The organism is Ramlibacter sp. AN1133, assembly GCF_037890035.1.
GTDB lineage: Bacteria > Pseudomonadota > Gammaproteobacteria > Burkholderiales > Burkholderiaceae_C > Ramlibacter.
On the sequence record NZ_JBBKTQ010000007.1, the window covers coordinates 113066 to 170736 of the forward strand.

The 57671-nt window shown below is 67.8% G+C and carries 46 protein-coding genes and 1 tRNA gene (1 of these 47 cut by a window edge); 23 read left to right on the forward strand and 24 right to left on the reverse strand.

The features are described 5' to 3' along the window. From WG923_RS11825 to WG923_RS11835, 3 genes are all read right to left on the reverse strand, one after another. Nucleotides 1–2374: the 5' portion of a hypothetical protein gene (locus WG923_RS11825; RefSeq protein ID WP_340351162.1), read on the reverse strand. It extends 3107 nt beyond the left edge of the window; 2374 of the gene's 5481 nt are visible here — the first part of the coding sequence; the start codon lies at nt 2372–2374; its stop codon lies off the left edge, out of view. A gap of 80 nt (nt 2375–2454) precedes the next feature. Next, on the reverse strand, nt 2455–5109 hold the full coding sequence (locus WG923_RS11830) for a beta strand repeat-containing protein (protein WP_340351163.1): 2655 nt from the start codon (nt 5107–5109) through the stop codon (nt 2455–2457). A gap of 38 nt (nt 5110–5147) precedes the next feature. Then, complete coding sequence (locus WG923_RS11835) at nt 5148–5483, reverse strand: hypothetical protein (RefSeq protein ID WP_340351164.1); 336 nt, start codon at nt 5481–5483, stop codon at nt 5148–5150. Between the two features lie 486 nt (nt 5484–5969). Between WG923_RS11835 and WG923_RS11840 the strand changes: the two genes are divergently transcribed. Beyond that, complete coding sequence (locus WG923_RS11840; RefSeq protein WP_340351165.1) at nt 5970–7118, forward strand: alpha-hydroxy acid oxidase; 1149 nt, start codon at nt 5970–5972, stop codon at nt 7116–7118. Here the strand turns inward: WG923_RS11840 and WG923_RS11845 are convergent. Beyond that, a complete protein-coding gene (locus WG923_RS11845; protein WP_340351166.1) occupies nt 7112–8140 on the reverse strand; it encodes a BLUF domain-containing protein in 1029 nt (342 codons plus the stop codon). The two genes, WG923_RS11840 and WG923_RS11845, sit on opposite strands and share 7 nt — an antisense overlap. A 129-nt stretch (nt 8141–8269) precedes the next feature. Here WG923_RS11845 and WG923_RS11850 point away from each other — a divergent pair, with 129 nt between their 5' ends. Both WG923_RS11850 and WG923_RS11855 read left to right on the forward strand, forming a co-directional pair. Further along, entirely contained in the window at nt 8270–9490 is a 1221-nt protein-coding gene (locus tag WG923_RS11850) for a Y-family DNA polymerase (RefSeq protein WP_340351332.1), read from the forward strand. 98 nt (nt 9491–9588) lie between these two features. Continuing rightward, on the forward strand, nt 9589–9852 hold the full coding sequence (locus WG923_RS11855) for a hypothetical protein (protein WP_340351167.1): 264 nt from the start codon (nt 9589–9591) through the stop codon (nt 9850–9852). Between the two features lie 8 nt (nt 9853–9860). Here WG923_RS11855 and queF read toward each other — a convergent pair whose 3' ends face one another. The 5 genes from queF to WG923_RS11880 are packed head-to-tail and all read right to left on the reverse strand — an operon-like array spanning nt 9861 to nt 13528. Next, on the reverse strand, nt 9861–10706 hold the full coding sequence (gene queF, locus WG923_RS11860) for an NADPH-dependent 7-cyano-7-deazaguanine reductase QueF (protein ID WP_340351333.1): 846 nt from the start codon (nt 10704–10706) through the stop codon (nt 9861–9863). Continuing rightward, a complete protein-coding gene (locus WG923_RS11865; protein ID WP_340351168.1) occupies nt 10706–11599 on the reverse strand; it encodes an alpha/beta fold hydrolase in 894 nt (297 codons plus the stop codon). The genes queF and WG923_RS11865 overlap by 1 nt, the downstream gene beginning before the upstream one ends. 12 nt (nt 11600–11611) lie before the next feature. Further along, nucleotides 11612–12475: a 2OG-Fe(II) oxygenase gene (locus WG923_RS11870; protein ID WP_340351169.1), complete on the reverse strand. Its 864-nt coding sequence runs from the start codon at nt 12473–12475 to the stop codon at nt 11612–11614. Next, nucleotides 12472–13248, reverse strand: coding sequence for a peroxide stress protein YaaA (gene yaaA, locus WG923_RS11875; RefSeq protein ID WP_340351170.1), 777 nt, complete (start codon nt 13246–13248; stop codon nt 12472–12474). The genes WG923_RS11870 and yaaA overlap by 4 nt, the downstream gene beginning before the upstream one ends. A gap of 1 nt (nt 13249) precedes the next feature. After that, nucleotides 13250–13528, reverse strand: a complete 279-nt coding sequence (locus WG923_RS11880) for a hypothetical protein (RefSeq protein WP_340351171.1) — start codon at nt 13526–13528, stop codon at nt 13250–13252. Between the two features lie 82 nt (nt 13529–13610). On the opposite strand from WG923_RS11880, the gene hemA reads away from it, so the two are divergent. From hemA to WG923_RS11905, 5 genes are all read left to right on the forward strand, one after another. Continuing rightward, nucleotides 13611–14882, forward strand: coding sequence for a glutamyl-tRNA reductase (hemA, locus tag WG923_RS11885; RefSeq protein WP_340351172.1), 1272 nt, complete (start codon nt 13611–13613; stop codon nt 14880–14882). Between the two features lie 99 nt (nt 14883–14981). Continuing rightward, nucleotides 14982–16079 (forward strand): peptide chain release factor 1, encoded by a 1098-nt coding sequence (gene prfA, locus WG923_RS11890; protein ID WP_340351173.1) that lies wholly within the window; start codon nt 14982–14984, stop codon nt 16077–16079. Continuing rightward, nucleotides 16076–16900, forward strand: coding sequence for a peptide chain release factor N(5)-glutamine methyltransferase (gene prmC, locus WG923_RS11895; protein ID WP_340351174.1), 825 nt, complete (start codon nt 16076–16078; stop codon nt 16898–16900). Before prfA ends, prmC begins: the two co-directional genes overlap by 4 nt. Nucleotides 16901–16938: 38 nt before the next feature. Further along, nucleotides 16939–17265 (forward strand): Grx4 family monothiol glutaredoxin, encoded by a 327-nt coding sequence (gene grxD / locus WG923_RS11900; RefSeq protein ID WP_340351175.1) that lies wholly within the window; start codon nt 16939–16941, stop codon nt 17263–17265. A 176-nt stretch (nt 17266–17441) separates the two neighbouring features. Continuing rightward, a complete protein-coding gene (locus WG923_RS11905; protein WP_340351176.1) occupies nt 17442–18440 on the forward strand; it encodes an AAA family ATPase in 999 nt (332 codons plus the stop codon). 192 nt (nt 18441–18632) lie between these two features. Here the strand turns inward: WG923_RS11905 and WG923_RS11910 are convergent, their stop codons facing one another. Together WG923_RS11910 and WG923_RS11915 are read right to left on the reverse strand one after the other, a co-directional pair. Then, on the reverse strand, nt 18633–19274 hold the full coding sequence (locus WG923_RS11910; RefSeq protein ID WP_340351177.1) for a lytic transglycosylase domain-containing protein: 642 nt from the start codon (nt 19272–19274) through the stop codon (nt 18633–18635). Next, entirely contained in the window at nt 19274–21019 is a 1746-nt protein-coding gene (locus tag WG923_RS11915; protein ID WP_340351178.1) for a proline--tRNA ligase, read from the reverse strand. Before WG923_RS11915 ends, WG923_RS11910 begins: the two co-directional genes overlap by 1 nt. 92 nt (nt 21020–21111) lie before the next feature. On the opposite strand from WG923_RS11915, the gene WG923_RS11920 reads away from it, so the two are divergent. Then, entirely contained in the window at nt 21112–21756 is a 645-nt protein-coding gene (locus WG923_RS11920; protein ID WP_340351334.1) for an RNA pyrophosphohydrolase, read from the forward strand. A 2-nt stretch (nt 21757–21758) separates the two neighbouring features. Beyond that, a complete protein-coding gene (locus WG923_RS11925; RefSeq protein ID WP_340351179.1) occupies nt 21759–22271 on the forward strand; it encodes a CNP1-like family protein in 513 nt (170 codons plus the stop codon). Between the two features lie 85 nt (nt 22272–22356). Here WG923_RS11925 and proB read toward each other — a convergent pair whose 3' ends face one another. From proB to rplU, 4 genes are all read right to left on the reverse strand, one after another. Next, nucleotides 22357–23502 carry a glutamate 5-kinase gene (proB, locus tag WG923_RS11930; protein ID WP_340351180.1) on the reverse strand — a complete coding sequence of 382 codons (1146 nt, stop codon included), beginning with the start codon at nt 23500–23502 and terminating at the stop codon, nt 22357–22359. Then, nucleotides 23499–24575 (reverse strand): Obg family GTPase CgtA, encoded by a 1077-nt coding sequence (gene cgtA, locus WG923_RS11935; RefSeq protein WP_340351181.1) that lies wholly within the window; start codon nt 24573–24575, stop codon nt 23499–23501. Before cgtA ends, proB begins: the two co-directional genes overlap by 4 nt. Nucleotides 24576–24641: 66 nt before the next feature. After that, on the reverse strand, nt 24642–24905 hold the full coding sequence (rpmA, locus tag WG923_RS11940) for a 50S ribosomal protein L27 (protein ID WP_340351182.1): 264 nt from the start codon (nt 24903–24905) through the stop codon (nt 24642–24644). A 12-nt stretch (nt 24906–24917) separates the two neighbouring features. Continuing rightward, the gene (gene rplU, locus WG923_RS11945) at nt 24918–25232 is read right to left on the reverse strand and encodes a 50S ribosomal protein L21 (RefSeq protein WP_340351183.1); all 315 of its coding nucleotides are present in this window, start codon (nt 25230–25232) and stop codon (nt 24918–24920) included. 254 nt (nt 25233–25486) lie between these two features. Here rplU and WG923_RS11950 point away from each other — a divergent pair, with 254 nt between their 5' ends. The 8 genes from WG923_RS11950 (at nt 25487) to WG923_RS11985 (ending at nt 32190) form a co-directional block, all read left to right on the forward strand. Beyond that, complete coding sequence (locus tag WG923_RS11950; RefSeq protein ID WP_340351335.1) at nt 25487–26416, forward strand: polyprenyl synthetase family protein; 930 nt, start codon at nt 25487–25489, stop codon at nt 26414–26416. A 31-nt stretch (nt 26417–26447) separates the two neighbouring features. Then, nucleotides 26448–26524, forward strand: a tRNA-Pro gene (locus tag WG923_RS11955). A 206-nt stretch (nt 26525–26730) separates the two neighbouring features. Then, on the forward strand, nt 26731–28464 hold the full coding sequence (gene pilB / locus WG923_RS11960) for a type IV-A pilus assembly ATPase PilB (protein WP_340351184.1): 1734 nt from the start codon (nt 26731–26733) through the stop codon (nt 28462–28464). A gap of 27 nt (nt 28465–28491) precedes the next feature. Beyond that, nucleotides 28492–29706, forward strand: coding sequence for a type II secretion system F family protein (locus WG923_RS11965; protein WP_340351185.1), 1215 nt, complete (start codon nt 28492–28494; stop codon nt 29704–29706). Next, nucleotides 29706–30569 carry a prepilin peptidase gene (locus tag WG923_RS11970; protein ID WP_340351186.1) on the forward strand — a complete coding sequence of 288 codons (864 nt, stop codon included), beginning with the start codon at nt 29706–29708 and terminating at the stop codon, nt 30567–30569. Before WG923_RS11965 ends, WG923_RS11970 begins: the two co-directional genes overlap by 1 nt. 2 nt (nt 30570–30571) lie before the next feature. Beyond that, the gene (coaE, locus tag WG923_RS11975) at nt 30572–31180 is read left to right on the forward strand and encodes a dephospho-CoA kinase (RefSeq protein WP_340351187.1); all 609 of its coding nucleotides are present in this window, start codon (nt 30572–30574) and stop codon (nt 31178–31180) included. 34 nt (nt 31181–31214) lie between these two features. Next, nucleotides 31215–31967 (forward strand): cell division protein ZapD, encoded by a 753-nt coding sequence (gene zapD, locus WG923_RS11980; RefSeq protein WP_340351188.1) that lies wholly within the window; start codon nt 31215–31217, stop codon nt 31965–31967. Nucleotides 31968–31974: 7 nt separating this feature from the next. After that, nucleotides 31975–32190, forward strand: coding sequence for a DNA gyrase inhibitor YacG (locus WG923_RS11985; RefSeq protein ID WP_340351189.1), 216 nt, complete (start codon nt 31975–31977; stop codon nt 32188–32190). 178 nt (nt 32191–32368) lie between these two features. On the opposite strand, the gene WG923_RS11990 is transcribed toward WG923_RS11985, so the two are convergent. The 5 genes from WG923_RS11990 to WG923_RS12010 are packed head-to-tail and all read right to left on the reverse strand — an operon-like array spanning nt 32369 to nt 36255. Further along, complete coding sequence (locus tag WG923_RS11990) at nt 32369–32833, reverse strand: NUDIX domain-containing protein (protein ID WP_340351190.1); 465 nt, start codon at nt 32831–32833, stop codon at nt 32369–32371. Then, entirely contained in the window at nt 32830–33705 is an 876-nt protein-coding gene (locus WG923_RS11995) for an ATP-binding protein (RefSeq protein WP_340351191.1), read from the reverse strand. The genes WG923_RS11990 and WG923_RS11995 overlap by 4 nt, the downstream gene beginning before the upstream one ends. A 20-nt stretch (nt 33706–33725) precedes the next feature. Next, nucleotides 33726–34952: a bifunctional glutamate N-acetyltransferase/amino-acid acetyltransferase ArgJ gene (argJ, locus tag WG923_RS12000; protein ID WP_340351192.1), complete on the reverse strand. Its 1227-nt coding sequence runs from the start codon at nt 34950–34952 to the stop codon at nt 33726–33728. A gap of 33 nt (nt 34953–34985) precedes the next feature. Further along, nucleotides 34986–35426 (reverse strand): rhodanese-like domain-containing protein, encoded by a 441-nt coding sequence (locus WG923_RS12005; RefSeq protein ID WP_340351193.1) that lies wholly within the window; start codon nt 35424–35426, stop codon nt 34986–34988. A gap of 37 nt (nt 35427–35463) precedes the next feature. Further along, on the reverse strand, nt 35464–36255 hold the full coding sequence (locus WG923_RS12010) for a fumarylacetoacetate hydrolase family protein (protein WP_340351194.1): 792 nt from the start codon (nt 36253–36255) through the stop codon (nt 35464–35466). Between the two features lie 159 nt (nt 36256–36414). Here WG923_RS12010 and WG923_RS12015 point away from each other — a divergent pair, with 159 nt between their 5' ends. The 4 genes from WG923_RS12015 (at nt 36415) to icmF (ending at nt 43734) form a co-directional block, all read left to right on the forward strand. Then, nucleotides 36415–37533 (forward strand): TRAP transporter substrate-binding protein, encoded by a 1119-nt coding sequence (locus WG923_RS12015; RefSeq protein ID WP_340351195.1) that lies wholly within the window; start codon nt 36415–36417, stop codon nt 37531–37533. An 81-nt stretch (nt 37534–37614) separates the two neighbouring features. Beyond that, complete coding sequence (locus WG923_RS12020) at nt 37615–38250, forward strand: TRAP transporter small permease subunit (protein ID WP_340351196.1); 636 nt, start codon at nt 37615–37617, stop codon at nt 38248–38250. Continuing rightward, nucleotides 38250–40307: a TRAP transporter large permease subunit gene (locus WG923_RS12025; RefSeq protein WP_340351197.1), complete on the forward strand. Its 2058-nt coding sequence runs from the start codon at nt 38250–38252 to the stop codon at nt 40305–40307. Before WG923_RS12020 ends, WG923_RS12025 begins: the two co-directional genes overlap by 1 nt. Nucleotides 40308–40440: 133 nt before the next feature. Next, nucleotides 40441–43734 (forward strand): fused isobutyryl-CoA mutase/GTPase IcmF, encoded by a 3294-nt coding sequence (gene icmF, locus WG923_RS12030; RefSeq protein WP_340351198.1) that lies wholly within the window; start codon nt 40441–40443, stop codon nt 43732–43734. A gap of 76 nt (nt 43735–43810) precedes the next feature. On the opposite strand, the gene WG923_RS12035 is transcribed toward icmF, so the two are convergent. The 3 genes from WG923_RS12035 to WG923_RS12045 all read right to left on the reverse strand — a co-directional run bounded on the left by WG923_RS12035 (nt 43811) and on the right by WG923_RS12045 (nt 47655). Beyond that, nucleotides 43811–44803 carry a hypothetical protein gene (locus WG923_RS12035; protein ID WP_340351199.1) on the reverse strand — a complete coding sequence of 331 codons (993 nt, stop codon included), beginning with the start codon at nt 44801–44803 and terminating at the stop codon, nt 43811–43813. Nucleotides 44804–44815: 12 nt separating this feature from the next. After that, nucleotides 44816–46819: a YcaO-like family protein gene (locus WG923_RS12040; RefSeq protein ID WP_340351200.1), complete on the reverse strand. Its 2004-nt coding sequence runs from the start codon at nt 46817–46819 to the stop codon at nt 44816–44818. A gap of 71 nt (nt 46820–46890) precedes the next feature. Beyond that, on the reverse strand, nt 46891–47655 hold the full coding sequence (locus WG923_RS12045; protein ID WP_340351201.1) for a hypothetical protein: 765 nt from the start codon (nt 47653–47655) through the stop codon (nt 46891–46893). Between the two features lie 257 nt (nt 47656–47912). On the opposite strand from WG923_RS12045, the gene WG923_RS12050 reads away from it, so the two are divergent. Next, nucleotides 47913–48539 carry a hypothetical protein gene (locus tag WG923_RS12050; protein ID WP_340351202.1) on the forward strand — a complete coding sequence of 209 codons (627 nt, stop codon included), beginning with the start codon at nt 47913–47915 and terminating at the stop codon, nt 48537–48539. Nucleotides 48540–48625: 86 nt separating this feature from the next. Here the strand turns inward: WG923_RS12050 and WG923_RS12055 are convergent, their stop codons facing one another. Next, nucleotides 48626–57583: a LysM peptidoglycan-binding domain-containing protein gene (locus tag WG923_RS12055; RefSeq protein ID WP_340351203.1), complete on the reverse strand. Its 8958-nt coding sequence runs from the start codon at nt 57581–57583 to the stop codon at nt 48626–48628. Nucleotides 57584–57671 lie beyond the last annotated feature (88 nt).

The following is a 57671-nucleotide window of genomic DNA, read 5'->3' on the forward strand; positions in this document are numbered from 1 at the left end:
CCGCAGCCGCAGCCGCAGCGGGGGCGGCGCCGGGCGCCGCCGGCGCCGGCGCCGGGGCCGAGGCGGCAGCCGCGGGAGGCGCGCTGCGCGGCTGCGCCGCGGCAGCCGGTGCGACCACGCCGGAACTGGTCACCGGCCCCACCACGCCCGCCAGCACCGGCGCGGGGACCGTCGCCGTGAAGTTGCGGTCGATGCTGCGGAACACCTCCTCGTCGGGCGCGGTGCGGGCGCGCGCCTGCGCCGCGACCTGCGCCGCGGGCGAGCATTCCAGCGCGATGTCGCGCTTGAACAGCTCGCCGTCCTTGAGGTCCACGAAATCGAGCGGGCGCGCGCCGGGCGCCAGGCGCACGCCATCGGGGAGGCTCGCGGGATCGAGCTTGAGGGCATGCGTGCCCGGGCGCAGGCCGTAGCGGCTGAAGCGGCCCCGGCCGTCGGTCAGCACGGAGGTGCCGTCCTCCAGCAGCAGGCGCACGCCGGGCATGCCCACGGCGGACTCGCGGCCGCAGGCGAGGTACACGGTGCCGGTCAGCACGCCCTTGTTGTCGGTCTCGAAGCCGCGCCGCACCTGCACCTTCACTTCGGCGGTGTTCGACTGGCCGCCGCGGCCGGCGGCGAAGGCGGCATTGCGCACGTCGTCGCCGGCCGACGTCGTGACCGCGGTGCGGTAGGTGACGGTGTGCGTCTGCCCCGGGTCGAGGTCCGGCAGGGCCACCCGCGTCAGGCGGGCGCCGGAGGGGCTCTCGGCGACGTTCGCGCCGTTGACGCGCACCGTGCCGGGCATGAGGCTCAGGCCGGGCGACATCACGTCGCGCAGCTGGATCGCGCTCACGCGCTTGTCGCCCACGTTGCGCACGGTGACGGTGAAATCCAGCTGCTCGCCCACCAGCACCACGCCGCGCGAAGGCTTCTTCGCGACGAACAGCGTCAGCGGCTGCGAGCCGGTGGGATCCATCGGCAGGTCCAGCACCACCGGCTCCGGCGCGGGACCGACCGGGAACGGGGCGCCCAGGCTCGGGTTCGCGGCGCCGCCGGCCGCGAGCACGCGCCCCGCCGGCATGGCGGACAGGGGCTTCGCGGAGGGGAAGGTGTAGTCCGGCGTGGACTGCACCTTCAGGCAGTAGCTGCCGGCGGCCACCAGCGGGAATTCGAAGCGGCCGCCGTTGGCCGTGCGGAACGGGTTGGGCGAGGCAACGAGCTGGCCGGCGTCGTCCTCGGCGAGCACGTTCGCGAGGCTGCCGGTGCAGGCGCCGCCCTGCGCGACCAGCAGCGACACGGTCATGCCGTCGAGCGGCTCGTTGCTGCTGGAATCGAAGACGGTGCCGCGCGGGTCGATCAGCTGGAAGTTGGCGGTGATGGGAGCGAAGCAGCCGTCCACGGTCACCGTCACCGTCGCTCCGGCCGGCGATTCGAGGTGGTCGCTGGCGGGCTGCGGCGCACCGTGGCGCGTGGGCAGCCGCTGCAGCTGGAACACGCCGGTGGCGGGGCCTGTTTCGGTGGCGACGATGCGCTCGGTGTCGCCGTCGCTGGTGGTGACGCGGGCCGTTCGCACGTCCACCGCATTCGGGTCCATGTTGCAGGCCTGCGCCTCCAGCCGCAGCCAGGCGCTGTTGCCCACGTAGACGGCGCGCGCGGGCAGCGTCGCGGCCTGGTCGGCATAGACCTTGAGCGCCACGGGGGCGGCGACCACTTGCGTCCGTGCCGGCGTGCCGGCCTGCAGCCAGGACGCCGTCCCGCCGTCGGCACCGACGCCCGCGCCCATCTCCAGGACGACGCCGCTGCCGTACACGGCCGCCACGTTGCGCGCAACGAGCTGCAGGCTGTACTCCGCCGAGCCGCTGGCGGGCACCTGCGCGAGCAGCATGCCGACGGCGTCGACCTTGCCGGCCGCCGGCGCGCCGCTGCGGAATTCGCCGGCGGGGCGGCCGGCGTAGTGATAGAAGGACATGCCGCCGGCAGCGGCGAAATCGGCGTCCGCCGGCACGCGAATGAGCACGAAGCCCGCGGTGGAGGCGACGCCGTCCAGCGTGTAGGCCGCCACGGCGGGGGCGGCAGCGCCGCCGCGGTTGTCCACGCGCGCGGTGAAGGTGACGGTCTGGCCCGGTGGGGCGGTGGGCGTGCTGGTGCGCAGGCTGACGCTGTACTGCGGCAGAGCGACTTCCAGCAGGGTCTCGTTGGACTTGACGGGCACGGCCAGCGTGGAATACGTGACCGATGCGATGTTGCGGATGGTGCGGGAGGGGACCTGTGCCGTCGCGGGGACAGCGGTGGCCGCGATCGCGGCCGCGGCCAGCAGCGGCAGGCCACGGCGCAGGCAGGCCAGGCGGCGCAGGAATCTTCCTGCGGCCGCGTGGAACTTGCCGGCTGCACCTTGCACTTTCGCGGTCCCTTCTCAAGAAAAAGGGCGGCGCCCTGCGGTAAGGACGCCGCCCGTCACTGCGGCTCGCGCCGCCCGGGCTACGGGTTGATCTGCACGCAGAAGGTGGCGGTGAACGAGGCGTTCGCGCCGAGCGTGGCCGCGGTCGCCGTCACGGTGCCGGTGCTTCCGGTGGTCGTCGCCGTGCCGCCGATGGTCGCGCCCCCGCTGGCAGCCGGCGAGCCACAGCCGGTGTTCAGCGTGGTGTTCGCGGGCACCGTGTCGGAGAGGACCACGTTGCTGATCGTCTGCGCCGTGGTGTTGGTCGCGGTGATCTTGTAGCCGATGCACTGGCCCGGAGCGGTCGCTGCGCCGGCGGCGATCGGGTTGCTCGAGTAAGGGCCTGCCGGGGCCCCGCCACCGCACGCGGTGGCGACCTGTTCCTTCAGCAGCAGCAGGCCATCGGTGATGCCCGTCGTGTCGGTGGCCGAGGTCGTGCCGCCCGTGTAGGTGGCGGTCAGCGTCGTCACGTCGGCCGGGCTGGCGGAGGTGGCCGAGCCGGGGGCGAACACGCGCACGAAGATCGTCTTGCTCGCACCGACGGCCAGCGGGATGCTGGAAGTCGTGCTCACGAGCGGATCCGTGCCGGGTTCGAACACGCCGTTGTTGTTGCTGTCGATGTACGCGGAGGACGTCCAGCCGGCGGCCACCTGCGCATCCGTGAGGAAGCCGGCGGTGAAGGTCACGGTCTGGGCCGTGTTGCCGAGGTTGGCGACCGAGTGCGTGTACGTCACCGGCGCGCCGGCATACGTCTGCTGGATGCCGTTCGGGCTCAGGGACACCGAGTTCACGGTGGCCAGGTCGATGGCGACGGCCGCGTAGTCGTTCGACTGCGTCGGATTGGATGCGGAGCGGGCGAGCAGCTCGAAGGTGCGGCTGCCGGGGGCGGCGAACCCGCTCTGGATGCTCGGCACGGTCACGACCGCACAGACCAGCAGGCTGCCCTGGCCGGCGATGCTGCCGGTGCTCGAGATGGAACTCCCCAGCGTCGCGCAGCTGCCCGCGGTGTTGGCGTAGAAGGTGACGCCCCAGCCGGCCGGCATCGCGCTTTGCAGCGACAGGTTGTAGGCGTCGGCAGCGGTGCCGCGGTTGTTCACGTACATGCGGAACAGCCAGGTGCTGGAGGCGCTTTGCAGCGGGGTCACCGAGTCGGTCTTGACCGCGGTGCCGGAGCCGGTGCCCGTGCCCAGCGCGCCGCCCTGGCCGAACGCCGCGTCGATGGTCACGTCCACCGCGCTCGGGGTGATGGCCGTCAGGCTCACGAGCACCGTGTCGGTCGCGGCGGAGCTGAAGACGCTCGTCGCGGTGAAGGTGGCGCTGAACGGGCCCGCACCCGGAGTCCCGCTGGCGGGCAGCGTGGCCTTCACGACCAGGGCCATGGGCACCGTGGTGGACGGCGCGAGCGGGCCGGTGTCGACGATGCCGTCGCCGTTGGTGTCGATCAGCGGGGTCGTGCCGTCGCCGCGGAAGATCTGGAAGGTCGTTCCGGCGGGGAAGGTGCCGATGTTGGCGTAGCTGATGTTCAGCGTGTCCGTGCCGTTGCCGGTGTTGAAGGCGTAGATCGGGAAGCTCACCACCGAGCCCTGGGCCGCCAGGGCCACGGTGGCCGTGCTGGTGTCACCGGGCACCGTGCTGGATGCGCTCAGGGCGACCGACGCGGTCTGCAGCACCGTGTAGAGCGCGTTGTTCGTGCTCATCGTGGTGGTCTGGGTGCTCGTCTTGTACGTCGCCACGTTGGTCGTCACCGACTGGTTGCCGCCGTTGGTGGGCGCCAGGCCGGATGCGATGTTGACCTTGAACTTCACGTCTCCGGAGCCGCCCGCGGGAACGCTGGCGATCGTCGCGATGATCGTCGTCACTCCCCCGGTCGTGACCGCCGAGTAGGAGATGCCCGCCGGGTCGCCCCCCGCGGTGTCCGTCAGCGAGGACCCGGACCACAAGGCGGAGCCCGCGACGTAGGTCATGCCGGAGGGCAGCACGTCCGTGATCTCGAGGGCGGACGCCGCGGCGGTGCCGGAGTTGGTGTAGCGCAGCGTCACGGTGACCGCCGAGGTGCTCGGCGACGGGCCGGACGTGATGTCCAGGCTCTTGGTCACGCTCACGGCGGAAGCCGCCACGGTGATCTGGTCCGTGTTCGACAAGGACGTGACGGTGTCGCTGACGTTCACGGTGACGTTGCCGATCGCGCCGAGCGCGGCACCACCGGGCACCACCGCTGCCACGACGAAGCGGAACTGGCCGCCTGCGGGCACCGGCGTCGAGGTCGTGATGGGCGTTGCGTTGTCGGGGACACCGTCGCCGTTGGCGTCGGCGTAATACACCATGCCCGTCGGCGTGAAGCCCGGGGTACCGGGGGCGCCGGTGGCAGCGTTCAGGTTGTAGCTGTCGGTGCCGTTACCGGTGTTGTTGATGGTGTGCGGGAAGTACACCGTCTGGCCGGGCGTCGCCGTCTGGTTGCCGTTCGCGGTCAGGGTGAAGCTCTTGACCTGCGAGACGGTCGTCTGCACCAGGTTCGAGGTGGTCGTGCGGGACGTGCCGGAGCCGTCCGTGTACGTGGCGCTGGCCTGGTTGCCGATCACCGTGCCGGCGGCCGGCGCGGCGTGCGCGGACGTGGCCGGCAGCAGCATGGAAAAGGCGAGGGCCAGGGCCGCGGTCGCGGCTCCCAACGCCTTGCGCCAGGGGTTTTTCAAGTTCATAGCGAGTCTCTTTCTTCGAAGACGTGGTCACCCACTGGTCAAGGGCTGGTGCTGACCTTGGCGGTCACTTGCACGGAAACATTGGCGCCGGCAGCGAGCTGCGGCACGTTCCACCGCAGGAACCGGTATTCGGCAACGGGCACCTCCTGCACCACCTCCTGCCCCTGCGCGTTCTTCACCTTGCGCGTGAGCGGAATGGCGGCGTAGGTCTTGCCGTCGAGGCTGGCCAGCGAGGGCGCGAGCTTCTCGTCGACCTGGCGGCCCTGGTAGTCCATGCCGGCCGGCACGGGCACCGTCACGACCAGCGAGCGGGCCGCGTCCTTGCCCGTGTTGCGGTAGGTCGCGGTGTACGCGACCAGGTCGCCCGGCTTCACGGCGTCGGCAGCCGTCCTGGAAAGCTGCCCCGAGGGGGCGCGAACCAGCTTTTCCGCGACGAGTTCGCTCTGGACGTTCGGCTGGGCCCAGGCAGCGCAGCCAAGCGCTGCGAAGGCACCCGCGACTAGCGCCGCGCGAAGGGTGGATCGATGGCTTCTCACAGGAGTGCTCCGGATTGCGAAGGAAGGAAAGTCAACAAAACAGGATTCGAATGACACATCCGTCCGGGGCACGGTCACCCTTGCACGTAACGATATGTGTCGTATGAAACCTAATATCGGGCTTGAATTTACAATCAGCCCTTCCTTAGACGGATTCTCACGTCAGTTTGGTTAAGTGAACGCCCTAAGCTGTTGTTTTCCACAGAGCTCGGCCCTATCAGCGGTTGGCTGAATCTGATAGACGGCATGAGGGGTGGCGTCGACGCAACACGGAGCGCCCCGGGGCCGACCCGCTACGATGGCGGCCGCTTCAGGAGACGTGACTTGCCCGTGATCACCAACATCGAGGACCTGCGGGTCCTCGCGCAGCGGCGCGTGCCGCGCATGTTCTACGACTACGCCGACTCCGGCTCGTGGACCGAGAGCACCTACCGCGCCAACGAAGCGGATTTCGACCGCATCCTGCTGCGCCAGCGCGTGGCGGTGAACATGGAAGGGCGCAGCACCCGCACGACGATGGTGGGCCAGGACGTGGCCATGCCGGTCGCGATCGCGCCCACCGGCCTCACCGGCATGCAGCACGCCGACGGCGAGATCCTCGCCGCGCGCGCGGCGCAGAAGGCCGGCATTCCGTTCACGCTGTCCACCATGAGCATCTGCTCGATCGAGGACATCGCCGAGAGCACGGGCCGCCACCCCTTCTGGTTCCAGCTGTACGTGATGCGCGACCGCGCCTTCATCGAGAACCTGATCGACCGTGCCAAGGCCGCCGGCTGCTCCGCGCTGGTGGTCACGCTGGACCTGCAGATCCTCGGGCAGCGCCACAAGGACCTGAAGAACGGCCTGTCGGCGCCGCCCAAGCTGACGTTGCCCAACATCCTGAACATGATGACCAAGCCGCGCTGGTGCCTGGGCATGCTCGGCACGAAGCGGCGCCACTTCGGCAACATCGTCGGCCACGTCAAGGGGGTGGAGGACATGGGGTCGCTGTCCGAATGGACGGCCAAGCAGTTCGACCCGCGCCTGTCATGGAACGACGTGGAGTGGATCAAGAACCGCTGGGGCGGCAAGCTGATCCTCAAGGGCGTGCAGGACGAGGAGGATGCGAGGCTGGCCGCCGACTCCGGCGCCGACGCGGTGATCGTGTCGAACCACGGCGGGCGCCAGCTCGATGGTGCGCCCTCGTCGATCGCCGCCCTGCCCCACATCGTGGACGCCGTGGGCAAGCGCATCGAGGTGCACATGGACGGCGGCATCCGCTCCGGCCAGCACGTGCTCAAGGCGGTGGCCCTGGGCGCGCGCGGCACCTACATCGGCCGCGCGATGCTCTACGGCCTCGGCGCGATGGGGCAGGAGGGGGTGGAGAAGGCGCTGGCCATCATCCGCAACGAGCTGGACCTCTCGATGGCGTTCTGCGGCCGCACGGACATCCGCGACGTGGACCGCAGCATCCTGCTGCCGCCGAATTACTGACCGACCAGCATCCGGCTGTTGCCGGAGATCACGGAGCTGTTGGCGGCCTGCTGCCAGTGCATCAGCAGCGGCTGGACTTCGGCCCAGCTCGCCTCGGGGTCGCGCGAATCCGCCACCGCGGTGAGGTAAGGCAGGCCGTAGCGGCGCGCCAGGGCGGCCGGCAGCGCGTGCATGTCCGCGCGGCTGGCCACGCCGATCAGCGCCGGCGGATGGTTCAGGAACTCGTAGGCGCGCAGAACGCGCTGCATGAGCTGCTCGTTGCGCTCCGCATCCACCGACAGCAGCAGGACGACATGCGAGTAGTCGGGGATGAACGCCCGCGTGAGCGGCAGGTGCAGCCCGTGGCGCGCCATCGCGATCACGCGCCAGACGCGCCCTTCCTGCTCGAAGTCCACGTAATCGGTGCCGACATCCAGCTCGATCGCGCCGGCGAAGCGGCGGTGCACGACCTCCACCTCGTTTTCCTCGGCGAGCCAGCGCACCATGTCGAACGAGCCCATGCCCGAGGCGCCGCAGACCAGCACGCGCTGGAACGCGTCGGGGTCCTGCTGGCGCATCGCGCCGGGATGCCGCATCGGCGTCGACAGGCGGCGCCAGACGGCGGGGGGCGAGAACTGCAGGCCGTCGTCGACCTGCTGCTTGAGTTGCTGCACCCGCAGCTCCATGTCCGCCGTCGTTTCCTGGCACTGCACGATCGCCATCGACCAGGGGCCGGTCAGCAGCCGCGGGCCGCGGCTGCGGTGCACGATGCGCAGGTCGAAGTGGCGCACGTCGCCGGCGACGCGTTCCATGATCTTCTGCACCGCCGCCGCCGGGCCTTCCTTCCACTGGACGAACCAGCCGGACTGGTGCAGCAGGGCGGTGGCGATTCCGGCCGGCTCGTTGTGCTTGAGCGCGCTGGCGCGGATCTTCTCCATCTCCTGGTACACGGAGTGGCGGATGGAGGCCTGGCTGGCGTACATGATGCGCGCCACCGGCCCCTCGGCACTCGCGGCGCCGTGTTCTTGGTCCCAACGATCCATCCGCGGATGATCCCGACTCGGGAACGCGAACGGTTTGTGTTACGTCAAACGCGTAAGCGGAGGGTTACGGTTTCCGTGCAATAGGACAATCGGCGGGTGCCAGCCCTCCGCCGCATCGCCCACCTCGACATGGACGCCTTTTTCGCGTCCGTGGAGCTGTTGCGGTATCCGCAACTCAAGGGCCTGCCGGTGGTGATCGGCGGCGGCCGGCGCAGCGCGGATGATGCGTTGCTGCAACGCTTTGCCGACCGGCCGCTGTCGAAAATCCCGGTGGAAGCCTTTCCTCTGCTGCGCGACTACGTCGGCCGCGGCGTGATCACCACGGCGACCTACCCGGCCCGCCAGTTCGGCGTCGGCTCCGCGATGGGCATGATGAAGGCCGCCCGCCTGTGCCCCCAGGCCCTCGTGCTGCCGGCGGATTTCGACGAAATTCGGCGCTTTTCGCGCACGTTCAAGGCCGTGATCCAGGAGATCGCGCCGGTGATGGAGGACCGCGGGGTCGACGAGGTGTTCATCGATTTCACCGACGTGCCCGGCGGCCAGCGCGAAGGCGGCCGGGTGCTGGCCCGCCTGATCCAGAAATCCATCTTCGAGGCGACCGGCCTCACCTGCTCGATCGGCGTCGCGCCCAACAAGCTGGTGGCCAAGATGGCCAGCGAGTTCAACAAGCCGAACGGCATCTCCATCGTGTTCGAGGCGGACCTGCAGACGAAGATCTGGCCGCTGCCGGTGCGCAAGATCAACGGCATCGGGCCCAAGTCCGGGGAGAAGCTCGCCGGCCTGCACATCCACACCATCGGCGACCTGGCGGCGCAGCCGCGCGAATGGCTGGTCGATCACTTCGGCCAGGCCTACGGCGCCTGGATGCACGAGGCCGCCTGGGGCCGCGACGACCGCCCCGTGGTCACCGAGAGCGAACCGGTTTCCATGAGCCGGGAGACGACCTTCGAGCGCGACCTGCACGCGGTGCGCGACCGCGCCGAGCTCGGCGCGATCTTCACCGACCTGTGCGAGCGCGTGTCCGAGGACCTGCGGCGCAAGGGCTACGTCGGCAGGACGATCGGCATCAAGCTGCGCTACGACGACTTCCGCACCGCCACCCGCGACCACACCCTGGACCACTACACCGCCGACGCGGCCCTGATCCGCCGCACGGCGGGCCTGTGCCTCAAGCGCGTGGACCTGCGCCAGCGGCTGCGGTTGCTGGGCGTGCGGGTGGGCAAGCTGGTGCGCGCCGACTCGCTTGCCACGGCCGCCGCCGCCGCCGGGTCGGACGAGAGCCCTCATCGTGTGGCAGAAACCACTCCGGACCTGTTCGAGGATGCACGACGCGCACCGGATATCGGATGACAGCCCGAAAAGCCAACCGGTGGATTGACCGAGCTGACGCGGAACTTACACTGAGCTTCGAGCCCTCGCACTGGCGGAGGCGAGCGGAGGAGCATCGAATGGACCTGGACGCCCTGCAGCGCATCAAGAAGTGGCACGTTGCCCACCAGACCGACCACCCGGTCGAATACCACACCTGGGATGTGATGCTGACCCTCTGGCTGGTCGGATGGGTCGGCTGGATCCCGGCCTTCACCTTCGGCGCCCTCTGGACGGCGCCGCTGCTGGCGGTGGCGATGTCCGCGCCGACCATGTACGTGACCTGGCGCGCCCGTGCCCACCGGGCGCGCCGGCTGCGCTGCGACTGGATCGGCGTGCGCTGAGGCGGCGCCTACTGCCGCGCCGTGCGGATGTTGGCCGGCAGCGGCATCGGATGGCTGGTGCGCAGGGGGTTGATGTCCAGGCCGCCCCGGCGCGTATAGCGTGCGTACACCGCCAGCTGTGAAGGTTTGCAGCAGCGCCACAGGTCCATGAAGATCCGCTCCACGCACTGCTCGTGGAACTCGTTGTGGTTGCGAAAGCTCACCAGGTAGCGCAGCAGCCCCTCCTGGTCGATCTGCGCCCCCGCATACCGGATCTGAATGCTCCCCCAGTCCGGCTGCCCCGTCACCAGGCAATTGCTTTTCAGCAGGTTGCTGGTCAGCACCTCCTCCACCGGCGGCTCGCCCGCCACCGTCCTGAGCCACTGCGGCGCCGGCGTGTAGTCGGTGCATTCGATGTCCAGCCGGTCGAGGTTCAGGCCGTCCAGCTCGTGCACCGGTTCCTGGTCGAACAGTTCGGGCAGCAGCAGCTTGACGCCGATGGTCGACGGCGCCGGGGCCCCGCGCCATACGGCTTCGCTCAAGTCCGTGCGCAGGCGCTGGCGAACCTCTTCGTGCGTGGCGAACTTCGTGCCGCTGAAGCTGCCCAGGTAGAGCTTGAGCGACTTGCTCTCGACGATGTTGGGCGTCTCGCAGGGCACCGTGAAATGGGCGATGGCGACCTGGGGCTTGCCGCGCGGGTTCAGCCAGCTCAGCTCGAACGCCGTCCACAGGTCCGCGCCGAAGAAGGGCGGCGGTCCGGCCAGGCCCAGCTCCTCGCGCTTGGGCGCGCGGGAGATCGGGAACAGCAGGCTGGCGTCGTACTGGTCGGCGTAGCGGACGGGCTTGCCGAGTTGCGATTCTTCCGGGGAATCCATCATGGTGAGACTAGCCGCAGATGGGCGGTGAGGGGCGGCAGCAGGCGCTCGACCACCCCTGGCGGAAGGTCATGGCCCATGCCGGGGATGGTCACCAGCCGCGCACCGGGGATGCGGCGCGCGGTGTCCTCCCCGCAGGCCACCGGCACCAGGGGATCGGAGGCGCCGTGCAGCACCAGCGTGGGCACGCGGATCCCGCGCAAGGCGTCGGCCCGCGTCGTATCGGCCGCGATCGCGGCCAGCTGGCGCGCCGAGCCCGCCGGGTGGTAGCCGCCCCGGCGGACCGAGGCCAGGATGCGCTCGCGCAGCACCGGCTCGGGCTCCGGGTAGCCCGGGCTGCCGATCGCCTGGAACAGCCGCACGTAGTGCGCCAGCACCGCGGGCTCGCCGTGGTCGCGCGGCCGGCCCAGCATCACCTGCAGCACGCGCGGATGCGGCCCCGGCAGGCGACGCGCGCCGCTGGAACTCATGAGGCTGGTGAGCGTGCGCACGCGCTCGGGCGCCGCCAGCGCCATGCGCTGCGCGATCATGCCGCCCATGCTGGCGCCCACCACGTGCGCGCTGGCGATGCCGAGCGCGTCCAGCACGCCGAAGGCGTCCGCGGCCAGGTCCGCCAGCGTGTAGGGCGCGCGCACGGCCAGGCCCATGCGCAGCTTGACGCTTTCCCACAGCAGGTTCGGCACGCCGAGGTGGTCGAGCCAGGTCGACAGGCCGATGTCGCGGTTGTCGAAGCGGATCACGCGGTGGCCGGCCGCCACCAGCGCGTCGACCAGCGACTGCGGCCAGGCCGTGAGCTGCATGCCCAGGCCCATGACCAGCAGCACAGTCTCGCGCCCGCTGTCCGCTCCGCTGTCCTCCACCTCCAGGGACAGGCCGTTGGCGCGGACCTTCATCGCTGCGGGGTCTCAGTCAAAGCGGCGCTCGCGCAGCCACTTGGTCGCGATCCATTTCATGCCTTCCAGCACCGGGGCGCCCCCGTGCAGCGTGCGGGTCGACGGATGCGGTCGCTCGTAGCTGAAGAAGACGGCGTTGCCGCGCTTGGGGGCGACCTCCAGGTGCACGTCGGGAAACACCGTGCCGCCGCCCTTCGCGGGCTCGCCGAGGTACATCACGATCGTGGCGACCCGCTGGCCGCCGCGGCGCAGGATGGTCGGCGTGCCCGGCTCGGCCGGATCGAAGTAGTCGTAGTGCGGCTTGTATTCGGCGCCCGGCCCGTACTGCAGGATCTGCAGGCCCTCGCCGTTCTCCTCGGGCCACTTCACCAGTTTCGCGATGCGCTGCTCGATGCGCCGCACCAGCTCGCTCTCGCCGCGCTGGAAGAACATGCCGTTGCTGGTGCGGTCGGCGTTGACCTCCTCGCCGCCGGTCTTGGTGGCCACCGTGAGCGAGCGCGCCAGCCGCGGCTTCGCCAGGGCGATCAGTTCCTCGCATTCCGCGTCGGAAAGCAGGCCCCCGAACACGATGACCCGCGGGCTGACCATGGACTGCAGCACCGCCACCTGGCGGTCGCCCGCATCCAGGTACAGCGGCGACTCTTCCAGCGAAGGCTCCGGCACCGGCAGCGCCGGCGGCAGGCCCTGCGCGACCGCCTTGCTTTCCAGGTGGCCGCGCAGCGTGTCTTCCATGGCGTCGATGGCCACGTCCTCGTTCCAGCCGGAGGCGATCATCGCCTTGAGCACCGAATCGGCGCCGTGGCCCGCCTCGGCCTGCTCCACGATCCACTTGCGCAGCTCCGGCGTGACCTGCTGCTTGTTCCCCGTCGTGCTCATGATGTGGTCCTGCGGCGGAAGACCATCCGCTCGGGCTGCGATGCAGCCGGGTCGAAGCGCCAGCCCTCCAAGTCGAAAGCTTCCAGTTTGCGCGGAGTCTCCAGGCGCCGGGTGATCGCGTAGCGGGCCATCAGACCGCGCGCCTTCTTGGCGGAAAAGCTGATGATCTTCCAGGTCCCGCCCCTTGATTCCTCGAACACGCAGTCGATCACCCGCGCCTTGAGGGCCTTGCGGTCCACCGCCTTGAAATATTCCTGCGAGGCCAGGCTGATCACCACCGGCGTCTTGTCTGCCGCCAGCGTCTCGTTGAGGCACTCGGAGATCCGGCTGCCCCAGTACTGGTACAGGTTGGCGGCCGAGGCGACCTTCAGCGAGGTGCCCATCTCCAGCCGGTAAGGCTGCATCCAGTCCAGCGGCCGCAGCACGCCGTACAGGCCGCTCAGGATGCGCAGGTGCTGCTGCGCCCATTCGAGGTCGGCGCGGCCCATGCGGCGCGCCTGCAGGCCGTCGTAGACGTCGCCATCGAAGGCCAGCACCGCCTGGCGCGCATTGCGCCCGGTGAATTTCGGCGACCAGGCCTGGTAGCGCGCCACGTTCAGCGCCGCCAGCGGATCGCTGATCTCCATCAGGCTGGAAATCTGCTGGGGCGAGTAGCGCCGCAGCACCTCGATCAGTCGTGCGGCGTCGGCGGCGAAAGCCGGCAGGGTGTGCGGGACGTCGGGAATGGGCGACGCATAGTCCAGCGTCTTGGCGGGGGAAAGGAGGAACAGCATGTCAGGAGCGCCAGGCGCGGGCCGACAGCCACTGGGCGGTGGCCACCGCCAGCACCAGGACGACGTAGGTCGCCATCTTGCCGTCGCGGCCGAAATACCACACCCCGGCGGCCAGCGTGACCAGTCCTGCTGCGCAATTGATAGCGAGGCGGGCCCACCAGCCGGGGCCTTGGGCGGTACGCGGCAGGACCAGGGGGGCGGCCAGGGTGACCAGGAGCGCCACGGCCAGGGCCGGGGCGGCAAAGCTCAGCAGGTGGTCCAGAATGTCGAAAAAACCCAAGATGCTCTCAATTGATCCAGGACAACTGGAGGAATGGAAGGGGTAAGTGCTTGAATACTCATCGAATTTTATAATTCGGCGCATGGCAGTCTGGGCCCTCGGCATCAACCATACGACAGCCCCCGTGGATCTACGGGGGCGGTTTGCGTTCGCGCTCGACCAGATCGCACCCACGCTCAACTCGCTGCGCAGCGACATCGGCAACCGCCTGGGCCGCCAGCCCGAAGCCGCGATCCTCTCCACGTGCAACCGCACCGAGATCTACTGCGCGGGCACCAAGCACGAGATCGACAGCACGGTCGAATGGTTGGCGCAGTCCGGCCAGGTGCAAAGCGGCGTGCTGCGCGAGCACTCGTACATGCTGCAGGACGCCGGCGTGGCGCGCCATGCCTTCCGCGTCGCCAGCGGCCTCGATTCGATGGTGCTGGGCGAAGCGCAGATCCTCGGCCAGCTCAAGGACGCCGTGCGCGTCGCCGACGAAGCCGGCGCGCTCGGCACCACGCTGAACCAGCTGTTCCAGCGCTCGTTCGCCGTCGCCAAGGAAGTGCGCACCTCCACCGAGATCGGCGCGCACTCCATCAGCATGTCGGCCGCCGCCGTGCGACTGGCCGGCAACCTGTTCGAGGACCTGTCGCAGGTGAAGGTGCTGTTCGTCGGCGCCGGCGAGATGATCGAGCTGGCCGCGACGCACTTCGCCGCTCGCAGCCCGAAGGCCATCGCGATCGCCAACCGCACGCTCGAGCGCGGCGAGAAGCTCGCCAGCCGGTTCGGCGGCGAGGTGATGCGCCTGGCCGACCTGCCCGCGCGCCTGCACGAATTCGACGTGATCGTCAGTTCCACCGCCAGCCAGCTGCCGATCATCGGGCTGGGCGCCGTGGAGCGCGCGCTCAAGGCGCGCAAGCACCGCCCCATGTTCATGGTGGACCTGGCCGTGCCGCGCGACATCGAGCCCGAAGTCAAGGCGCTCGAAGACGTCTACCTGTACACCGTGGACGACCTCGCCCACGTGGTGCAGACCGGCCACGCCAACCGCCAGGCCGCCGTGGCCCAGGCCGAGGCCATCATCGATGCCGGCGTGCAGAGCTTCGTGCACTGGATGGACCAGCGCCACGTCGTGCCGCTGATCAAGCAGTTGAACAACCAGGCGGACGAGTGGCGTGCCCTGGAACTCGCGCGGGCCCGCAAGCAGCTGGCCAAGGGCGAGGACATCGATGCCGTGCTCGAGGCCCTCTCGCGCGGCCTCACGCAGAAGATGCTGCACGGCGCCATGGCCGAACTGCGCGCCGCCGACCCCGAGTCGCGCCAGCGCGCCAGCGCGGCGATCGAGCACTTCTTCCTGCGCAAAGAGCGCTAGCTTCCGCGGTCGAGCGTCGAGCGTTCGGCGTCGAGCGTCGAACGCCACGCTCTTTTGTCGTTTACGCTCAACGCTCGACGCCCAACGTACAACCTCCCCTTGAAGCCCTTCCTCCGCCAGCAACTCGAACGCTTCCCGGTCCGCCTGCAGGAGCTGGACTTCTACCTGTCCCAGCCCGAAGTGGTGAACGACATGGAGCGCTTTCGCGAGCTCACGCGCGAGCACGCGGAAGTGACGGTGGTGGCCGGCCAGTTCCAGCGCTACCTGCAGCGCGAGCGCGACTTCGCGCAGGCGCGCGAAATGATGGACGACCCCGAGTTCGCCGAGATGGCGCGCGAGGAGCTCGCCACGCTGGAGACGGAGCTGCCGGCGCTGGAAAGCGAACTGCAGGCCCTGCTGCTGCCGCGCGACCCCGACGACGCCCGCAACACCTTCCTCGAAATCCGCGCGGGCACCGGCGGCGACGAAGCCGCCCTGTTCGCGGGCGACCTGCTGCGCATGTACACCCGCTACGCCGAGCGCCAGGGCTGGCGCACCGAGCTCATGAGCGAGAGCGAGGGCGAAGCGGGCGGCTACAAGGAAGTCGTGGTGCGCGTGGTCGGCGAAGGCTGCTATGGCAAGCTCAAGTTCGAATCGGGCGGCCACCGCGTGCAGCGCGTGCCGGCCACCGAGAACCAGGGCCGCATCCACACCAGCGCCTGCACGGTCGCGGCCCTGCCCGAGCCCGACGAAGCCGCGGCGGTCCAGATCAATCCGGCCGACCTGCGCATCGACACCTTCCGCGCCTCGGGCGCGGGCGGCCAGCACGTGAACAAGACGGACTCCGCGGTGCGCATCACGCACCTGCCCACGGGCATCGTCGCCGAGTGCCAGGACGACCGCTCGCAGCACCGCAACAAGGCCAAGGCGCTGCAGGTGCTGGCCGCGCGGATCCAGGAGAAGGAGCGCTCCGAGCGCGCCGCCCGGGACGCCGCCCTGCGCAAGGGCCTGATCGGCAGCGGCGACCGCTCCGACCGCATCCGCACCTACAACTTCCCGCAGGGCCGCATGACGGACCACCGCATCAACCTCACGCTGTACCGGCTGGGCGCGATCATGGAAGGCGACCTCGACGAAGTGGTCCAGGCCCTGCTGCTGGCGCGCCGCGCCGAACAGCTCGAGGAGCTGGAAATCGGCATGGGCGCGGTTCGCGCATGAACCTGCGGGAGGCGCTCGCGCAGGCCGCGGCGCTCGGGCTCGCGCGGATCGACGCCCAGCTGCTGCTGCTGCACGTGCTGGGGCGCGCCGGCACCGAGCGCGGCTGGCTGGTCGCGCACGACGACGGCACGCTCCCACCGGCCGCCGAGGAGGCCTTCGCGGCGCTGTGCCGCCGCCGCGCGGCCGGCGAACCGCTGGCCTACCTCAGCGGCGAGAAGGAATTCTTCGGGCTGCCGCTGCGGGTGGATGCGCGCGTGCTGGTGCCGCGGCCGGACACCGAAACCCTGGTGGAGTGGGCGCTCGAAGTCCTGCGGCCGCTGCCCGCCCCGCGGGTGATCGACCTGGGCACCGGCAGCGGCGCCATCGCGCTGGCGATCCGGTCCGCGCGGCCGGACGCCGTGGTCGAAGCGGTGGACCGAAGCGCCGACGCGCTCGCGGTCGCCCGGGCCAACGCGCAGCGGCTGGAGCTGCCCGTGCACCTGCGGCAGGCCGACTGGCTCGCGGGCGCCGGCCGCTACGACCTGATCGTCAGCAACCCGCCCTACGTGCGCGAGCACGACGAGCACCTGGCCACCTTGCGCCACGAGCCGCGCTCGGCCCTGGTGGCGCAGGATGACGGCCTGGCCGACCTGCGCGCCATCGTCGCCGCCGCGCCAGCCCACCTCGCCCCCGGGGGCTGGCTGCTGCTGGAACACGGCTGGGACCAGGCCTGCGCCGTCGAGGCCCTGCTGCGCGATGCGGGTTTTTCCCGTTTGAGCAGCCGCAAGGACCTCGCCGGCATTACCCGCTGTTCGGGTGGACAAGTGCCCGAACTGGGATAATCGGGTTCAAAGCAACCGGCATCCAGGAGAGACACCCCATGAGCGACGCCCAGCAACGCATAGCCGAACTGGTCAAGAACAGCGACGTCCTGCTGTTCATGAAAGGCAGCGCGGCCTTCCCCATGTGCGGCTTCTCGGGCCGCGCCGTGCAGATCCTCAAGGCCTGCGGCGTCGACCCGGAGCAGTTGAAGACCGTGAACGTGCTGGAGGACGACGAGATCCGCCAGGGCATCAAGGAATACAGCAACTGGCCGACCATCCCGCAACTCTATGTACGCGGCGAATTCATCGGCGGCTCGGACATCATGATGGAGATGTACCAGAGCGGCGAACTGCAGCAGGTCCTGGGCTCCTCCCAGGCCTGAACCCGGGCAACGGGGGAATTTCCCCCGTCAGCACTCGACGAGACCGGCTGCCAATGGCGGCCGGTCCCGCTTCCACTGTCGACTGGCGCTGACACCGTCGTGCGCCTGCTGACCCTCCCGATTGCTGGCTGGCACGGCCTATGCTGGAATCCAGCAAAGTCGTTGAAGGAGTGGCCATGCAATCGCGCAGTCTGGTTCCGCAAACGTCCCCCGGCCTGAAGTTGCCGATCGCCAACCTGCGCAGCGTGTTCCGCCCGCACGACGTGGAGCGCAAGCTGGCCAAGCTCCCCGCGCGCGACCACGAGAACCTGCGCGCCACCTACGAGCGCATGCTCGAACGCGGCCCCGAGCGCTTCCAGGTCAAGCCCAGCGGCATTCCCGAAATGGCGGCGCTGTACGAGCAGCTCCCGAACTTCGCCGAGGCCCTCGACGACATCAAGCGCCATGTCGCCCTGTCGCAGGACGCCGTCGACGGCATCGAGATCACCCCCATGCTCCTGCTCGGCCCGCCCGGCATCGGCAAGACGCATTTCGCCAGGCAACTCGCGGATCTGCTGGGCACGGGCATGAGCCTGGTTCCCATGAGCTCGATGACGGCGGGCTGGCTGCTCTCGGGCGCCTCCTCGCAGTGGAAGGGCGCCAAGCCGGGCAAGGTGTTCGAGGCGCTGGTGGACGGCCAGTACGCGAACCCGGTGCTGGTGGTCGACGAGATCGACAAGGCCAGTGCCGATGCGCAATACGATCCGCTGGGCGCGCTCTACGGCCTGCTGGAACACGACACGGCGGGCGCCTTCATGGACGAATTCGCCGAGATCGCGATCGACGCCAGCCAGGTGATCTGGATCATGACGGCGAACGACGAGCGCTGCATCCCCGAGCCGATCCTGAACCGCATGAACGTGTTCGAGATCGATGCGCCCACCCACGAACAGGCGCGCACGATCGCCCGCAACCTGTACAAGTCCATCCGCGAAGACCACGGCTGGGGACGGCGCTTCGACGAGGAGCCAGGCGACGACGTGCTGGATTGCCTGGCGGAACTGGCGCCGCGCGAGATGCGCCGCGCGCTCATGACCGGCTTCGGCAACGCCCGCCTGTCCCACCGCGAGTGCATCGCGACCGACGACCTGCCGAAGTGCAACGCGGGAAAGACGAAGATGGGGTTCGTGCAGTAACTCCCGGAAGGCGGGCAGCCGAAGGCGGACAGCCGGAAGCGGACAGCCGGACGCAGAGGACGCGAAGGGTACGCAGAGGACGCAAAAGAAAAACCTTAAAGGAAGAACCTTTAAGATTTCTTTTTCTTTTTTTGCGTCCTCTGCGTACCCTTTGCGTCCTCTGCGTCCGGCAGTCCGCTTTCTTCTGCCTCTCTACGAAGCCACGGGTCCGCGCCCGGCGTCCGACCACTCCCAATGCTTCGTCGCGCGGAAGACTGCGTTCGGATACGCAGGGCGGCCGCGGCTGCCGTTGTAGCGGCCCAGGGCCAGGTACAGGTCGCCGGCTTCGCGATCGAGGTAGTGGCGCAGGATCACGCAGCCGAAGCGCAGGTTGGTCTGCATGTGGAACAGGCTCGAAGGATCGCCGTTGCCGATCAGGCCCGTCCAGAACGGCATCACCTGCATGTAGCCCCGCGCGCCGGCGGGGCTCACCGCGAACTTGCGGAACGCGCTTTCCACCTGGATCAGGCCCAGCACGAGGGACGGCTCGAGGCCCGCGCGGCGGCTTTCGTACCAGGCCGTCTGCAGGAATTCGCGGCGCTCGTCCCAGTCCGCCTTGCGCGCCCTGAGCTTGTGGCTCATGGCCCCGAGCCAGCGCAGGTACCTCAGGCGCCCTTCGGTGTCGGCGAAGATGGGCTCCGGCGGGCCACTGAAGGCCACGGCCGAAGTCAGTGCGGTACGCACCGAATCGGCCAGCGGCTCCTCCACCTGCGCACCGGCATGGGCGGCCCGGGGCAGCAGCGGCCACGCGAGCGCGGCAAGCGCCGGTTGCAGGAGCGTCCGGCGCGTCAGCATCACGCGGCCAGCCGCCCCTTCACGAAGCCGGCGATCTCGCCGGCGGGCACCTTGGTGGCGCCCGCGTCGCGGCGGTGCTGGTATTCGAGCTGGCCTTCCTTCAGGCCACGGTCGGAGATCACGATGCGGTGCGGCACGCCAATGAGCTCCCAGTCCGCGAACATCGCGCCCGGGCGCTCGCCGCGGTCGTCCAGCAGCACGTCGATGCCGGCGCCCGCGAGTTCGTCGTGCAGTTTCTCCGCGGCGGCCTTCACGTCGGCGCTGCGGTCCATGCCGATCGGGCACACCACCACCGTGAACGGCGCGATCGCGTCCGGCCAGATGATCCCGCGCTCGTCGTGGTTCTGCTCGATGGCCGCGGCCGGCAGGCGCGTGATGCCGATGCCGTAGCAGCCCATCTCGAACACCTTGGGCTTGCCGTCCTCGTCGAGGAAGGTGGCCTTCATCGGCTCGCTGTACTTGGTGCCCAGGTAGAAGATGTGGCCCACCTCGATGCCGCGCTCGATGGCCAGCTTGCCCTTGCCGTCCGGCGACGGGTCGCCTTCGACCACGTTGCGGATGTCGGCCACCAGCGCCGGCTCCGGCAGGTCGCGGCCCCAGTTCACGCCGGCGATGTGGAAGTCTTCCTCGTTGGCGCCGCAGATCCAGTCGGCCATCGCGAACACCTCGCGGTCCGCCACGATCTTCACCGGCTGCTTCAGGCCGATCGGCCCCAGGTAGCCCGGCCTGGTGCCGAAGTACTCGAGGATCTCCGCGCCGGTGGCGAAGCGGAAGCCCGCATCCAGCCCCGGCACCTTGTTCACCTTGATTTCGTTCATGTCGTGGTCGCCGCGCAGCAGCAGCAGCCACACCTGGGTGCTGACGGGCGTGCCCTTGCCATCGAGCTTGTCGGTGGCCAGCACGATCGACTTGACGGTGGTGTCCAGCGGCACCCCCAGCAGCGCCGCGACGTCCTCGCAGGTGGCCTTGCCGGGCGTGGGGACCTTGCGCATCTCCTGCTTCGGCGAGCCGCGCGGGCCCTGCGGCGCGAGCGCCTCGGCCTTCTCCATGTTGGCCGCGTACTCGCTCTGGGGGCAGTAGACGATCGCGTCTTCGCCGGTGGCGGCGATCACCTGGAACTCCTCCGACAGGTCGCCGCCGATGGCGCCGCTGTCGGCCGCGACGGCGCGATAGCGCAGGCCGAAGCGGTCGAAGATGCGGCGATAGGCCTGCGCCATGGTCTCGTAGCTTTTCTTCGCCGCCGCGGGGTCGCGGTCGAAGCTGTAGGCGTCCTTCATGATGAATTCGCGCCCGCGCATCAGGCCGAACCGCGGACGGCGTTCATCGCGGAACTTGGTCTGGACCTGGTACAGGTTCTTGGGCAACTGCTTGTAGCTGCGCAGTTCCTGGCGCGCGATGTCGGTGACGACCTCCTCCGACGTGGGCTGCACGATGAAGTCGCGCTCGTGGCGGTCCTTGATGCGCAGCAGCTCGGGGCCCATCTTCTCGAAGCGGCCGGTCTCCTGCCACAGTTCCGCCGGCTGGATCACGGGCATCGCGCATTCGACGGCACCGGCGCGGTTCATCTCCTCGCGCACGATGGCCTCCACCTTGCGGATGACGCGCAGCCCCATGGGCATGTAAGTGTAGATGCCGGCGCCCAGCTTCTTGATCATGCCGGCGCGCATCATCAGCTTGTGGCTGGTGACTTCGGCATCGGAGGGCGCTTCCTTCAGCGTGGAAATCAGGAACTGCGAGGCTCTCATCTAGTGACCGGGGAAAGTGGGGAGTCCGAGCCCTTCCAGCGCACAGGGGCGCCATGCATAATGGGCTCAGTTCAAAGATTTGGGGTGTGATTATGCTTGACCGGGACGGCTTCAGGCCTAACGTCGGCATCATCCTGCTCAACCAGAAAAACCAGGTGTTCTGGGGCAAGCGCATCCGGACGCACAGCTGGCAGTTCCCGCAAGGCGGCATCGACCGCGGGGAGACACCCGAACAGGCCATGTTCCGGGAACTGCACGAGGAAGTCGGGTTGAAGCAGGAGCATGTTCGCATCATCGCCCGCACGCGCGACTGGCTTCGTTATGAAGTGCCGGAACGCTACATCCGGCGCGATGCGCGCGGGCATTACAAGGGGCAGAAGCAGATCTGGTTCCTGCTGCAGTTGATGGGGCAGGACTGGAACCTGAACCTGCGCGCCACCAACCATCCGGAGTTCGACGCCTGGCGCTGGAACGACTACTGGGTGCCGCTGGACGTGGTGGTGGAATTCAAGCGCGGCGTGTACGAGATGGCCTTGCGGGAACTCGCGCGCTATCTCCCGCGCACCGACCACCGCAACCGCTATCTGCGCGGAGGCATGCGCACGCGCGAGGGCGATCACGCCGGGCAGGACCAGCAGCCCATGCAGCTGCCTGCCGGCGGCATGGAACTGCCCCCGGGCGCCACCTTCGAACCGAACCCGCAAGGGCAGGCCTTCTCGTCGCCCGCCAAGAGATAAGCATGCAACGCCGTTTCCTCGCGCTGGCGCTCGCCGGCGCCTGCCTGGCCGCGTCGGCCCAGGTCGCTCCCGACGATCCCGACTGGAAGGAACTCGATGCGCCGCCGCCGCCCGCGCTGCGCACCAGCGGCCTGATCCCGGTGGACGTGCCCGGCACCAGGCTGCGCTTCGGCATCGACCCGGCCTCGGTGAACGTCGGCAGCGACCGCATCGTGCGCTACGTGATCGTCGCGAGCAGCGCCAGTGGCGCCGTCAACGCGATGTACGAAGGCATCCGCTGCGATGCCGGCGAGATGAAGGTGTACGCGCGCCACAACCCGGACCGCGGCTGGGTGCCGTCGCGCGACGCGCAGTGGCAGCCGCTGACCACCGCGGCGAACTCGCGCCACGGCCTGGAGGTCGCGCGCAGCGGGGCCTGCCTCGGGCGCGCGCCGAACGGGACTGCGGCGCAGATCGTGCTGGACCTGCGGGCGCCGATCGAGCGGCGGTTCGAGCGGGGCGGGGTGAACCGCTAGACGCTCGCAGGCTGGTGGTGACGAAGGAACCCCAGCGATCGGTGAGCGCAGCGAAGCTGGGGTTTCGCTGCGCTCCACCACCAGCCTACCTGGTCAGCACCAGGTTGGTCCGGTGGATCATCTCCGGTTCCGCCATGTACCCGAGCAGCTTCTCGATCTCGTTGGAAGGCTTGCGGCACAGGATGCGCGCCTCGGCCGACGCGTAGTTCGCCAGCCCCCGCGCGATCTCGTGCCCTGCGGGATCGCGCACCGCGATCACGTCGCCGCGGGCGAAGTCCCCCTCCACCGCCGTCATGCCGATCGGCAGCAGGCTCTTGCCCTCGGACCGCAGCTTGGCGACGGCGCCGGCATCGACCGTCACGGCGCCGCGCAGCTGCAGGTGGTCCGCCATCCAGCGCTTGCGCGCCTGGCTCTTCTGCGTGGGCGCGACCAGCAGCGTGCCGATGATCTCGCCGCGCACCAGGCGCGGCAGGCAGTCCGGCTCGCGACCCCAGGCGATCACGGTCGACGCACCGGAACGCGCGGCGCGCGAAGCGGCCAGCACCTTGGTGATCATGCCGCCCTTGCCGATGCTCGATCCCGCGCCGCCCGCCATCTGCTCCAGCGCGGGATCGCCGGCCGCCGCCAGCTGGATGAAGCGCGCGCCGGGGTCCTTGCGCGGGTCGGCGCTGTACAGGCCCTTCTGGTCGGTCAGGATCACCAGCAGGTCGGCTTCCACCAGGTTGGCCACCAGCGCGCCGAGCGTGTCGTTGTCGCCGAACTTGATCTCGTCGTTGACGACGGTGTCGTTCTCGTTGATCACCGGCACCACCCGCAGCGACAGCAGGGTGACGAGCGTGGAGCGCGCATTGAGGTAGCGCTCGCGGTCGGCCAGGTCGGCATGCGTGAGCAGCACCTGCGCGGACGCCATGCCCTGCTCGCGCAGCTTGGTCTCGTACATCTGCGCCAGGCCCATCTGGCCCACCGCGGCGGCGGCCTGCAGCTCGTTCAGCTCGCTCGGTCGCGACGTCCATCCGAGGCGCTTCATGCCCTCGGCGATGGCGCCGCTGGAGACCATGATCACCTCGCGGCCGTCCGCCGCCAGCGCCGCCAGCTGGCGGCTCCATTCACCGATGGCGCGTTCGTCGAGGCCGCGGCCGTCGTTGGTGACCAGGCTGGAGCCCACCTTCACCACGATGCGCCGCGCCTCGCGCAGGGCCTGCGTGGCGTCCCGTTCGCTGCTGTTGCTCATGACTGCGCATTGTCGTCGGAGGCGAAGCGCGGGTCGACCTCCACCGGCGCATGCTCCGCGATCTGCAGGGCGTGGATATGCTGCCAGATCGCCTGGACCAGCGGCTCGCAGCCTTCGCGCGTCAGCGCGCTGATCTCGAACACCGGGCCCTTGTACTTGAAGCGCTTGACGAAGTCCTTCACGCGCGCCGCGCGTTCCTCCTTCGGCACCATGTCCAGCTTGTTCAGCACCAGCCAGCGCGGCTTCTCGTACAGCGCCGGGTCGTACTTCTTCAACTCCGCGACGATCGCCTTGGCCTGCGCCACCGGGTCCACGCCCTCGTCGAAGGGCGCGATGTCCACGATGTGCAGCAGCAGGCGGGTGCGCTGCAGGTGCCGCAGGAACTGGTGGCCCAGGCCCGCGCCTTCGGCCGCGCCCTCGATCAGGCCGGGGACGTCGGCGACCACGAAGCTCTGCTCCGGCCCGACCCGCACCACGCCCAGGTTGGGGTGCAGCGTGGTGAAGGGGTAGTCGGCGATCTTCGGCCGCGCGTTGGACACCGCCGCGATGAGGGTCGACTTGCCCGCGTTGGGCATGCCGAGCAGGCCGACGTCGGCCAGAACCTTCAGTTCGAGCTTCAGGTTCTTCTTCTCGCCGGGCCAGCCGGGCGTCTTCTGCCGCGGCGCCCGGTTGATCGAGCTCTTGAAGCGCATGTTGCCGAAGCCGCCGTCGCCGCCCTTGGCGATCATGATCTTCTCGCCCGGCTGCAGCAGCTCGTACAGCACCTCGCCCGTCTCGGCGTCGGTGATGATGGTGCCCACCGGCATCTTCAGCGTGATGTCGTGGCCCATGGCGCCGAACATGTCGGAGCCCATGCCGTGTTCGCCCCGCCCCGCCTCGTGGCGGCGCGAGAAGCGGTAGTCCACCAGGGTGTTGAGGTTCGGGTCCGCCACGGCCCACACGTGGCCGCCGCGGCCGCCGTCGCCGCCGTTCGGGCCGCCGAATTCCTTGTACTTCTCGTGGCGGAACGAGACGCAGCCGTTGCCGCCATCGCCGGCGGCGATGTCGATGAAAGCTTCGTCGACGAATTTCATGGGAACCTCGAAAAGAAAAAGCCCCGACAAGTCGGGGCTTCTTGGACTTGGCGGTTGGAGATTAACTCAGGCCGCCACCGGAACGATGCTGACCATCTGCTTGTTCAGCGCACCCTTGGTCTCGAACCTGACGTTGCCGTCCACCAGCGCGAACAGCGTGTGGTCCCGGCCCACGCCGACGTTCGTGCCGGGGTGGAACTTGGTGCCGCGCTGGCGCACGATGATGGAGCCGGCGCTGATCAGTTCACCGCCGAAGGCCTTGACACCCAGCATCTTCGGCTGGGAATCGCGCCCGTTTCGCGTAGAGCCGCCGCCTTTTTTCTGTGCCATTTCCCGTTCTCCTTAGGCGCCGGCGATGTCACCGATCTGGAGCTCGGTGTACTGCTGGCGATGGCCCTGGTGCTTCTGGTAGTGCTTGCGACGGCGCATCTTGAAGATGCGCACCTTGTCGTGCTTGCCGTGCGCCACGACCGTGGCCTTCACCGTGGCACCGGACACCAGGGGGATCCCGATCTTCAGGTCGCCGCCGTTGCCGACTGCGAGCACCTGGTCGATGGTGATTTCCTGGCCGATGTCCGCAGCAATCTGTTCTACCTTGATCTTGTCGCCGGAAGCAACGCGATACTGCTTGCCCCCGGTTTTTATGACCGCGTACATGGTTGACCTCTTTAGGGGATGGGCTCCCGTGGAAGCCCGACGATGCTCCCGAACGGAAGCTTCTCTCTCTTTTCTCCGAACCGATTTCCGGAAAAGCCTGCGACTATAGCATAGTTGGCGGGCACTCACAAGTTGGCGCCGATGCGCGGCGGCGGCCCCCGGGCCCCTTCTTATAATCCCCCAACTCTACTGGTTTTCCCTTGACCGATTCCTCCCCCAGCGCCGCCACCGTCCTGTCCCTGATCGCCGACGACATGCGCGAGGTGGACGCGGTCATCGCGCGCCGCCTCGACTCCGGCGTCCCGCTGGTGGGGCAGGTGTCCCGCTACATCATCTCCTCGGGCGGCAAGCGCCTGCGCCCCGCCCTGCTCCTGATGGTGTGCGGCGCCCTCGGCCACCGCGGCGAGCAGCGCTTCAACCTCGCCGCCGTGGTGGAGTTCATCCACACGGCCACGCTGCTGCACGACGACGTGGTCGACGAGTCCACCCTGCGCCGCGGCCGCGCCACCGCCAACGAGAGCTTCGGCAACCCGGCCAGCGTGCTGGTGGGCGACTTCCTCTATTCGCGGGCGTTCCAGATGATGCTGGACGCGCACGACATGCGCGTGATGGAGATCCTGGCCGACGCTACCAACGTCATCGCCGAAGGCGAGGTCATGCAGCTGATGAACATGCACGACCCCGGGCTCGACGAGCCGGCCTACGTGCAGGTGATCCGCTCCAAGACCGCCAAGCTGTTCGAGGCGAGCGCGCGCCTGGGCGCCGTGCTGGCCCGCGCCACGCCGCAGGTGGAACAGGCCTGCGCCGACTACGGCCAGGCCCTGGGCACCGCCTTCCAGGTGATCGACGACGTGCTCGATTACGCCGGCGAGGCCTCCGAGATGGGCAAGAACCTCGGCGACGACCTGCGCGAAGGCAAGGTGACGCTGCCGCTGATCGCCGCCATGCGCCGCTGCACCGACGAACAGCGCGCCCTCATCCGCCGCGCCATCGAAACGGGCGGGCTCGAGGAGCTCGATCACATCATGGCGATCGTGCGCGAAACGGGCGCGCTGGAAGTGGCGCACCAGGCCGCCGCGGCCGAGGCGCAGCGCGCGATGTCAGCAGCGCTTCAGTTGCCGGCGAATGAGCATGCTCAGGCTTTGGTACAATTGGCGGCTTCGCTGCTTGCGCGGCGCTACTGAAGCGATTCAGCAGGCGCCGGGGCACGGAAATCGGGGTGTAGCTTAGCCTGGTAGAGCGCTACGTTCGGGACGTAGAGGCCGGAGGTTCGAATCCTCTCACCCCGACCAGTCTCTCCCCTCCCGGGGAGCACGGTCGTTACAAGTCATGACGCGGATGGTGCATCATTCGCAAGTCCCCGTGACTTCCTACCAACGTCGGCCGCCCACGTCAGCCTCTCGCATTTACTTCAACTCGGCTTTTCGGGATGATCTGACCTGATTTCTATCCTGGGCTCAGACTGTCATCCGCTGAGCATCGCAACGTCACCCCATCCATGGCCGCAGTCGATCCCGCCCTAGAAGCCTCCGCCCTGGCGCTCCCCGGCCTTGGCCGTGCGCTCGTGGTGGCCGGCAAGCTGGGGCAGAAGGCGGCCGAGGAAATCTTCCGCAAGGCCAAGGCCAATCGCACCAGCTTCATCGCCGAACTCACCGGTTCCGGCGCGGTGTCGGCCTTCGACCTGGCGCACACCATGTCCACCGCGTTCGGCGCCCCGCTGCTGGACCTGGACGCGATCGACAACCACCGCCTGCCCAAGGGCCTGCTCGACCCGAAGATCTGCGCCGAGATCCGGGTCGTCGTGCTGTCCAAGCGCAACAACCGCCTGATCGTCGCCGGCGCGGACCCTTCGGACCAGCAGGCGGCGGAAAAGATCAAGTTCGCCACCCAGATGGGGGTGGACTGGGTCATCGCCGAATACGACAAGCTGACCAAGATGGTGGAGGCCCAGGCCACCACGGCCACCGAGGCCATGGACAGCATCATCGGCGACGACTTCGAGTTCGACGAAGCGTCGATGGACCAGAGCGTCGTCGAGGAGGACTCCGGCGCCACCTCCGACGTCGACGACGCCCCGGTCGTCAAGTTCCTGCACAAGATGCTGCTGGACGCCATCGGCGCCCGCGCATCGGACCTGCACTTCGAGCCCTACGAGCACATCTACCGCGTGCGCTTCCGCATCGACGGCGAACTGCGCGAGATCGCCTCGCCGCCGGTGGCGATCAAGGACAAGCTGGCTTCCCGCATCAAGGTGATCTCCCGCATGGACATCTCCGAGAAGCGGGTGCCGCAGGACGGCCGGATGAAGCTGAAGGTCGGTCCCGACAAGGTGATCGACTTCCGGGTCTCCACGCTGCCCACCCTGTTCGGCGAGAAGATCGTGATCCGGATCCTGGATCCGAGCAGCGCCAAGCTGGGCATCGAGGCCCTGGGCTACGAGATCGAGGAAAAGGAACGCCTGCTGACGGCCATCGCGCGTCCCTACGGCATGATCCTGGTGACCGGCCCCACCGGCTCCGGCAAGACGGTGTCGCTCTACACCTGTCTCAATCTGCTGAACAAGCCGGGCGTGAACATCTCCACCGCGGAAGATCCGGCGGAAATCAACCTGCCCGGCGTCAACCAGGTGAACGTGAACGACAAGGCGGGCCTCACCTTCGCGGCGGCGCTGAAGTCCTTCCTGCGGCAGGATCCCGACATCATCATGGTCGGCGAAATCCGCGACCTCGAAACCGCCGACATCGCCATCAAGGCCGCCCAGACCGGCCACCTGGTGATGTCGACGCTGCACACCAACGACGCGCCCGCCACCCTCACCCGGATGCGCAACATGGGCATCGCGCCCTTCAACATCGCGTCCTCGGTGATCCTGATCACGGCGCAGCGCCTGGCGCGCCGCCTGTGCGGCCAGTGCAAGCAGCCGGCCGACATCCCGTACGAGAACCTGATCGACGCCGGCTTCAAGGAGGAGGACGTCGACGGCACCTGGACGCCCTACCGCCCGGTGGGTTGCTCGGCGTGCAACGGCGGCTACAAGGGCCGGGTCGGCATCTACCAGGTGATGCCGATCAGCGAAGACATGCAACGCATCATCCTGGCCGACGGCAGCGCGCTCGAAATCGCCGAACAGGCGCGCAAGGAGGGTGTGCGCAGCCTGCGGGAGTCCGGCCTGCACAAGGTCCGGCTCGGGCTGACTTCCCTCGAGGAAGTACTGGCCGTCACGAACGAATAACAGCGCAAGGACGCAAGAGGAGCCCCCATGGCCACGGCAGCAACGAAGGTCGCGGAATTCGTCTTCGAGTGGGAGGGACGGGACCGCAACGGCAAGCAGGTGCGCGGCGAGACGCGCGCCGCGGGCGAGAACCAGGTGATGGCCTCGCTGCGGCGGCAGGGCGTCAACCCGACCAAGATCAAGAAGCGCCGCATGCGCTCGGGCGCGAAGATCAAGCCCAAGGACATCGCGATCTTCACCCGCCAGCTCGCCACCATGATGAAGGCCGGCGTGCCGCTGCTGCAGGCCTTCGACATCGTGGGCCGCGGCAACGCCAACCCCAGCGTGGCCAAGCTGCTGAACGACATCCGCACGGACGTCGAGACCGGCACGTCGCTGTCGGCCGCCTTCCGCAAGTACCCGCTGTACTTCGACAGCCTGTACTGCAACCTGGTGGAAGCCGGTGAAGCCGCCGGTATCCTGGAAGGCCTGCTGGACCGCCTGGCCACCTACATGGAGAAGACCGAGGCGATCAAGTCGAAGATCAAGTCGGCGCTGATGTACCCGATCTCGGTGGTGGTGGTGGCCTTCGTGGTGGTCACGGTCATCATGATCTTCGTGATCCCGGCGTTCAAGGAGGTGTTCACCTCCTTCGGCGCGGACCTGCCGGCCCCCACGCTGTTCGTGATCGCCATGAGCGAGTTCTTCGTCGCCTACTGGTGGCTGATCTTCGGCCTCATCGGCGGCGGCTTCTACTTCTTCTTCCAGGCGTGGAAGCGCAACGAGAAGATGCAGATGTTCATGGACCGCCTGCTGCTGAAGGTCCCCGTCTTCGGCGACCTGGTCTACAAGTCGGTGATCGCGCGCTGGACGCGCACGCTGGCCACGATGTTCGCCGCCGGCGTGCCGCTGGTGGAAGCGCTGGATTCCGTGGGCGGCGCCTCCGGCAACTCGGTGTACGAGATGGCCACGATGAAGATCCAGCAGGAGGTCTCCACCGGCACCAGCCTGACGGCAGCGATGACCAACGCCAACGTGTTCCCCTCCATGGTGCTGCAGATGTGCGCGATCGGCGAGGAATCCGGCTCGATCGACCACATGCTGGGCAAGGCCGCGGACTTCTACGAGGCCGAGGTCGACGACATGGTGGCGGGCCTGTCGAGCCTGATGGAACCGATGATCATCGTGTTCCTCGGGGGCCTCATCGGCGGCATCGTGGTCGCCATGTACCTGCCGATCTTCAAGCTCGGCTCCGTCGTCTGATGCTGGCGACGGCGGGAATGGACGCCCTCGTCGCGGGCGTCCTGGGTCTGCTCGTGGGCAGCTTCCTCAACGTGGTGATCCACCGGCTGCCTGCCATGCTGGAGCGGCAGTGGGCGGCTGAATGCGCCGAGCTGAACGGCCAGCCGGTGCCGCAGCAGGAGGCCTTCAACCTGGTCGTGCCGCGTTCGCGCTGCCCGCATTGCGGCCACCAGATCCGCTGGTACGAGAACATCCCGGTGGTGAGCTGGCTGGCGCTGCGCGGCAAGTGCTCGCAGTGCCGCCACGGCATCAGCATGCGCTATCCGGTCGTCGAACTGGTCACGGCCGCCTTGTTCGCGCTGTGCGGCGCCCGCTGGGGCCTGTCGCTGCAGGCGGCGGCGTGGGCGGCGTTCGCCGCGCTGCTGATCTGCCTGTTCCTGATCGACATGGACACGCAGATCCTGCCGGACGACCTGAACTACTCGCTGCTGTGGCTGGGCCTGCTCGTCTCCGCCATGGGCTGGAGCGTGCCGCTGCACTCCGCCGTGTGGGGCGCGGCGCTCGGCTACCTCGTGTTCTGGGGCATCTTCCAGGCGTTCAAGCTCGCCACCGGCAAGGAGGGCATGGGCTACGGCGACTTCAAGCTGCTGGCGGCGCTGGGCGCCTGGCTGGGCGTCGAGTACCTGCTGGCCATCATCCTGCTGTCGTCCATCGTCGGCGCGGTGATCGGCATCGTGCTGCTCGTGGTGGGCAAGCTCGCCCACAAGGACATCCCGATGCCTTTCGGGCCCTACCTGGCGGGCGCCGGCCTGGTCTGCCTCGTCCTCGGCCCCGCGGCGGTGCCCGCCCTGCTGCCCTTCGCCTTCCCGTTCGGCGTGCGCTGATCATGCCGGCCCCCAGGCGCATCGGGCTCACCGGCGGCATCGGCAGCGGCAAGAGCACGGTGCTGGCCATGCTGCAGGCCCTCGGCGCGGCAGCCGTCGATGCGGATGCGATCTCGCGCGCAACCACCGCCGCGGGCGGCGCCGCGATCCCCCTGATCGCGCAGCGCTTCGGGGCCGACTTCATCACCCCGGAAGGCGCGCTGGACCGCGCCCGCATGCGCGAGCGCGCCTATGGGCACCCCGAGGCGCGGCGTGAACTGGAGCAGATCATCCATCCGCTGGTGGGCGCCGGGATCGCGCGCCAGGTCGAGGCCGCGCAGGCGGCGGGGGCGCGCTGCATCGTGTTCGACATCCCGCTGCTGGTCGAATCGGGCCGCTGGCGCGCCGGGGTCGAACGCGTGCTGGTGGTGGACTGCGAACCGCAAACGCAGGTGGCGCGCGTGGTGGCGCGCAGCGCGCTGGCGCCCGACGAGGTGCGCACTGTCATCGCGGCGCAAGCCCCGCGCGCGCTGCGGCTGGCGGCCGCGGACCTCGTGATCTGCAACGAAGGACTCACGCTCGACGCACTGCGCAACGAAGTGGAACAGGCGGCGCGGTCCTTCGGGCTATGATGCCGTCCGTCCCCGCCCGCAGTCCTCCCGTCGCGTGATCCTCTACGAATATCCCTTCAACGAACGCATCCGGACCTACCTGAGGCTGGAACACCTGTTCCGCCGCCTGGGCGAACTGATTCCGCGCAGCCACCCGCTGGACCACCACTACGCGCTCACCACGATCTTCGAGGTGATGGACGTGGCGGCGCGCGCGGACCTCAAGTCCGACGTGCTGAAGGACCTGGAGCGGCAGAAGTCCATGCTCAATGGCTACCGCGGCAACCCGGGCGTCTCCGAGGCCGTGCTGGACCAGGTGGTGGGCCAGCTCGAGTCCTGCTTCAGCACCGTGAACAGCACGCCGGGCAAGGCGGGCCAGCCGCTGACGGAGAACGAGTGGCTCATGAGCATCCGCAGCCGCGCGAGCATCCCCGGCGGCACCTGCGAGTTCGACCTGCCTTCGTACTACGCCTGGCAGCACCATCCGGCGGAGCAGCGCCGCGAGGACCTGGAGCGCTGGGCCTCCACGCTCGGGCCGCTGGCCGAATCGATCCACATGCTGCTCAAGCTGCTGCGCGATTCGGGCTCGCCGCAGAAGGTGATGGCCACGGGTGGCCAGCTGCAGCAGACCCTGCCGCAGGGGCGCACCTTCCAGCTGCTGCGCCTGCGCATCGACGAGACGCTGAACCTGGTGCCGGAGATCAGCGGCAACCGCCTGATCGTGTCGGTGCGCCTCATGCGGCAGGACAACGACCGGCTCTTCCCGAGCACCGACAACACCGGGTTCGAACTGACACTCTGCGCCTGAGGCTGCCATGGCGATGCGATCCGAGAAACCGGCGAAGCGGACGATCGTGCGCTGCCCGCAATGCGGCGGCGACAGCGTGTACGGGGCGGAGAACCCGTACCGCCCTTTCTGCAGCGAGCGCTGCAAGAACATCGACCTGGGCGCCTGGGCGAGCGAAAGCTTCCGCGTGCCGGACGAGACGCCGCCGGACGATCTGCCTTTCGGGGATCCGAAGGAGCAGTGAAAGCGGACAGCCGGACGCAGAGGACGCGAAGGGTACGCAGAGGACGCAAAAGAAACCGAAAGAAGAAATGAAATAGGAAGGCCCCTTCCTTCCTTCTTTCTTTCTCTTTTCTGCGTCCTCTGCGTACCCTTTGCGCCCTCTGCGTCCGGCTGTCCGGCTGTCCGGCTGTCCGGTCTTCCTAGTGCGTCGCCCCGACAAACCCGCGCTCCTGCGCGAACCACTTCAGCACCGGCACCGTTCCCGGCAGCACCGGGCCTACCGTCACCGGCAGCTGCTGCCACGCGCACTGCTGCCCTTCGTGCATGTGCAGCTCGCCGCTCCACGCGTACACCTTGCAGAAGTTCAGGCGCACCAGCGCGTGCGGATAGTCCACGCGCTCCACGCGCCAGGGATGCACGGCGCCGATGGTCACGCCGATCTCCTCCTGCAGCTCGCGCCGCAGCGCCTGTTCCACGCTCTCGCCCGGCTCCACCTTGCCGCCCGGGAACTCCCAGTAGCCCTCGTAGACCTTGCCCGGTGGGCGCGACGTGAGCAGGAAGGCGCCGTCGGCGCGGATCAGCACGCCGACGGCGACCTCGACCTCCTTGCGGTCGGGACCGCCCTCGCGCGGGCGATCACCATCGGCGACCAGGACGCCGCTCACGCGTGGTGCCGCCCGGCGTAGTCGCGCGCGAACTGGTACGCCACCCGGCCGCTGCGGGAGCCGCGCTCCAGCGCCCACACCAGCGCCTGCGGGCGCGCGGCGGCAATGTCCGCTTCCGCGACGCCGAAGTGCTGCAGCCACGTCGCCGTGATGTGCAGGTATTCCTCCTGGCTGAAGGGATAGAAGCTCACCCACAGGCCGAAGCGCTCGGACAGCGAGATCTTCTCCTCCACCACCTCGCCCGGATGCACCTCGCCGTCCTCCGTGTGCGTGTACGTGAGGTTCTCCTTCATGTACTCGGGCAGCAGGTGGCGGCGGTTGCTGGTGGCGTAGATCAGCACGTTGGGCGTGGCCGCGGCCACCGAGCCGTCGAGGATGGACTTCAGCGCCTTGTAGCCCGCCTCGCCCTCCTCGAAGCTCAGGTCGTCGCAGAAGACCATGAACTTCTCGGGCCGGGCGGACACCACGTCGACGATGTCGGGCAGGTCCGTCAGGTCCGCCTTGTCGACCTCGAGCAGGCGCAGCCCCTGGCCGGCATAGGCGTTCAGGCAGGCCTTGATCAGGGAGGACTTGCCGGTGCCGCGCGCGCCCGTCAGCAGCACGTTGTTGGCCGGGTGGCCCTGCACGAACTGCAGCGTGTTGCGCTGGATCTTCTCCTTCTGCGGCTCGATCTCCTTCAGGTCGTCGAGCGAGATCGGGGCGACGTGGCGCACCGGCTCCAGCACGCCGTGGCCGCTCGCGCGCTTGCGGTAGCGCCAGGCGATGGCGGCATTCCAGTCGGGGGCCGACAGCGGCTGCGGCAGGATCGCCTCGATGCGGCCGAGCAGCTGCATGGCGCGGTCGATGAGGACGTCGAACTTCTCTTGGGTCATGAGTCTTTCGTCAGAAGGCATCACGACCGGTAATCGGCGTTGATGCTCACGTACTCGTGGCTGAAGTCGCAGGTCCAGACCTGGTCGGCGGCGTCGCCGCGGCCGAGGCCCACGCGCACGGTGATCTCCTGCTGCTTCATCACGCGCTGGCCGTCCTCCTCGCGGTAGGCCGGGTGGCGGCCGCCGCGCGTGGCCACGTGCACGTCGTCGAGGTGCAGCTCGATGCGCGTCTGGTCCAGGTCGGCGATGCCCGCATAGCCCACGGCCGCCAGGATGCGCCCGAGGTTCGGGTCGCTGGCGAAGAACGCGGTCTTCACCAGCGGCGAATGCGCGATCGCATAGGCCACCTGCCGGCATTCCGCCGCGTCCTTGCCGCCCTCGACCCGCACGGTGATGAACTTGGTGGCGCCCTCGCCGTCCCGCACGATCGCCTGCGCCAGCAGGCGCGCCACTTCCAGCATCGCCTCCTTCAGCGCCGCGCCCATGGGCGTGTGCAGCGAGGTGATCACCGGGTGCTGCGCCTTCTGCGTGGCGATCACCACGAAGGAATCGTTGGTGGAGGTGTCGCCGTCCACCGTGACGCGGTTGAAGGAACCCTCGGCCAGCTCGAACGCCAGCTGCGGCAGCAGGCGCGCATCGATCTGCGCGTCGGTGGCGAGGAAGCCCAGCATCGTCGCCATGTTCGGCCGGATCATGCCGGCGCCCTTGCTGATGCCGGTGATGGTCACGGTGGCGCTGCCGATGCGAACCTGCCGGCTGAAGGCCTTGGGCAGCGTGTCGGTGGTCATGATGCCCTCGGCGGCGCGCAGCCAGTGCGCCGGCTGCGCATCGGCGATCGCCGCCGGCAGGCCGGCGACGATGCGCTCGAGGGGCAGCTGCTCCATGATCACGCCGGTGGAGAACGGCAGCACCTGGGCGGGAGCCACGTTCAGCAGCTTCGCGGCGGCCGAGCAGGTGGCACGGGCCCGCGCCAGCCCCTCGTCGCCGGTGCCCGCATTGGCGTTGCCGGTGTTGATCACGATGGCGCGGATGTCGCCGGCCAGCAGGTGCTCGCGGCACACCTGCACGGGAGCCGCGCAGAAGCGGTTCTGGGTGAAGACGCCGCCGACCGCCGTGCCCTCGTCGAGCAGGACGACGGTGAGGTCCTTGCGATCGGCCTTGCGGATGCCGGCCTCGGCCACGCCGATGCGAACGCCCGGCACCGGGTGCAGCGTCGCCGCGCTCGGGGCGCTCAGGTTGACTGCCATGGATAGCCCTCGTGAAGAAGAGAAGAAGCGGACTCAGCCCTGCCGCCAGGGCAGCCCGCGCACCCGCCAGCCGCCGCGCGTGTCGCGGTGGCCGTTTTCGTCGGGATCGCCCTGGAAGCCCTCGAGGACGTTGTACGCCTCGTAGCCGAGTTCGGTGGCGCGCCGGGAGGAAGCGATCGAACGCACGCCGCTGCGGCACAGCATGACGATGCGGCTGCCGGCGGGCACCTGGGCGCGCAGCTGCTCGTCGAAGTCCGGGCGCACCTGCATGCCGGGCCAGTGCTTCCACTCGACGTTGATGGCGCCCGGGACGAAGCCGACCCAGTCGCGCTCGGCGTCCGTGCGGATGTCCACCAGCACCGCCCGGCCTTCCTGCCACCAGCGGCAGGCCAGTTCGGGCGTGACGTCGCCCGCGTAGCCCTGGGCGGGCCGGGGCTGGTCGCGGTCGTTCGGGGCGGAAGCGGCGGCGTTCATGGCTTCGAATTCTGCCAGCCCGCCGCCGCGCCGACGCTCAGACGATCCTGACCTGCAGGTTGGGCAGCTTGTCGATGTGGATCTCGATCACGTCGCCGCGCACCACCGGGCCGACGTTCTCGGGCGTGCCGGAGTAGATGATGTCGCCGGGGAACAGCTCGTTGGCCGCCGACAGGTGGCTGATCTGCTCGGCCACCGACCAGATCATCTGGTTCAGGTTGGCGTTCTGCTTGGTGGCACCGTTCACCTTCAGCCAGATGGCGCCTTCGCGGAAGTGCCCGATCTGCCCCACCGTGTGCAGCGGGCCGAGCACCGCCGAATGGTCGAAGCTCTTGCCGATCTCCCAGGGCTTCTTCTCGTCGCCCATCTTGCGCTGCAGGTCGCGGCGCGTCATGTCCAGGCCCAGCGTGTAGCCCCACACGTGGTCGAGAGCGCTCGCCACCGGGATGTCGCGGCCGCCCCGGCCGATGGCGGCCACGAGCTCCACCTCGTAGTGGTAGTTCTTCGTCAGCGTGGGATAGGGGTGGTCGCCCACCGTGCCGGGCGCCACGAACTGGATCGCGTCGGTCGGCTTCTGGAAGAAGAACGGCGGCTCGCGGTTCGGGTCCGATCCCATCTCGATCGAGTGGGCGCGGTAGTTGCGGCCGATGCAGTAGATGCGGCGCACGGGAAACACCATGCCCGAACCGGCCACCGGGATGGTGCTGCCCGCCAAGGTGAAAGGCGTCGGCCCCGCTCCCGCCGGACTGCCCATCGTCGCGCAGCCGCCGAGGCCAGCCGCGGCCATCGCCGCGGAACCCTGGAAGAACCGCCTTCTCTTCATCTTCATGCTCATGTCTCCTTGCCTGTATCGAGGGGGCCCGGTCGACAGCCATCCGTCAGGAAACTCTGTCGCCGAGGCATAGCCGATCCGTGAAAACCCTATCGGCAGTTGTAAATGCCGAATCAAAGATAGCCCGTCGCATAAACCAACGTCAAGGAGACAAGCATGAGCGAGATGAAAACCCCACGTCGCCGCAGTCTGCTGAAGGGAGCCGCCGTCGCCGCCGGCGCCATGTCGGCCCCGATGGTCTCCATGGCGCAGACCACCTCCTTCCGCTTCCAGAGCACGTGGCCCTCGAAGGACATCTTCCACGAGTTCGCGCAGGACTTCGCCAAGAAGGTGAACGACATGGCGGGCAGCCGCCTGAAGATCGAGGTGCTGCCCGCCGGCGCCGTGGTGCCGGCCTTCCAGCTGCTCGAGGCGGTCAACAAGGGCACGCTCGACGGCGGCCACGGCGTGGTGGCCTACCACTACGGCAAGAACTCGGCCCTGGCGCTGTGGGGCTCGGGCCCGGCCTTCGGCATGAACCCGAACATCGTGCTGTCCTGGCACTACTACGGCGGCGGCAAGGCGCTGCTGGAAGAGATCTACAAGTCCATCAACATGGACGTGGTTTCCTACCTGTACGGCCCGATGCAGACGCAGCCCCTGGGCTGGTTCAAGAAGCCGATCTCCAACATCGCGCAGATGAAGGGCCTGAAGTACCGCACGGTGGGCCTGGCCGTCGACATGTTCACCGAACTCGGCGCCGCGGTGAACCCGCTGCCGGGCGGCGAGATCGTGCCGGCACTCGACCGCGGCCTCATCGAGGCGGCCGAATTCAACAACGCCTCCTCCGACCGCGTGCTCGGCTTCCCGGACGTCGCCAAGAACTGCATGCTGCAAAGCTTCCACCAGTCCGGCGAGCAGTTCGAGATCCTGTTCAACCGCGGCAAGTACAACGCCCTGGCGCCCGAGCTCAAGTCCATCATCGACTACGCCGTGCAGGCCGCGTCGGCGGACTTCGCCTGGAAGGCGATCGACCGCAACTCCAAGGACTACATCGAGCTCAAGACCAAGGACAAGGTCAGCTTCTACAAGACGCCGGATTCGATCCTGAGGGCGCAGCTGGATGCCTGGGACAAGGTCGTGGCGAAGAAGTCGACCGACAACCCGTTCTTCAAGCGCGTGCTGGATTCGCAGCGCGCATTCGCGCAGCGCGCCGGCCAGTGGCAGTTCGACTACGAAGTCAACTTCCGCATGGCGTACGACCACTACTTCGCCAAGGGCGGCAAGAAGGCCTGATGCCCGTGGCCGGATGAAGGGGCGGCTGCACCAGCCGCCCTTTTTTTGGCCTGACGGTTCTCTGTAGAACGAAGGACAACGATGCAGAAGGTATTGCTGACGGTAGACCGGCTCTCGACCTTTCTCGGGCAGCTCTTCGCCTGGGCGATCGTCGGGCTGACCGTGATGATCTCCTGGGAAGTGTTCTCCCGCTACGTGCTGGGCAGCCCGCACGCATGGATGCTGGACGTGCAGATCATGCTGTACGGCGTCCTGTTCATGATGGCCGGCGCCTACACGCTGTCGAAGAACGGCCACGTGCGCGGGGACGTCCTGTACGGCTTCTTCTCCGACCGCACCCAGGCGACGCTCGATCTGGTCCTCTACATCCTGTTCTTCCTGCCGGGCGTGTTCGCCATGACCTGGGCCGGCTGGCGCTTCTTCACCGAGGCCCTGGCCATCCGCGAGCAGACCTTCAACGCCGTCCCCCTGCCGGTGTACCCCTTCAAGTTCGTGATCCCCTTCGCCGGGGCCATCCTGCTGCTGCAGGGATTCGTCGAGATCGCCCGCTGCATCATCTGCATCCGCGACGGCTACTGGCCCTCGCGCGAGGAAGACGTGGAGGAAGTGGACGTCGACAAGCTCAAGGCGATGGTGCACGCCGACGGCGCCGTGGTGAACGCGCACGAACCCGGCGGCGTGCTGGCCGCCCCGCCGGCGGAAAAGGGGACGCTGTAATGAAGATGCGCAAGGAACTCTGGTTCGGCTTCTCGCTGATGGCGCTGATCATCGCCGGCGCCCTGTACATGCTGCTCAGCGCGCCGGTGATCGAGCGGGGCCACGTCGGCCTGCTGATGCTGTCGCTGGTGGTCGTGGCCATCATGCTCGGCTTCCCCACGGCTTTCACGCTCATGGGCATGGGCATGATCTTCACCTGGCTCGCGTACGAGCGGGACTGGCACCGCACGCTGGACCTGATGGTGCAGGCGGCCTACAAGGTGATGGGCAACGACGTGCTCATCTCCATCCCGCTGTTCGTGTTCATGGGTTATCTCGTCGAGCGGGCCAACCTGATCGAGCGCCTGTTCAAGTCCATCCACCTCTCGCTGGCGCGGGTGCCCGGCGCGCTGGCGGTCGCCACGCTCGTGACCTGCGCGGTGTTCGCCACCGCCACCGGCATCGTCGGCGCGGTGGTCACGCTCATGGGCCTGCTGGCGCTGCCGGCGATGCTGAAGGCCGGCTACAACATCCAGCTGTCCGCCGGCTCGATCACCGCGGGCGGCTGCCTGGGCATCCTGATCCCGCCCTCGGTGCTGCTGATCGTCTACGGCGCCACCGCGGGCGTCTCGGTGGTGCAGCTGTATGCCGGCGCCTTCTTCCCCGGCATCATGCTGGCCGGCCTGTACGTCGGCTACGTGATCCTTCTCGCCAAGCTCAAGCCCAAGCTGGCGCCGCCGCTGTCGATGGAAGACCGCTTCGTGCCGCTGCCGCCGCTCACGCAGCGCTTCGCGCCTTCCGGCCAGGCCCACGTGCTGCCCGCCATGTTCGCCGCGCTCAAGGGCAAGGCCAACCAGGGCGTGCCCACGAGCTACATCCTGCAGCAGCTCGGCATCGTCTTCATGCCGGCGATCATCTTCGCCTTCTTCGCGCTGTGGGGCTACCACGCCGTCACGGCGCCGGTGGAGGACGACAACCCCACCGGCATGCAGCAGATCGGCGACACCTCCGCGAGCGCCCCTTCCGGCAGCGGCCTCTCGGAGCCGCCCGCCGACGGCGCCCTGAAGGTGCCGGCGGACTCGACGGGCCTCAAGGAGCCGGCGGGCGCCGGCGGTGGCGTCCAGGAGCCCCCGGCGGACGCGGGCACGCTGCAGCCGCCGCCTTCGGAATCCGGCGTGGCGGAGCCCCCTGCGGCGGGCGGCGTGCAGGAGCCTCCGGGCGCCGGCGGCGGCGCCGCGGCCGGCGTGCAGGAGCCGCCGGGAGCGGGGGGCGTGAAGGAGCCCGGCGCCGGTGGAACGGCACGGCCCGCCGCCGTGAAGGTCGACGCCCCCGAGGGCTTCTGGATCACGCTGGGCGTCTTCGCCGCCATCCTCGCGCTCTTCTATGCCTTCCTGAGCTTCACGCGCCTGGAAGTCTTCAAGATGCTGCTCACGAGCTTCTTCCCGCTGATGATCCTGATCCTGGCGGTGCTGGGATCCATCGTGCTGGGGCTGGCCACGCCCTCGGAGGCGGCGGCGGTGGGCGCCTTCGGCGGCCTGCTGCTGGCAGCGGCCTACCGGCAGCTCACCATGGGGGTGATCAAGGAGAGCGTGTTCCTCACGGCCAAGACCTCCGCCATGGTGTGCTGGCTGTTCGTGGGCTCGGCGATCTTCTCCGCGGCCTTCGCGCTGCTGGGGGGCCAGGAGCTGGTGGAGCGCTGGGTGCTGTCGATGAACCTCACCGCGACACAGTTCATGATCCTGTCGCAGGTGATCATCTTCGTGCTGGGCTGGCCGCTGGAGTGGACGGAGATCATCGTGATCTTCATGCCCATCTTCATCCCGCTGCTGGACAAGTTCGGGGTCGATCCGCTGTTCTTCGGCCTGCTGGTGGCGCTGAACCTGCAGACGGCGTTCCTGTCGCCGCCGGTGGCGATGGCGGCCTTCTACCTGAAGGGGGTGAGCCCGTCGTGGGTGACGCTCAACCAGATCTTCCTGGGGATGATGCCCTTCATGGGCATCCAGCTGATCGCGATCATCCTGCTGTACATGTTCCCGGGCATCGGCCTGTGGCTGCCGCAGATGCTGTACGCGCGCTAGCGCTGTCCTCGCCACCCCCGCGCAGGCGGGGGCCCCAGGAAGGCGGCCCGCGGGCCGCCTTTCTTCTGGGGCGCCCGGTTGACGTTTACGTCAACGTAAACTAGGCTTCAGCTTCCCGCCGGAGAATCCCCGCATGACCGACCTGTCCGCCGAATACAAGGCGCTGGCGAACTATCGCCCGACCAACAAAGTCCGCTTCGTCACCGCCGCGAGCCTGTTCGACGGCCACGACGCAGCGATCAACATCATGCGGCGCATCCTGCAGGGCATGGGCGCCGAGGTGATCCACCTCGGACACAACCGCAGCGTCGACGACGTGGTGACCGCCGCCCTGCAGGAGGACGTGCAGGGCATCGCCGTCAGCTCCTACCAGGGCGGGCACGTCGAATACTTCAAGTACATGGTGGACCTGCTGCGCGAGCGCGGCGGGGCGCACATCCAGGTGTTCGGCGGCGGCGGCGGCGTGATCGTGCCGGCGGAAATCCGCGAGCTGCAGGACTACGGCGTGGCGCGCATCTACAGCCCCGAGGACGGCCAGCGCATGGGCCTGGCGGGCATGATCGGCGAGATGGTGATGCGCTGCGACCAGGACGTCTCGGCGCTCGCGCCCAGGTCCCTCGCCGCGATCGAGGGCCACACGGAGCAGAGCTGGCGCGCCCTGGCGCAACTGGTCACCGCGCTGGAAAACGGCAGCGCCGACGCCGAGCTGGTGAAGGCGATGCGCCTGCAGGCCGACCAGCGCAAGATCCCGGTGCTGGGCATCACCGGCACCGGCGGCGCCGGCAAGTCCTCCCTCACCGACGAACTGATCCGCCGGCTGCGCCTGGACCAGGACGACGCGCTGCGCATCGCCGTGATTTCGATCGACCCCTCGCGCCGCAAGACCGGCGGCGCCCTGCTGGGCGACCGCATCCGCATGAACGCGATCGGCCCGTGGCGGCAAGGCGCGCGCGTCTACATGCGCTCGCTGGCCACGCGCGACTTCGGCAGCGAGATCACCGCGGCGCTGGGCGACGTCATCGCGGCCTGCAAGGCCGCCGGCTTCGACCTGGTGATCGTGGAGACCTCCGGCATCGGCCAGGGCGACGCCGCCATCGTGCCGCACGTGGACATCCCCATGTACGTGATGACGCCGGAGTTCGGCGCGGCCAGCCAGCTCGAGAAGATCGACATGCTGGACTTCGCCGAGTTCGTGGCCATCAACAAGTTCGACCGCAAGGGCGCGGCCGATGCGCTGCGCGACGTGGCCAAGCAGGTCCAGCGCAACAAGCAGGCGTTCACGCAGAAGCCCGAGGAGATGCCGGTGTTCGGCACCATGGCCGCGCGCTTCAACGACGACGGCGTGACGGCGCTGTACCAGGCCCTGAAGCCCCGCCTGAGCGAACTGGGCCTGCCCCTGAAGGACGGCCACCTGCCGCAGGTGGACGTGCGCCACAGCACCAACCAGACACCCGTGGTGCCGGCCTCGCGCTCGCGCTACCTGGCCGACATCGCCGACACCGTGCGCGGCTACAAGGCGCGCGTGAAGCAGCAGGCGCGGCTCGCCCGCGAGATCCAGCAGCTCAAGGAAGCCGCGCGCATGCTCAAGGTGGACAAGCCGGACCGTTCGCCCGCCGCCGAGGCCACGCTGGACCTGGCCGCGCAGCGCCTGGCGCGCATGGACAAGGACGCCCTGCACCTGCTGAAGCAGTGGCCCGACATGCACAAGGCCTACGCCGGCGACGAGTACGTGGTGAAGATCCGCGACAAGGAGATCCGCACCAAGCTCACCTCCAAGTCGCTCTCGGGCACCACGATCCGCAAGGTCGCCCTGCCCCAGTACGAGGACCATGGCGAGATCCTCAAGTGGCTGATGCTGGAGAACGTGCCGGGCAGCTACCCCTACACCGCCGGCGTGTTCGCCTTCAAGCGCGAGAACGAGGACCCCACGCGCATGTTCGCGGGCGAAGGCGATGCCTTCCGCACCAACAGGCGCTTCAAGCTGCTGTCGTCGGGCCTGCCGGCCAAGCGCCTCTCCACCGCCTTCGACTCCGTCACGCTGTACGGCAACGACCCCGATCCGCGGCCGGACATCTACGGCAAGGTGGGCAACTCCGGCGTGTCGATCGCGACGCTGGACGACATGAAGGTGCTGTACTCGGGCTTCGACCTGTGCGACCCCACCACCTCGGTCAGCATGACCATCAACGGCCCGGCCCCGTCGATCCTGGCGATGTTCATGAACACCGCCATCGACCAGGCGGTGGAGAAGTTCGCGGCCGACAACGGCCGCGAGCCCACGCACACCGAGACGGCCAAGATCAAGGAATGGGTGCTGGCCAACGTGCGCGGCACGGTGCAGGCCGACATCCTGAAGGAAGACCAGGGCCAGAACACCTGCATCTTCAGCACCGAGTTTTCGCTCAAGGTGATGGGCGACATCGCCGAATACTTCGTGCACCACGACGTGCGCAACTTCTATTCGGTGTCGATCTCGGGCTACCACATCGCCGAGGCCGGGGCCAACCCGATCTCGCAGCTGGCCTTCACGCTCTCCAACGGCTTCACCTTCGTCGAGGCGTACCTCGCCCGCGGGATGCACATCGACGACTTCGCGCCCAACCTGTCGTTCTTCTTCTCCAACGGCATGGACCCGGAGTACACCGTGATGGGCCGGGTGGCGCGGCGCATCTGGGCGGTGGCGATGAAGGAGAAGTACGGCGCCAACGAGCGCAGCCAGAAGCTCAAGTACCACATCCAGACCTCGGGCCGCAGCCTGCACGCGCAGGAGATCCAGTTCAACGACATCCGCACCACGCTGCAGGCGCTGATCGCCGTGTACGACAACTGCAACTCGCTGCACACCAATGCCTTCGACGAGGCGATCACCACGCCCACCGAAGACAGCGTGCGGCGCGCGATGGCCATCCAGTTGATCATCAACCGCGAGTGGGGCCTGGCGAAGAACGAGAACCCGAACCAGGGCGCGTTCATCATCGACGAACTCACGGAGCTGGTCGAAGAAGCCGTGCTTTCAGAGTTCGAGCGGATCGCGGAGCGCGGGGGCGTGCTGGGCGCGATGGAGACCGGCTACCAGCGCGGGCGGATCCAGGACGAGAGCATGCATTACGAGATGCTCAAGCACACCGGCGAATTCCCGATCGTCGGCGTGAACACCTTCCGCAACCCGCATGGGGATGCGGTGCATGACAAGCTGGAACTGGCGCGGTCGACGGAGGAAGAGAAGCAGGGGCAGTTGCAGCGGCTGCGGGACTTCCATGCGCGCAATGCCGGTCAGGCGCCGGCGATGCTCAAGCGGCTGCAGCAGGCGGTGATCGAGAACCGGAACGTGTTCGAGGTGCTGATGGAGGCGGTGCGGGTGTGCTCGCTGGGGCAGATCACGAATGCGCTGTTCGAGGTGGGCGGGCAGTACCGGCGGAATATGTGACCCGGCCTTCGTACCTTTCGTAGGCTGGCGGTGAGCCGCGTAGCGCGCGAACCCCAGCTTTCCGCGCCACCGCTGCCTACGCGAACAGATCCGCGAACATGACCTCATAGCCCTCCGGCGGGAGCACGGGATTGGAGTTCACCTCCAGCCACCAGGTTTCGTCGTCTTCGTCGACGACGGCGTCCAGGGAATAGAGGACGGGCACCGGGAACATCTCGCGGTGGATGCGGGCCATCGCTGCGGACGCGCGCTCCGCGCTGCGCTTCACGGCTTCGGGCAAGGCAGGAAGCTCGTTGTCCGATACCAGGTTGCTTCGGCCTGAATGCTCGCGGCCGTACCTGAAATCCAGTGAGCATTCCTCACCTTCCTTCGGGATGGCGTCGAATGCGAACCCCTGGTAGGCGAGGTAGTTCTTCATCGCCGCTACTTCCGGGTATTGGGAGAGGGCCACGCCCACCTTCGCGAGACGCGCCCGGATCAGGGCCTCGAGGCTGCTGCGCCCATCCCCCGTGACCGTGGCGGGGCGCCGCAAATGCGCAAAGAAGGGCTTTTGTCCCCAGCACCAGACCTTGAGCGCGCTTCCCCGGATGAACTGCTCCGCGAACAGGGTTCCGCGAACCGTGTCCTCCTGCTGCCTGGGAGCGTCCGGAACGGTGCCGGCCTTGAAAGGGCCCGCGATGTCGTAGCCGAACGAACCGCTCGAGCGCTTGAGGATGAACTCCCGGTCGGGAACTTCGTTGCCGGTCGCAGGCGACCATCGGGCCGGCGTGCGGAGACCGGCCTCCGAGATCATCTCCTTGAACAGCAGCTTGTCGGTTGACACCGCGTACGACAGCGGCCGGTACGGCAGCCACCCGATGAAGCCCGAGGTCTCGCCGGTGATCGCCGCCGTGTTGGCGATCCGCCCCTCCATGCCTCCGACGAATTGCGGATGGAAGCAGAAATAGCGGTTCCTGCACTTGACCTCCAGTTGGAACGTGCAGAGGTCCACATCGAGGGCTGCGTTGTTCCGGGCAGCCCAGGCCTGCAGGGCCCGGAAGTGAGTCACGAAGGCGCTGATGTACGGCATGGAGGTGGGCGGCTACGCCAATGGATGGGGGAAGCGGGCGCGCGCCGTCACCCGGTGCGAAACCATGCCTTCCGGCAAGGCTCCGTAGCCGAAGGCGAGGGGAACGCATCCCGAGATCAAGGCACGCACGGTTCGCAAGGGACGGCCGTCCAGTTGCCGTGGGCCGGGGCCCGACGGCAGTTCCAGCCAGTAGGCAGGCACGCGCTGGCCGGCCCGTCGAAGTCGCTGTTCCAGGGTCGCAGGCCAGTCCAGGAGGTCCAGGCGAACAGGCACTTGCCTGGCCGAGACCAAAACGTCCGCGCGACGGAAGAATGCCCGTTGCGCGAATACGTTCGCATGGTGCTCCGGCAGGCAAGCGTCCTCTGGACGAACCTTCGTGCCGCGTACGCCATGGCAGCGAGCCAGCGCTGCGAACTCCGCCTCGATGAAGGCGCGTTCCACCGCATTCCCGGGATCCGAATCCGACGCACATCCCACGCAGGCGAAGCCCAGGCGATGGTTCCGGATGAGGACCATGATGGCCGGCCCCAGGCCGAGGGTCGTGCACGCCACCGAGGTTTCGCAATCGAGCGAGGTGAGCGCACCGATGCGCGTCTCAAGCCGGGAGGAAAGAGACAAGCGATCGATGGGGCGCCCTCCGGCCTGCGCCAGCCAGTGCCGGGCGAATGCATCCCGCTCGATGACCTCGTGCAGGGCGCGTCGGATCGCCGTCTCGAGATCCACGTCAGCGGCACATCCGGACGAGCTGACTCTCATGACGCGCTTGCCTGCGGGAGCCGATGCCGAGGTGGACACGCACTCGGCCGGCAGCCAGACAGACTCCCCGGAGGACCATTCCCTTCCTTCGACCCAGCGGAGTCGCTGCGTGGCGACGAAGGGCGCCACACCGAGCGTATCGTCCGCAAACTGCCGCTCGCTGTAGCGGGCGAATTCGCCAGGAGGAACGTGCCGCGGGAGTTCGGCGGCCGTGGCCTCGATGGAATGGCACGCCTGTCGAAGCGCCAAGCGCTCGGCCAGTTCGCTGACCGCCTTGCCGAGAGCCAGCCTCGGATCGTACGAGCGACCCCAGGCCAGAACATCGGCAGAGGCTCCGTCCGGGCTCGGCGCGCTGGCCCTCGCGATCGACAGATCGGCGTGCGCTGCATGGTCTTCCCACGACACCGTGAATGTCGGGCCGGCGTGCGCTTGCGGCCTCATGCCGGCAAAAGCCCCGACATACATCGGCCGTTCGAGCTGCAACTGGCAGAGGTCGGCCAGCCTGTCTTCGAACGGGAGGTCGTGAAGGTACCCGAGGCCGCAAGCGGTGGCCCAGCGTTGCGCCCGGTCGGCGATCCCGCCCGCCTGGAGCAGGACGTCGCGCAGGGGGGAGCGGCCGGTGCGCTGCAGGAGAGCATCGACATCGGCTGCAATCACGAGCACAACCCTGCACTGCTCGAACACGAGAGGGTCCCTGAAGGCTCGATGGGCGGACGTACCGATGTTGCCGCGGAACGCCAGGGTCGCGTACCCGTCTTCGGTGCTCATGACCTCGTGCAATCCCGCCGTGAAGCGTTCGGCGGGCTCCCGGACAATCAGCAGAACCTTGAGCGCACATTCCCACTCGCTGCAGTTCCGTGGGAGATACCGCACAACGCCCAGTGAGGCAAGCAGTCCTTCCAGGTCTTCGGGTTCGAGCGAAGGTCCGGAGGGCGCGTCGCCCTGCAAGGCGGGGCGCACTCGAGGACGGTCCGACGATAGCTCCAGGGCGGCCCGAAGCGCGCGAGCTAGGGCCACCGGCTCGTCCAGCAACACGCCCGCCTCCAGCATCGACGAGACGAAGCTCGGGAACCGCGTCTCGCCCCATCGACTTCTGGCCGTGGAAGCCAGCGCATCCAGGTCGCGCGAGCCGTCACACCACTCGAGCATGCCCCGAATGAAGCGGCTGGGTGCGCGAACGACAAGCTCGCCTGCCTGCGCCCGGACACGCAGCCGCCCACCCCGGGCGAATGCCGCCCCTGAGAGCACCGGCTTGGCCACCCGTGGAACGTCCATGCTCGAAGAGGCATGCCGGGTGGATGAAAGCTCCCCGCGGCACGCCACCTACGCCATCAGCCGATATGGGGGGCCAGTTGCTTCATCGTCCTGGCCAGCGACTCACCGCCATCCAGGCCGGCCCAGGGGCTTGCCGGTCCTTGCTGGTCGCGGCAATGGCTCAACACAGGGAAGCCCTCGGCGATGAAGCTGAAGCCGTCCCGGACCACCAGGTGGAACAGCTCCGTGGATGGCGGCAGGTCGTGAAAGACGGGGCGGACATGCAGCCATCCGGATGCATGGGCGACCTGCTCGGGCAGGTCGAGGTTCAGGATGAACGGGAGCTCCCGGAACTCCAGCCCGACGCAGGTGTGCATCTCGTACAGCACGTGATGGATGTTGTAGGTGCCCCACCATTCCTTGCGCTGGCCCTCTTTGTCGCGGCGACTGACCCACAGCGGGTGATCACTCGAAAGCAAGAGTGCCTCGTCGTCCAGGCCCCTGATCTCGATCACGCGGCGGGTCAGGCCGAGGGTGGTGGTCTCCGTCCTCTCGACCAGCCTCGGGCCGGACATGGTCATCACTGTCTGGCCGGGCTGCACGACTTCGATGTTCCTGGTCGAGCCGTCGGCCATCAGGACGCGATTGCCCGCCATCAGGCACGTCGACGGGGTCCAGTCGGAGTTGGCACTGCGGAAGATCTCCTCGGAAATGGGCTCGCGGTACGGCCTGCGAGTGACCGACCAGCCCTCCTCCGCATCCTTGGCGGTTTCCCTGCGCAGGACCACGCTCTGTTCCCCGTTGACGAAGACGGGACCTTCAATGCGACTCACAGCGCCCACGGTAGTTCCTTTCTGAAGAAGGGCCGCGGAGTGGCGGAGGGCCTTTCCTTGCGGCTGCTTGTATATCCGGGGGAAGTCGGGGGTGTTTAGCGGGATCTTTGGGCAACGCGGGCGGTGTGGCATTGATGGTGTTCGACGAGGCCCACTCGTAAGCAGAGGAGCGCAGCAGGCCGTCAAGCGCAACCTGGCGCGGTTTCCGGCCGATTTCATGTTCCAGCTGAATGCTGCCGAGTGGGCCGCTTTGAGATCACAGATCTGTGACCTCACCCGGCCACGGCGGCCTGCGCACGGCTCCCTACGCCTTCGCCGAGCAAGGGGTGGCGATGCTGTCTTCGGTGTTGGGCAGCCCCCGGCCATCGACACTCAACATCGAGATCATGCGCACCTTCGTGCGGGTGCGCGCCCTGGCCGCCACCCATCAGGATCTTGCCAAGCGGGTGTGCGAGCTGGAGGAGACGACCGAGCGCCTGGCCATGCAGCACGACACCTTCAGCCGCAATACCCGTGCCCAACTCAAACAAGTGTTCGACGCCCTGCGCGAGCTGATGACACCCGGAGCCACCCAAGCGGCCGATCGGATTTGTCCCACCGGAGGAACGCAAGAAACCCGCCGGCAGGCAGTGAACTTCTTCACCTATCATTTGAAGATCGAAACCGACGTTGCAACGCGTCATAACTACCAGACGCGCGAGCCAATTCGCCACCGACCTGCAACAGCAGCGATTCTGCTTCCTGATCGTGGTCCGGACCTTGTCGAACCCACGCCTCAGCTTGCTCCAACGCATCGCGGCAGCGTTCGTACATTCCAATGGCTTCAAGATCTCGGCGCACAGCTTCTAGCTGGTCGTAAATCCACGAGTACTGGGATAGGTAGAACTCATTGATCCCGCGTCGGTAAAGCGCGATATTGCCGGCCATGCCTTGAAGGTCGCCCTCGAAGCGCGCAATCGACGTTTTGGCTTTCATGACTTCACCTTAGACGTTTAGGTGTTGAGGGGATGTAAGGGAGCACACCTTGCGGCGTGGCGGTCAAGACACGCGGCGTGACCCAGTCGTACGCGCGCCGGAGCTGTGCCTCGGAAGCTCGTACTGCCTCAAGTGAACTCTTGCCTTCGATCACGGTGCGCAGAATTAGCGCGTTTCGGTTGGGACCCAAGTCCATGAGCAAATCAGTGCGGTTGTACAGCCCACTGCCACTCGGATCGTAGCTCCAGCGGTTCATGCTCAGAAGTTGCCCAGGACCCTCTGGGACACCAATGCTCTTGTTGTACTGAATCAATGCGACGCGAGCGATGTCATCCGCGTATAAACCCACCTGCAACTGCCCGGGCATATCCAAGGGGTAGCGCCGAAGATTACCTGTGTCGTACAGACGTTGTCCCGTCTCGATACCAGCGGCAAAAGCTTCCCGATAGCGGCGCGTGTTCTCTTGCACCCACACGTCGGGGGTGAGCTTTTCCGTCCCAATCGACTTGATAAGCATTGTGCGCGTGTCCAACTCGATTACCCCTGCCCTCATCAACTCGACCTTGCGGACCGCGTCGCTGTAACGATCGATGAGATCAGCCCTGTCCCAACGCGGTGCTCCATCCGAGCCCATGCCACGCACTGCACCCAAATCCGCCTCGGAGGGCAGAATCCTCATCATGCCCAGCTTCTGTTGCAGGGTGCCTTTGAGCCGATCAAGCATCGCTTGCTGCTCCATTTCGCTCATCAGCGCACCTATAAGCTTAATGTCGCGATATAAGTCGCCGGCACCCGCCAATGTAGCGGCAGTTTGTATCAGGGAATCGGCTCGCCGATTGACACTGATGCCGTTCACAGTAGATGGCACCGGGTCCAGAACGTCGACGCCACCACGGCCCAAGGCATTCCCGCGCACGACTCGCACTGACCCAGCGCCAGCAACCTGCAGCACGCCATTTCCCATTGGCCCCTGCGCGTCTTCCCATTCGCCGCTCGGATCGAAGTCACGGAAAACACGCGGGTTGTCAGTCGCCTGCGGGCCAACAGGGAAGCTGACCATCTGTCGGATACCGGACGGATCGAGCGCCGCCTGACGAATCGCTATATCCTGCGAGAAGGTCAACCCATTACCTCCCGACATGGAATCCGTCGGCCCTTCTGCGGAATAGCCAAGGATCTCGGCCCCTTCTATCGCGCTGACTGGGGGCGGTACGTTGTCCGCCTGCTGGCCGCTTCCTCCAGCCAAGCTCTGCCCCAACGCATTGCCAAACGCATCGACCGCCACCTGCTGCACCGAAACACGTCCCGCACGCATGACCTGTGCAGTTACCCCGCCGGCGAATCCACTGATCGCGCGATTCATGAACTCCCCGAGCTGACCACCCCCAGGCGTGCCCACGACGCCGCTGACCACCTGACCGACGGCCGCGCCAGCACCTGCAGCAGCGACACCCCGCCAGTCGAACCGCTTCTGCAGCCCCGCAGCCACGCTGATGCCCTGTGTCACGACGTTGCCAAGAACAGCACGAGCGGCAACGGCGGCAGGAGTCTGCCCAGTAATGATTCCGGCCGCGCCGACTCCAGAAGCAACTCCAGCAGAAAGAGCGCTCAACGCCACCCCCTTCCAATTGAACTTGTCCTGCATGCCAGTCACGATGCCCACAGCCTGACTTGCGACTGACCCTACGGCTGCGCCAACAGCGGCGGCGCCTACGGCCGCTGCGCCGGCCCCCATGGCACCAGCCCCTATGCTGACTGTCACACCGCCAAAGGTGGCAGTGCCTCCGCCTAGCGCGGCCAAGCCCGCAGTGAATGTACTTGCGGACCCTCCCACGGCACTCACAGTACCAAGCGCACCCGCCATCGCTCCTGCTGTGTAGATCGTCGCCACGACAGCCACCACGACCATCAGAATCTGCCCCAACCCCCCGCACCCATGCTTCTTCGCCTCCGGCGTCGCCAGGCTCGGAGTCTTGTCGCCCTCGATCTTCGTCGGGTCGTAAGGCTTGAACGTCGAACTGTTGTTGCTGACCGTCGAAACGCGGTTCGGGATGTTCAGTGTCTGGCCTACCTTCAGGTCGCTGTTCGACATGAGGCCATTCGCCTCCGCGATGCGATACCAGAGCGAGCTGTCGCCGTACGCGCCCTGTGCGATCGACTGCAACGTGTCACCCGTGCGAACCGTGTACGCCCCAGGGCTCGGCGTCGGGTGGTTGGCGCTGATCTTCGCGTAGCCGAAATCGAAGTCGACCACGTTGGCGAAGTTCGGGTTGTTGTTCAGGCCCGAGGATGGATTGTTCGGGTCCACGCCCGCACCGTAGAGGCCCAGCACCTCACCATTCACGATCAACTGGCGCTGGACGTTGCCGCCCTGGTTGACGAACAGGGCGCGCCCGTTCGCGTCGTTGACGAAGGTGCGATTGTTGTTCGCCTGGGTGGAATCCGTGATGCCGACGAGGTAGCCGTTCGCGTCGTACTGCTGCGTGGTCGAACCCGGATTCTGCCTGGATGACATGCCGTTGATCACCACGCCCTGGTAGCCCTCGTAGCGACCGCTGGTGGTAGTGAACTTGCTGACGGCGCCGCCCTCGTAGCTCTTGGACACGTAGCTGACCACGTTGCCTGCAGCGTCGTACCCATCGGACCGCAAGGTCGTGACGCCGTCGCTGTAAGCCTCGGCGGCGTCCCAGCTCACATCCGCCTTGAGCGTGTTGTCGCTCTTGAGCACCCGCTGGTGCAGCAGGCGGCCGTTGGCGTCGTAGCGGTTGATCCGCGTTTCCTTTCCGTTCATCTGGTCGGGCGCGAGGCCGGCATTGATGATCTCGGAGTACTTCAGCGGAAGGGCGCCGGCCGGTCCGGACTGCACCACGCGGTCCGCGCCGTCGTAGTAGCGCACATCGATCTGCGTGCCGTCCTTCACGACACCCTGCATCCGGTTCAGGTTGTCGTAGCGGTATTCCTCGGTCGTGTAGCCCGTCGTCGCGGAGTACGTGGTCGCCAAGGTGCCGTAGATCGCAGTCCCGTCCTCGTTGTAGCCGGTGATCGACTGCGTGCCGCCGGACACGATGACCATGTTGCCCCAGTACCTGTCGCTGGTGCGATTGCCGTTCAGGTCGTACGTGATCTGGTGGCCCTGCGTGCCGAGGTTGCCCAGCGAGTCCATGGCGTCCACCACGACCTGCCGGTTCATCGCGTCGTACTTGAAGTAACGGTCGCTGCTGGAACTCGTCTCGCCGAGGGTGCCCTGGTAGTCCACGAAGGTGGCCACGCGGGTGCGGTTGCCCACGCGGTCGTACTCCATCACGATGTGGGCTCGCGCGTCGGCGATGTCGCGCAGGTTGCCCTGCGCGTCGTACGCGAGGTGGTTGTCCTGGTACGTGACACCCTGCTGCACCACGCGCTCGCGGATCTTGCGGCCACTCAGGTCGAAGGCGTAGGTGGTCGTCTTGTCGAGTGCCGCATCCCGGATTGTCGTGAGCTGGCCCGCCGCGTCATAGCTGTACGCGATGCTCTGTCCGCGCGTGCTGGTCTGCGCCGTGAGTTGGCGGGCGTTGTCGTACACGTACGTATAGCGGGCGCCGCCCAGGTCGACGTGGCCGGTGAGCAGGCCGAAATAATCGTAGGTCCAGCTGCTCGCGGCACCATTCGCGTCCACCTCGGCGATCTTGCGGCCCTGCGCGTCGAAGGCGGCGCGCACCGCCTGGCCAAGAGGCTGCTGCGTTTCCACCACGTTGCCGCGCAGGTCGTAGGTGTACGACAGCACCTCGCCGTTGCCGTTGGTCTGCGTGAGCTTGCGGCCGAGCTGGTCGTAGCTCCAGCTCTCCGTGATGTTGCGCGGGACCACCGGGTCGAGGCCGTTGGCGGCATTCACCTGGTACACGCCCACGATGCCCTTTACCAGGCGCAGCACGTGTCCCATCTTGTCATAGCTGAAGACCACCACCTTGGCCATGGCGTCGGTGGTGCGCACCTTCTCGCCGAAGGCGTTGTAGGCGTGGGTCACCACGCCGCCGTCGGCGTGGGTTTCCTGCACCAGGTTGCCGCCGGCGTCGAACTGCTGCCCGTTGACGAAGCCGTTCGCGTCCTTCACCGCTACCTGCCGGCCCATGCGGTCGTAGTAGATCGACGTCACCGGGCTGGAGGTGCTGATGTTGCCGCCGACATCCGGCTGCGTCTGCACGACGAGCTGGTTGTTGAAGTTGTACTTGTACGTGGTCTTCCAGTAAGTCGCGCGCGGGTCGGTGATCTCCAGCACGTTGCCCCAGCGATCGAGCTTCTGCAGCACAGTCGGCCGCAGCCAGCGCTCGTCCCCGTTGGCACCGGCCGCCTGGGAAATCACGCTGCCCTCGGTGGTGCTGATCGCCTTCGAGCCCGCGGGCGTCGTGACGCTGACGCCGTACTGCGCCGCGACCAACGTCGTCCAGTAGGCCGCCGTGTACGGCGGCGTCGTTGTTGCGATGGTCGGGGTGGGCGTGGTGCCGGGCACCCAGACCTGCTGCGCCTGCGTGACGTAGCTGACGGAATAGGCGATGTTGCCGTTCTCGTCCGTCGCGTACACCGGGGTGGAGCCCACCTGCACCTGGTACGCGTAGGTCTCGGTGTAGTAGCGCGTCTCCCAGTGGCCGGGATAGACCCAGCTGTATTGCGGCGTACCCGCCTCGTCATAGCCGGTGAAGACTGCGTAAGGCGGGTCGTTGACCCAGACCTGGGAAGGCACCTGCCGCGTGCCGTAGCGGGTCTCATACACCGGCGCGTAGTACGCGACCACCGGCGTGTACACCGGCACCTGCTCGTACACGGTCTGGAAGTAGCCGGGGCTCTGCGCATAGATTGTCAGGCTGCCCGTGGCCTGCGCCGTGGCCGGCGAGCCCGCGAAGACCTGGACTTCGTAGGTGCCGGGTGCGATGCCGGTGAGCATGACCCGTTGCACCCCGCTGGCGCCCGACTCGTCCAGGTATTGGAGCGAGTTGTCGATCACGAAGTTGATCCAGGTGCCGCCTGGTACGCGATATCGGGCCAAGATGGCGTTCGCGGCGGTCCACGACAAGGTGGACGCTGTCGTCGCAAGGCCCGTGATGTTCGGAAGGTTGACGGCCGGGATCAACTGCGGCGGGACCGGCGGCACCACGGTGAACGTTCCCGTGGCGTGCGCGCTCGGCACGCCCTGGCCATTGACGGTCCACAGCAGTTCGAACTGGTAGGTGCCTCCGGCCATTCCGGCCGTATCCACCCCGGAATAGAGTCCGTTGTTGCGCGGCAGCACGTTCAGCGTGCTCCACGCGCCTGTGCTGCCGTTGACGCGGTAGCGCAACACCTGCGAATAGCTCGCTCCCGGATTCGCCCACGCCAGCACGCCGGCGCCCGCCGGGCCGTAGGTGATCGGCGCCGCGATGGAGTTCAGCGGCGGCTGTGTGATGGCCACCGTTCCAGTACCAGTCACGCGCGCCGCCTCGTTCGGCGGCGCCAAGGTCACGCGGTATTCGTAGTTGCCAACCGACAGCCCGCGGGCATCGAAGCGCAGGCCGTTGCCGAAGTTCACCAAGCCGGCCGTCCACCAGCCGAGATCGCCTGCAGTACCCGCGGTGCGCATCTGCAGCGTCACGGCCGTGGTGGCGTTCGGGGGCGCCGTCACGGTGAGCTCGTTCGGGCCGTAGCCCGGCGCCTGATCGACGACGACCTGCCAGTTGCCGTTGACGTCCTTCTTGTAGACGACCATGCGCGTCACGTCGCTGACGCCGATGTCGGTGGTTCCGCCCGCCTCCGTCCATTGCATCGTGAGCCCGCCGGCGCTGGCGTCGCCATTGAAGATGGCCGACGTGGTCGAGCGGAGGGTCCCGCCAGAGGTGATGGTGGTGCTTTCGTTCAACGTCGTGACCACGGGCGTGCGGTATTCGAGGTACACCTTGACGTCGCCGCTGCCCAGCGCCGCCAAGCTGTTCCAGCCCAGGCTGAGCTTGTTCAGCGCCCCCGGTACCGCCATTCCGTTCTCATCCCTTTGCGTGGAGGCGCTGGCAAGCACGCCGGCACTGGTGAACTGCCGCAGCACGGTGACGCCGCCCTGCAATTCCTGGCGCGCAGCCTCCGTTCTGGCCGTCACGCGGCCGAGCGCGTCGTACCGCACATCCACGCGGCGCGTGTATGGGTTCGCATCCGCCGCCTGGGCGCTGGCGAAACTCTTGATGTCGATGTTGTCGCGACCAGACCCGGAGCTGCGGATCTCCGCCGTGGCATTCCCCAGCGCGTCGTACAGGCTGATGCGGTCGACGCCGTCGCCGCTGTTCGTGCGCCACAGCCGTCCGGCATTGTCGTAGTCGAAGTATTCCTGGCGGCCGGCCTGCGTGCCCTTGCGGGTCAGCTCGCCGAAGGCGTTGTATTCGAGGGCGGTCGTCACCACGCCGGCTGTGGACTGCGCGACGGTCGACAGGCCACCGAGATCCGAATAGACCGAGGTCGAGGCCGGCGTCCGCGTCTCGATCAGCTGGCCGAGCCTATCGTACGCGTCGACCTCGAAGGACGTGCGGGTGATGCCGTCGTTGCCTGTCACGCCTTGCCAGCGCTTGGCCACGTGGCCGTACGCATCGTAGGAGGTGAAATCATTCGCGCCGTTGGCGTTCGCGCTCTGGGTGCTGCGGCCGAAGCTGTCGTAGATGGCCAGCGTCGAGCGGTCGTTCACCGCATCGGCTACCGCGGCCGTGTACACGGTCTGCGTGGCGCTCGCCGTGCCGTTCGCGTATTCCAGCTTCACCACCACGTTGCCATAGGCATCGCGGCGGAACTCGGTCAGCGGGGTCAGCGCCAGGCCGGAGACGGTGCTCGTGCGGCTGGGTGCCGCGATGGCCTTCACCCGTCCGAGGGCGTCGAAATAGGTGAAGGTGGCCTTGCCGTCGCCGTCGGTGACGCGCGTCTGGTTGCCGAGCGCGTCATAGCCGTAGGTGGTGCTGACGGTGCCGCGCGTGCTGGTGCCGTTCGCCAGCAGGCTGTACTCCACGGTGAGGCGGCTCGCCGTGGTCTTGCGGTTCAGCCGGTCGTAGGCGAAGGTGGTAGTGCGGTCATCGGCGCTCGCGACAGGTACGACATACGTGGTCAGCGTGTAGCCGGCCAGCATCGCGGTGGCGTATTCCTTCGACTGGACGACGTTGCCGAACACATCGTAGGTGCGTTGCGTCAGGTAACCCAGTGCGTCGATCGTGCCCGTCTCCTGGCCGGCACGATCGAAGTAGCGGGTCGTCGTGGCCCAGGTGTCGGTCACGGCGTTGCGCAGGTTCTTCACCTGCACGAGCTGGCCGAAGGCGTCGTAGGTGTAGCTGGTCGCGCCGTTGAGGCCCGAGATCGTCTTGAGCAACAGGCCGGCCTGGTCGTAGACGTAGCTCTGGACGGATTGCGTGCCGTCGGCCACGCCCGCCCCGGTAGCACTGACGCTGGCGAACGTGGTGCGCGACTGCAGTTGCCCGCGGCCGTCGTAGGCGAGGTCCACCCGTTGGGTGGCGGCCGGGTTCTGCGCGCCCGCCCAGGTCACCAGGTCGGCTTCGGCCAGGCCAGCGCCGGCGGCGAGCCCCGCGGTCGGATACAGGGCAGCCGTGTAAGTGATGGAGGCGACGCGCTCGCCGAATCCGTTGTAGCGATGTTCCGTCACGCGCCCCTCTGCGCTCACCGTGAAGCGCAGCTCGTTGCGCCCGCTGGCGTCATAGATGTAGCGGGTGGTGAGCGGCGTGGCCGGCTGCGCCACCCCGGCGCCGTCGGGGTCGGGCGTGACGTAGACCGTTTCCGTCAGGAGCTGGTTGCGCGCGTCGAAGGTGCGCGTGACGGTGTTGCCGGCCTGGTCGCGCTGCAGGATCTGGTTGCCGTTGGCGTCGTAGCCGAAGGTGACCGTGCGGCCCTGGCCATCGACCACGGAAACCACATCGCCGTTGGCGTTGTACGCGAACTGCTGCACGGGCGTCGTGCCGGCGACCGTGGGAGCAGTGATCTTGGTCAGCCGCCCGGACGCATCCACGTCGTAGCGGGTGACCAGCCCCTGCGCGTCGGTGACCGTCGTGAAGCCGATGCCGTAGGTGAAGGTGGTGGCCTGGTTCAGCGCGTCGCGCACCGTTGCGACCTTGAAGTTGCCGGCGCCCGCGTCCACGTAGGTGAAGGCCAGGCTGCTGCCGTCCGTCTGCGCGATGCTGGCGATGCGCTTGCTGGTGCCGTCGTAGGTGTACGTGGTCTGGTAGATCTTGCCGTCGGCGATGCTTGCGTCGCTTGGCGAGAGGTCAACCGTGACGGTCGCCAGCCGGTTGCTCAAGTCATAGCCGTAGCGCACCCGGGTGGTGGTCACGGTACCGACGACGGTGCGGACCTGCGAGAGGTTGTTGCCCGTGTAGTCGTAGAACGTGGTCTCCCCGCTCGCCGTGGTGACCGCGCTCAGGAAGCCGTTCGCGCCGTAGGCATAGGCCAGCGTGTTGCCGCTCGTGTCCTTGCAGGAGAGCAGCCTGCGCGCACCAGCGCCTTCGAAGCGCTGCGTGGCGCCCGTGCTGCCGTCGCGCCATTCGAACTGCGCCTCGGCCGCCACGTAGGAGATCGTGTCGTAGGCGCCCGCACCTTCGGTGGTGACGTACAGGCCGCGGGCCGCGTCGAAGTTGTAGACGGCGGTGCTGCCGTCGCGCTCGACGCGGCTGACGGTGCTGCCCGCGGCGTTGAGCACACCGGCAAGCTGCAGCGACACCACCCCGCTGGCCCAGTTGTCCGCGTTGTCGTCGTTGAACTGGCCGGCGCTGTTGTAGGTGCGCAGGGCGGCGGCATCGTCGCCGCGGGACACCAGGAGATCGTCCCGGTTCTGGACCACCAGGAGACCGTTGGCGACGTTGACGTAGACGCCCTGCCCGTTGCGGCCCTCCGAGGCGTTGCCGGTGAGGCCGGCCTGGCCGAGCACTTCGCGCGACGAGAGATCCAGACCCGGCCTGATGCCGCTGACGATCGCTACCATTTTTGCTCTTCCGATGCTGGTTGACGACTGCGGCATTCCGGATGGACGCCTCGGCCAGTACATCCGCAGGGAAAGCGGAACGGTTTAG

Excerpts from the sequence above, each read along its gene's own strand:
- WG923_RS11830 (WP_340351163.1), bottom strand. The coding sequence starts at position 5,109 with ATGAACTTGAAAAACCCCTGGCGCAAGGCGTTGGGAGCCGCGACCGCG.
- WG923_RS11845 (WP_340351166.1), bottom strand. The coding sequence starts at position 8,140 with ATGGATCGTTGGGACCAAGAACACGGCGCCGCGAGTGCCGAGGGGCCG.
- WG923_RS11850 (WP_340351332.1), top strand. The coding sequence starts at position 8,270 with ATGGACGCCTTTTTCGCGTCCGTGGAGCTGTTGCGGTATCCGCAACTC.
- WG923_RS11855 (WP_340351167.1), top strand. The coding sequence starts at position 9,589 with ATGGACCTGGACGCCCTGCAGCGCATCAAGAAGTGGCACGTTGCCCAC.
- queF (WP_340351333.1), bottom strand. The coding sequence starts at position 10,706 with ATGGATTCCCCGGAAGAATCGCAACTCGGCAAGCCCGTCCGCTACGCC.
- WG923_RS11865 (WP_340351168.1), bottom strand. The coding sequence starts at position 11,599 with ATGAAGGTCCGCGCCAACGGCCTGTCCCTGGAGGTGGAGGACAGCGGA.
- WG923_RS11870 (WP_340351169.1), bottom strand. The coding sequence starts at position 12,475 with ATGAGCACGACGGGGAACAAGCAGCAGGTCACGCCGGAGCTGCGCAAG.
- yaaA (WP_340351170.1), bottom strand. The coding sequence starts at position 13,248 with ATGCTGTTCCTCCTTTCCCCCGCCAAGACGCTGGACTATGCGTCGCCC.
- hemA (WP_340351172.1), top strand. The coding sequence starts at position 13,611 with ATGGCAGTCTGGGCCCTCGGCATCAACCATACGACAGCCCCCGTGGAT.
- prmC (WP_340351174.1), top strand. The coding sequence starts at position 16,076 with ATGAACCTGCGGGAGGCGCTCGCGCAGGCCGCGGCGCTCGGGCTCGCG.
- grxD (WP_340351175.1), top strand. The coding sequence starts at position 16,939 with ATGAGCGACGCCCAGCAACGCATAGCCGAACTGGTCAAGAACAGCGAC.
- WG923_RS11905 (WP_340351176.1), top strand. The coding sequence starts at position 17,442 with ATGCAATCGCGCAGTCTGGTTCCGCAAACGTCCCCCGGCCTGAAGTTG.
- WG923_RS11910 (WP_340351177.1), bottom strand. The coding sequence starts at position 19,274 with ATGCTGACGCGCCGGACGCTCCTGCAACCGGCGCTTGCCGCGCTCGCG.
- WG923_RS11915 (WP_340351178.1), bottom strand. The coding sequence starts at position 21,019 with ATGAGAGCCTCGCAGTTCCTGATTTCCACGCTGAAGGAAGCGCCCTCC.
- WG923_RS11920 (WP_340351334.1), top strand. The coding sequence starts at position 21,112 with ATGCTTGACCGGGACGGCTTCAGGCCTAACGTCGGCATCATCCTGCTC.
- WG923_RS11925 (WP_340351179.1), top strand. The coding sequence starts at position 21,759 with ATGCAACGCCGTTTCCTCGCGCTGGCGCTCGCCGGCGCCTGCCTGGCC.
- proB (WP_340351180.1), bottom strand. The coding sequence starts at position 23,502 with ATGAGCAACAGCAGCGAACGGGACGCCACGCAGGCCCTGCGCGAGGCG.
- cgtA (WP_340351181.1), bottom strand. The coding sequence starts at position 24,575 with ATGAAATTCGTCGACGAAGCTTTCATCGACATCGCCGCCGGCGATGGC.
- rpmA (WP_340351182.1), bottom strand. The coding sequence starts at position 24,905 with ATGGCACAGAAAAAAGGCGGCGGCTCTACGCGAAACGGGCGCGATTCC.
- rplU (WP_340351183.1), bottom strand. The coding sequence starts at position 25,232 with ATGTACGCGGTCATAAAAACCGGGGGCAAGCAGTATCGCGTTGCTTCC.
- WG923_RS11950 (WP_340351335.1), top strand. The coding sequence starts at position 25,487 with ATGCGCGAGGTGGACGCGGTCATCGCGCGCCGCCTCGACTCCGGCGTC.
- pilB (WP_340351184.1), top strand. The coding sequence starts at position 26,731 with ATGGCCGCAGTCGATCCCGCCCTAGAAGCCTCCGCCCTGGCGCTCCCC.
- WG923_RS11965 (WP_340351185.1), top strand. The coding sequence starts at position 28,492 with ATGGCCACGGCAGCAACGAAGGTCGCGGAATTCGTCTTCGAGTGGGAG.
- WG923_RS11970 (WP_340351186.1), top strand. The coding sequence starts at position 29,706 with ATGCTGGCGACGGCGGGAATGGACGCCCTCGTCGCGGGCGTCCTGGGT.
- coaE (WP_340351187.1), top strand. The coding sequence starts at position 30,572 with ATGCCGGCCCCCAGGCGCATCGGGCTCACCGGCGGCATCGGCAGCGGC.
- WG923_RS11985 (WP_340351189.1), top strand. The coding sequence starts at position 31,975 with ATGGCGATGCGATCCGAGAAACCGGCGAAGCGGACGATCGTGCGCTGC.
- WG923_RS11995 (WP_340351191.1), bottom strand. The coding sequence starts at position 33,705 with ATGACCCAAGAGAAGTTCGACGTCCTCATCGACCGCGCCATGCAGCTG.
- argJ (WP_340351192.1), bottom strand. The coding sequence starts at position 34,952 with ATGGCAGTCAACCTGAGCGCCCCGAGCGCGGCGACGCTGCACCCGGTG.
- WG923_RS12005 (WP_340351193.1), bottom strand. The coding sequence starts at position 35,426 with ATGAACGCCGCCGCTTCCGCCCCGAACGACCGCGACCAGCCCCGGCCC.
- WG923_RS12010 (WP_340351194.1), bottom strand. The coding sequence starts at position 36,255 with ATGAAGATGAAGAGAAGGCGGTTCTTCCAGGGTTCCGCGGCGATGGCC.
- WG923_RS12015 (WP_340351195.1), top strand. The coding sequence starts at position 36,415 with ATGAGCGAGATGAAAACCCCACGTCGCCGCAGTCTGCTGAAGGGAGCC.
- WG923_RS12020 (WP_340351196.1), top strand. The coding sequence starts at position 37,615 with ATGCAGAAGGTATTGCTGACGGTAGACCGGCTCTCGACCTTTCTCGGG.
- WG923_RS12025 (WP_340351197.1), top strand. The coding sequence starts at position 38,250 with ATGAAGATGCGCAAGGAACTCTGGTTCGGCTTCTCGCTGATGGCGCTG.
- icmF (WP_340351198.1), top strand. The coding sequence starts at position 40,441 with ATGACCGACCTGTCCGCCGAATACAAGGCGCTGGCGAACTATCGCCCG.
- WG923_RS12035 (WP_340351199.1), bottom strand. The coding sequence starts at position 44,803 with ATGCCGTACATCAGCGCCTTCGTGACTCACTTCCGGGCCCTGCAGGCC.
- WG923_RS12055 (WP_340351203.1), bottom strand. The coding sequence starts at position 57,583 with ATGGTAGCGATCGTCAGCGGCATCAGGCCGGGTCTGGATCTCTCGTCG.